The organism is Sphaerotilus natans (genome assembly GCF_900156335.1).
Taxonomy (GTDB): domain Bacteria; phylum Pseudomonadota; class Gammaproteobacteria; order Burkholderiales; family Burkholderiaceae_C; genus Sphaerotilus; species Sphaerotilus natans.
Genome location: NZ_FTMZ01000004.1, coordinates 223334 through 280087, shown reverse-complemented (window position 1 = coordinate 280087; position 56754 = coordinate 223334). Strand labels below are relative to the sequence as shown.

Annotated in this window: 52 protein-coding genes (2 of these 52 only partly in view); 29 read left to right on the top strand and 23 right to left on the bottom strand. The window is 69.8% G+C overall.

The window, feature by feature from the left end:
- From BW996_RS06005 to BW996_RS05990, 4 genes are all read left to right on the top strand, one after another.
- On the top strand, nt 1-2003 hold the 3' portion of the coding sequence (locus tag BW996_RS06005; RefSeq protein ID WP_037481671.1) for a C2 family cysteine protease. The gene continues 1552 nt to the left of window position 1, outside the view; the window shows 2003 of its 3555 coding nt (coding positions 1553-3555); its start codon lies off the left edge, out of view; the stop codon is at nt 2001-2003.
- Between the two features lie 145 nt (nt 2004-2148).
- Nucleotides 2149-4311 (top strand): type I secretion system permease/ATPase, encoded by a 2163-nt coding sequence (locus tag BW996_RS06000; protein ID WP_037481673.1) that lies wholly within the window; start codon nt 2149-2151, stop codon nt 4309-4311.
- Nucleotides 4308-5657: an HlyD family type I secretion periplasmic adaptor subunit gene (locus tag BW996_RS05995; protein ID WP_037481676.1), complete on the top strand. Its 1350-nt coding sequence runs from the start codon at nt 4308-4310 to the stop codon at nt 5655-5657. Before BW996_RS06000 ends, BW996_RS05995 begins: the two co-directional genes overlap by 4 nt.
- Nucleotides 5647-7131, top strand: coding sequence for a TolC family protein (locus BW996_RS05990; RefSeq protein WP_162177973.1), 1485 nt, complete (start codon nt 5647-5649; stop codon nt 7129-7131). The genes BW996_RS05995 and BW996_RS05990 overlap by 11 nt, the downstream gene beginning before the upstream one ends.
- 18 nt (nt 7132-7149) lie before the next feature.
- Here the strand turns inward: BW996_RS05990 and BW996_RS05985 are convergent, their stop codons facing one another.
- The 12 genes from BW996_RS05985 to BW996_RS05935 form a co-directional block, all read right to left on the bottom strand.
- Nucleotides 7150-7869, bottom strand: coding sequence for a YebC/PmpR family DNA-binding transcriptional regulator (locus tag BW996_RS05985; protein ID WP_076458740.1), 720 nt, complete (start codon nt 7867-7869; stop codon nt 7150-7152).
- 59 nt (nt 7870-7928) lie between these two features.
- Nucleotides 7929-8660, bottom strand: coding sequence for a class I SAM-dependent methyltransferase (locus BW996_RS05980; RefSeq protein WP_076458737.1), 732 nt, complete (start codon nt 8658-8660; stop codon nt 7929-7931).
- Nucleotides 8661-8714: 54 nt separating this feature from the next.
- Entirely contained in the window at nt 8715-10139 is a 1425-nt protein-coding gene (locus tag BW996_RS05975; RefSeq protein WP_139330763.1) for a flagellin family protein, read from the bottom strand.
- A 100-nt stretch (nt 10140-10239) separates the two neighbouring features.
- Complete coding sequence (locus BW996_RS05970; protein WP_037484819.1) at nt 10240-11487, bottom strand: glycosyltransferase family 4 protein; 1248 nt, start codon at nt 11485-11487, stop codon at nt 10240-10242.
- A gap of 19 nt (nt 11488-11506) precedes the next feature.
- Nucleotides 11507-12646 (bottom strand): glycosyltransferase, encoded by a 1140-nt coding sequence (locus BW996_RS05965; RefSeq protein WP_081838266.1) that lies wholly within the window; start codon nt 12644-12646, stop codon nt 11507-11509.
- Nucleotide 12647: 1 nt separating this feature from the next.
- Entirely contained in the window at nt 12648-13280 is a 633-nt protein-coding gene (locus BW996_RS05960; RefSeq protein ID WP_241462044.1) for an acyltransferase, read from the bottom strand.
- Nucleotides 13277-14533, bottom strand: a complete 1257-nt coding sequence (locus BW996_RS05955; RefSeq protein WP_051632213.1) for a lipopolysaccharide biosynthesis protein — start codon at nt 14531-14533, stop codon at nt 13277-13279. The genes BW996_RS05960 and BW996_RS05955 overlap by 4 nt, the downstream gene beginning before the upstream one ends.
- 10 nt (nt 14534-14543) lie before the next feature.
- Complete coding sequence (locus BW996_RS05950) at nt 14544-15668, bottom strand: DegT/DnrJ/EryC1/StrS family aminotransferase (RefSeq protein ID WP_037484821.1); 1125 nt, start codon at nt 15666-15668, stop codon at nt 14544-14546.
- 16 nt (nt 15669-15684) lie between these two features.
- On the bottom strand, nt 15685-16203 hold the full coding sequence (locus BW996_RS21235; RefSeq protein ID WP_139330762.1) for a hypothetical protein: 519 nt from the start codon (nt 16201-16203) through the stop codon (nt 15685-15687).
- Entirely contained in the window at nt 16203-17480 is a 1278-nt protein-coding gene (locus BW996_RS05945; RefSeq protein ID WP_081838267.1) for an AAA family ATPase, read from the bottom strand. Before BW996_RS05945 ends, BW996_RS21235 begins: the two co-directional genes overlap by 1 nt.
- A 3-nt stretch (nt 17481-17483) precedes the next feature.
- A complete protein-coding gene (locus BW996_RS05940) occupies nt 17484-18068 on the bottom strand; it encodes an acyltransferase (protein WP_037484823.1) in 585 nt (194 codons plus the stop codon).
- Between the two features lie 37 nt (nt 18069-18105).
- Nucleotides 18106-19164, bottom strand: a complete 1059-nt coding sequence (locus tag BW996_RS05935; protein ID WP_037484825.1) for a Gfo/Idh/MocA family protein — start codon at nt 19162-19164, stop codon at nt 18106-18108.
- Between the two features lie 146 nt (nt 19165-19310).
- Here BW996_RS05935 and lysS point away from each other — a divergent pair, with 146 nt between their 5' ends.
- Nucleotides 19311-20816 (top strand): lysine--tRNA ligase, encoded by a 1506-nt coding sequence (gene lysS / locus BW996_RS05930; RefSeq protein ID WP_037484827.1) that lies wholly within the window; start codon nt 19311-19313, stop codon nt 20814-20816.
- 5 nt (nt 20817-20821) lie between these two features.
- Nucleotides 20822-21703, top strand: coding sequence for an NAD(P)-dependent oxidoreductase (locus tag BW996_RS05925; protein WP_051632214.1), 882 nt, complete (start codon nt 20822-20824; stop codon nt 21701-21703).
- Between the two features lie 36 nt (nt 21704-21739).
- Here BW996_RS05925 and BW996_RS05920 read toward each other — a convergent pair whose 3' ends face one another.
- Nucleotides 21740-22120, bottom strand: coding sequence for a DUF4148 domain-containing protein (locus BW996_RS05920; protein WP_051632215.1), 381 nt, complete (start codon nt 22118-22120; stop codon nt 21740-21742).
- A 235-nt stretch (nt 22121-22355) separates the two neighbouring features.
- Between BW996_RS05920 and BW996_RS05915 the strand changes: the two genes are divergently transcribed.
- The 6 genes from BW996_RS05915 (at nt 22356) to BW996_RS05890 (ending at nt 28069) form a co-directional block, all read left to right on the top strand.
- Nucleotides 22356-22973: a pyridoxamine 5'-phosphate oxidase family protein gene (locus tag BW996_RS05915; RefSeq protein WP_037484832.1), complete on the top strand. Its 618-nt coding sequence runs from the start codon at nt 22356-22358 to the stop codon at nt 22971-22973.
- 89 nt (nt 22974-23062) lie between these two features.
- Complete coding sequence (locus tag BW996_RS05910; protein WP_241462045.1) at nt 23063-23545, top strand: DUF3429 domain-containing protein; 483 nt, start codon at nt 23063-23065, stop codon at nt 23543-23545.
- A 23-nt stretch (nt 23546-23568) separates the two neighbouring features.
- A complete protein-coding gene (locus BW996_RS05905) occupies nt 23569-25308 on the top strand; it encodes a M61 family metallopeptidase (RefSeq protein ID WP_037484833.1) in 1740 nt (579 codons plus the stop codon).
- Between the two features lie 16 nt (nt 25309-25324).
- Nucleotides 25325-26500 (top strand): DUF3108 domain-containing protein, encoded by a 1176-nt coding sequence (locus BW996_RS05900; protein WP_037484835.1) that lies wholly within the window; start codon nt 25325-25327, stop codon nt 26498-26500.
- A 90-nt stretch (nt 26501-26590) separates the two neighbouring features.
- Nucleotides 26591-27397 carry an enoyl-CoA hydratase gene (locus BW996_RS05895; protein ID WP_037484838.1) on the top strand — a complete coding sequence of 269 codons (807 nt, stop codon included), beginning with the start codon at nt 26591-26593 and terminating at the stop codon, nt 27395-27397.
- Between the two features lie 198 nt (nt 27398-27595).
- On the top strand, nt 27596-28069 hold the full coding sequence (locus tag BW996_RS05890) for a CAP domain-containing protein (protein ID WP_139330761.1): 474 nt from the start codon (nt 27596-27598) through the stop codon (nt 28067-28069).
- Between the two features lie 7 nt (nt 28070-28076).
- Here the strand turns inward: BW996_RS05890 and BW996_RS05885 are convergent, their stop codons facing one another.
- Together BW996_RS05885 and BW996_RS05880 are read right to left on the bottom strand one after the other, a co-directional pair.
- Nucleotides 28077-28826: a DsbC family protein gene (locus tag BW996_RS05885; RefSeq protein ID WP_081838268.1), complete on the bottom strand. Its 750-nt coding sequence runs from the start codon at nt 28824-28826 to the stop codon at nt 28077-28079.
- Between the two features lie 56 nt (nt 28827-28882).
- Nucleotides 28883-30049 (bottom strand): FAD-dependent monooxygenase, encoded by a 1167-nt coding sequence (locus BW996_RS05880; protein ID WP_051632217.1) that lies wholly within the window; start codon nt 30047-30049, stop codon nt 28883-28885.
- A 43-nt stretch (nt 30050-30092) separates the two neighbouring features.
- Here BW996_RS05880 and BW996_RS05875 point away from each other — a divergent pair, with 43 nt between their 5' ends.
- The 6 genes from BW996_RS05875 to BW996_RS05850 all read left to right on the top strand — a co-directional run bounded on the left by BW996_RS05875 (nt 30093) and on the right by BW996_RS05850 (nt 34168).
- Nucleotides 30093-31007 carry an MOSC domain-containing protein gene (locus BW996_RS05875; protein ID WP_081838269.1) on the top strand — a complete coding sequence of 305 codons (915 nt, stop codon included), beginning with the start codon at nt 30093-30095 and terminating at the stop codon, nt 31005-31007.
- Between the two features lie 71 nt (nt 31008-31078).
- Nucleotides 31079-32173 carry a redox-regulated ATPase YchF gene (ychF, locus tag BW996_RS05870; RefSeq protein WP_037484839.1) on the top strand — a complete coding sequence of 365 codons (1095 nt, stop codon included), beginning with the start codon at nt 31079-31081 and terminating at the stop codon, nt 32171-32173.
- 339 nt (nt 32174-32512) lie between these two features.
- A complete protein-coding gene (locus BW996_RS05865) occupies nt 32513-32719 on the top strand; it encodes a hypothetical protein (RefSeq protein WP_037484842.1) in 207 nt (68 codons plus the stop codon).
- A gap of 40 nt (nt 32720-32759) precedes the next feature.
- A complete protein-coding gene (infA, locus tag BW996_RS05860; protein ID WP_037484844.1) occupies nt 32760-33023 on the top strand; it encodes a translation initiation factor IF-1 in 264 nt (87 codons plus the stop codon).
- A 101-nt stretch (nt 33024-33124) separates the two neighbouring features.
- The gene (gene rbp, locus BW996_RS05855) at nt 33125-33439 is read left to right on the top strand and encodes an RNA-binding regulator (protein WP_037484846.1); all 315 of its coding nucleotides are present in this window, start codon (nt 33125-33127) and stop codon (nt 33437-33439) included.
- Nucleotides 33440-33463: 24 nt separating this feature from the next.
- Nucleotides 33464-34168 (top strand): class I SAM-dependent methyltransferase, encoded by a 705-nt coding sequence (locus BW996_RS05850; protein ID WP_037484848.1) that lies wholly within the window; start codon nt 33464-33466, stop codon nt 34166-34168.
- Nucleotides 34169-34184: 16 nt separating this feature from the next.
- Here BW996_RS05850 and BW996_RS05845 read toward each other — a convergent pair whose 3' ends face one another.
- Nucleotides 34185-34982, bottom strand: a complete 798-nt coding sequence (locus BW996_RS05845) for a DUF2189 domain-containing protein (protein ID WP_051632218.1) — start codon at nt 34980-34982, stop codon at nt 34185-34187.
- A gap of 263 nt (nt 34983-35245) precedes the next feature.
- Here BW996_RS05845 and BW996_RS05840 point away from each other — a divergent pair, with 263 nt between their 5' ends.
- The 10 genes from BW996_RS05840 (at nt 35246) to BW996_RS05795 (ending at nt 43269) form a co-directional block, all read left to right on the top strand.
- The gene (locus BW996_RS05840) at nt 35246-35848 is read left to right on the top strand and encodes a DUF3455 domain-containing protein (protein WP_051632219.1); all 603 of its coding nucleotides are present in this window, start codon (nt 35246-35248) and stop codon (nt 35846-35848) included.
- A 112-nt stretch (nt 35849-35960) separates the two neighbouring features.
- Entirely contained in the window at nt 35961-36539 is a 579-nt protein-coding gene (locus BW996_RS05835; protein ID WP_037484850.1) for a sigma-70 family RNA polymerase sigma factor, read from the top strand.
- Nucleotides 36533-37279: an anti-sigma factor gene (locus tag BW996_RS05830; protein ID WP_037484852.1), complete on the top strand. Its 747-nt coding sequence runs from the start codon at nt 36533-36535 to the stop codon at nt 37277-37279. Before BW996_RS05835 ends, BW996_RS05830 begins: the two co-directional genes overlap by 7 nt.
- Nucleotides 37280-37670: 391 nt before the next feature.
- The gene (locus BW996_RS05825) at nt 37671-38339 is read left to right on the top strand and encodes a CsgG/HfaB family protein (RefSeq protein ID WP_037484854.1); all 669 of its coding nucleotides are present in this window, start codon (nt 37671-37673) and stop codon (nt 38337-38339) included.
- On the top strand, nt 38327-38731 hold the full coding sequence (locus BW996_RS05820; protein ID WP_051632220.1) for a DUF4810 domain-containing protein: 405 nt from the start codon (nt 38327-38329) through the stop codon (nt 38729-38731). Before BW996_RS05825 ends, BW996_RS05820 begins: the two co-directional genes overlap by 13 nt.
- Nucleotides 38728-39396, top strand: a complete 669-nt coding sequence (locus tag BW996_RS05815; protein ID WP_037484856.1) for a DUF799 domain-containing protein — start codon at nt 38728-38730, stop codon at nt 39394-39396. The genes BW996_RS05820 and BW996_RS05815 overlap by 4 nt, the downstream gene beginning before the upstream one ends.
- Nucleotides 39397-39720: 324 nt before the next feature.
- Entirely contained in the window at nt 39721-40557 is an 837-nt protein-coding gene (locus BW996_RS05810; RefSeq protein WP_037480984.1) for a restriction endonuclease, read from the top strand.
- Between the two features lie 58 nt (nt 40558-40615).
- On the top strand, nt 40616-42367 hold the full coding sequence (locus BW996_RS20990) for a GmrSD restriction endonuclease domain-containing protein (protein WP_081838064.1): 1752 nt from the start codon (nt 40616-40618) through the stop codon (nt 42365-42367).
- A 144-nt stretch (nt 42368-42511) separates the two neighbouring features.
- The gene (locus BW996_RS05800) at nt 42512-42820 is read left to right on the top strand and encodes a hypothetical protein (protein ID WP_051631821.1); all 309 of its coding nucleotides are present in this window, start codon (nt 42512-42514) and stop codon (nt 42818-42820) included.
- Nucleotides 42817-43269, top strand: a complete 453-nt coding sequence (locus tag BW996_RS05795) for a DUF2442 domain-containing protein (RefSeq protein ID WP_037480866.1) — start codon at nt 42817-42819, stop codon at nt 43267-43269. Before BW996_RS05800 ends, BW996_RS05795 begins: the two co-directional genes overlap by 4 nt.
- A 69-nt stretch (nt 43270-43338) precedes the next feature.
- Here BW996_RS05795 and BW996_RS05790 read toward each other — a convergent pair whose 3' ends face one another.
- The 3 genes from BW996_RS05790 to uvrA form a co-directional block, all read right to left on the bottom strand.
- Complete coding sequence (locus tag BW996_RS05790; RefSeq protein ID WP_037480868.1) at nt 43339-43809, bottom strand: type II toxin-antitoxin system YhaV family toxin; 471 nt, start codon at nt 43807-43809, stop codon at nt 43339-43341.
- Nucleotides 43806-44135, bottom strand: a complete 330-nt coding sequence (locus BW996_RS05785; protein WP_037480870.1) for a type II toxin-antitoxin system PrlF family antitoxin — start codon at nt 44133-44135, stop codon at nt 43806-43808. The genes BW996_RS05790 and BW996_RS05785 overlap by 4 nt, the downstream gene beginning before the upstream one ends.
- A 68-nt stretch (nt 44136-44203) precedes the next feature.
- Complete coding sequence (uvrA, locus tag BW996_RS05780; protein ID WP_037480872.1) at nt 44204-49933, bottom strand: excinuclease ABC subunit UvrA; 5730 nt, start codon at nt 49931-49933, stop codon at nt 44204-44206.
- Between the two features lie 197 nt (nt 49934-50130).
- Here uvrA and BW996_RS05775 point away from each other — a divergent pair, with 197 nt between their 5' ends.
- Entirely contained in the window at nt 50131-52305 is a 2175-nt protein-coding gene (locus tag BW996_RS05775) for a glycoside hydrolase family 9 protein (RefSeq protein WP_051631822.1), read from the top strand.
- A 31-nt stretch (nt 52306-52336) separates the two neighbouring features.
- On the opposite strand, the gene BW996_RS05770 is transcribed toward BW996_RS05775, so the two are convergent.
- From BW996_RS05770 to BW996_RS05755, 4 genes are all read right to left on the bottom strand, one after another.
- Nucleotides 52337-52828: a SixA phosphatase family protein gene (locus BW996_RS05770; RefSeq protein WP_037480874.1), complete on the bottom strand. Its 492-nt coding sequence runs from the start codon at nt 52826-52828 to the stop codon at nt 52337-52339.
- Between the two features lie 261 nt (nt 52829-53089).
- Nucleotides 53090-53641, bottom strand: a complete 552-nt coding sequence (locus tag BW996_RS05765; protein WP_139330760.1) for a hypothetical protein — start codon at nt 53639-53641, stop codon at nt 53090-53092.
- Nucleotides 53642-53854: 213 nt separating this feature from the next.
- Complete coding sequence (locus tag BW996_RS05760; RefSeq protein ID WP_037480878.1) at nt 53855-55930, bottom strand: acetoacetate--CoA ligase; 2076 nt, start codon at nt 55928-55930, stop codon at nt 53855-53857.
- A gap of 94 nt (nt 55931-56024) precedes the next feature.
- Nucleotides 56025-56754, bottom strand: the 3' portion of a protein-coding gene (locus BW996_RS05755) for an ABC transporter substrate-binding protein (RefSeq protein ID WP_037480880.1). It continues 1088 nt past the right edge of the window; the window shows 730 of its 1818 coding nt (coding positions 1089-1818); the start codon falls outside the window, past its right edge; the stop codon is at nt 56025-56027.

Here is a 56754-nt window from a genome sequence, read left to right as displayed (position 1 = left end):
TCACGCAAAACTTCTACTGGCGCACGCCGGCGTGGCTGAACGCGCTGTCGGCCGCCGCCTTCGCCGCCATCCCGCCGGCCGGCATCATGCAGATGAAGAGCGCCACCATCGCCGCGCTCGACGCCACCCACGTCGGCGCGATGACCGGCGTCCAGGTCGCGGCCCTCGACTACTGGCAGCGCACCTCGTTGACGACGGCGCAGATGGGCTGGTTCTCGGCCAGCGCCATCGCCAGCTTCACCACCGCGCAGCTCGATGACCTGACCGCCGCCCAGCTCGCCGGCCTCACGGCCACGCAGGCCGCCGGCTTCACCGCCACCCAGCTCGCCAGCCTGACCCCGGCGCAGTTGGTCGGCCTGTCCGTGTCCGCCGTCTCGGGCTTCAACGCGGCCCAACTGGCCGTCCTGGGCACCAACCTCTGCGTCCTGTCGCCCGCCGCCATCGCCGCTCTGCCGGTCGGCACCTTCAGCCAACTGTCGCTGATGCAGTTGAGCAGCCTCCAGGGCGACCAGGTTGCGGCCCTCACGGCGCAGCAACTGGGTTCGCTCAGCGCCACCCAGGCCAACTACCTGACCCCCGGCCAGCTCGACGTGCTCGGCAGCCGTGTCCAGTTCCTGAGCCCGAGCGCCGTGGCCGGGCTCAGCAACGCCAACCTGCTGTACGTCCATTCGTCGCTGACCGCCCCCCAACTGGCGGCACTGACGCCGGCGCAGACCGCTGCGGTGCAGGCCGCCGGCTCGGCCGTGACAGCGCTGCTGGCCACGCTCACCGACGCGGGTGTGCGGGCGCAGGTCACCGCCGCCCTCGGCGCGGGCGAATCGCTCTTCAGCTACAACGGCCTTGTGCAGGTGCTCGGCGGCGTGGCCGCGTCGATCGGCGCGGGCGGCCTCACGGCGGCCCAGATGAACGACCTCAAGACGCTGGCTTCGGCGGTCAGCCAGACGCTCGGCGCCTCGTCCTACCTCGCCAAGATCACCGCCAACGTCGTCAACGGCGACCTGTCGAATTCGTGGTGGACTGGCGGGGCGGCCAGCCAGACCGCGCTCGGCAACCTGGCCGTGGGCAGCTCGGCCGACCAGATGGGCAAGCTCGTCGGCAAGTGGTTCCTCGGCACCGACCTGCCGACCTGGACCGGCTCGGCGACCTACACCACCTTAGACGCGCCGCTGTTCTCGGCCGCCGGCCCGCTTGCGTCGGAGATCAACCAGGGCAGCATCGGCGACTGCTACCTGATGGCGGCCATGATCGTGACGGCCGACGACTACGCGTCGATCCTGGAGACGATGTTCACCGACAACGGCAACGGCACCTGGGGCGTGCGCTTCTACGCCCCCAACGACGAGCCGATGTACGTGACGGTCAACAACGCCCTGCCGGCCTGGAGCACGGCCACCGCCGACTCCGGCTCGCTGTGGGTGTCGCTGCTCGAAAAAGCGTATGTCGAGTGGGAGGTCCACTACAAGGGCGAGCAGAACACCTATGACGGCATCAGCGGCGGCGACAGCCGTGGCTTCCAGGCCATCATGGGCCGTTCTTCGACCTACTACAACGTGACGAGCCACAGCGTCAGCGCCTGGACCACCAGCGTCAAGAACACCGTGGTCGCCGCGCTCGCCAGCGGGCAGGAGGTGATGTACGGCAGCAGTGTCAACACCACGGACGCCCTGACCGGCAAGACCGAGCTGGTGGGCAGCCACATGTTCGCCGTGCTCGGCTTCGATGCCGCGACCGACGAGTTCATCCTGCAGAACCCCTGGAGCAGCCAGGGCGGCTCGACTTGGATCGGCACCTTCGGCATGAGCGCCGCCGAGCTGTGGGTGGGTAGCAACAACTTCATCGTCACCCACGAGGCTGCTCCGATGGGCGCGCTGGACAGCAAGTACCAGTACAACGTCAGCCAGCTCGTGCAGGCGATGGCGGTGGGTGGCGGTCAGGCGGCTGCCCTCGCGCCGACCCGCTCCGACACGACCAGCTCGGTCACGCTGCTGGCGACGCCGGTGTGACGTGATCCGTGCGGCGGCCATCACGGGCCGCCGCGGCATGAAAGGCATCTGGCGCGCATCCGGGCCGGGTGCCTTTTCTCGTTTGGCATGATGCCGATGCCGATGCCGCTGAACGCCTTCAGCACTGGCCTGACCCCGCCACCCCATGAACTCCCCTTCCATTCCCGCCCCGGACTCCGGCCTGTGGGCGCTGCTGGCGATGGCGGCGCTGCACGGCATCGCCGCCGACGAGGCGCAGCTGCGTCACCAGCATGGCCGCGAGCCCTTCGACCTGCAGCGCCTGCTGCTGGCGGCGCAGCAGCTCGGGCTGAACGCGCGCTCGGTGCGTCAGGATCCGCGTCGGCTGGCGCGCGCGCCGCTGCCGGCGGTGGCGCGCGATGCGGCCGGGCGCTTCTTCGTCGTCGCGCGCATCGAGGGCGCGGCCGCGCTGCCGGCCGGCGCCGAGCTGCCGGGCAGCACCCGGGTGCTGATCCAGCGCGCGGGCGAGCCGCCGGCGGTCATCGCGCTCGAGGAGCTGCTGCGCCTCTGGACTGGCGAGCTGATCCTGTTCACCAGCAAGGCGAGCTTTTCCGGCGCGATGGCGAAGTTCGACTTCACCTGGTTCATTCCGGCGGTGGTCAAGTACCGCCGGCTGCTGGCGGAAATCCTGCTGATCTCGCTGGTGCTGCAGCTCATCGGCCTGGCCACGCCGCTGTTCTTCCAGGTGGTGATGGACAAGGTGCTGGTCAACCATGCGATGCAGACGCTCAACGTCATCGCCATCGGCCTGATCTGCGCGATGGTCTTCGAGGCGCTGCTGTCGGGCATCCGCACCTGGGTGTTCGCGCACACCAGCAGCAAGATCGACGTCGAGCTGGGCGCACGGCTGTTTCGCCATCTGCTGAACCTGCCGCTGGCGTATTTCCAGTCGCGCCGCGTCGGCGACTCGGTGGCGCGCATCCGCGAGCTCGAGAGCATCCGCAGCTTCCTGACCGGCAATGTCATGACGCTGGTGCTGGACCTGCTGTTCTCCTTCGTCTTCCTGGGCGTGATGCTCGGGTACAGCGTGACGCTGACGCTGGTGGTGCTGGCCTCGATCCCGGTCTACGTGCTGCTGTCGCTGGTGTTCACGCCGGTCATCCGCCGCCGCCTGGAGGACAAGTTCAACAAGGGCGCGGAAAACCAGTCCTTCCTGGTCGAGACGATCAGCGGCATCGACACCGTCAAGTCGATGGCGGTGGAGCCGCGCTGGATCCAGAAATGGGACCAGCAGCTCGCCGCCTATGTCTCGTCGGGTCTGGCGGTGACCAATGTGACCACGGTGGCCGGCGGCGGCGTCGCGCTGACCAGCAAGCTGGTGACCGCGGCGATCATGTGGATCGGCGCCACGCTGGTGATCGACAAGCAGCTCACGGTGGGCGAGCTGGTGGCCTTCAACATGCTCGCCGGCCAGGTGTCGAGCCCGATCCTGCGGCTGGCGCAGCTCTGGAACGACTTCCAGCAGGTCGGCATCTCGATGAGCCGGCTGGGCGACATCCTCAACACGCACCCCGAGGTCGCCGGCCAGAAGACCCGGCTGCCGCGGCTGCAGGGCGCGATCGAGTTCGACCAGGTCTCCTTCCGCTACCGCCCCGACGCCGCCGACGTGCTGCGCCAGGTGTCGCTGCGGGTGCGCCCGGGCGAGGTGATCGGCATCGTCGGGCGTTCCGGCTCGGGCAAGAGCACGCTGACCCGGCTGGTGCAGCGCCTCTATGTGCCCGACCGCGGCCGGGTGCTGGTCGACGGCCAGGACCTGGCCGTCATCGACACGCCCAGCCTGCGCCAGCAGATCGGCGTGGTGCTGCAGGAGAACACGCTGTTCAACCGCTCGGTGCGCGACAACATCGCCTTGAGCCACCCGGCCGCGCCGATCGAGCTGGTGATGCAGGCGGCGAAGCTGGCCGGCGCGCACGAGTTCATCTGCGAGCTGCCCGAGGGCTACGACACGGTCGTCGGCGAGCATGGCACCGGCCTGTCGGGCGGGCAGCGCCAGCGCATCGCCATCGCACGCGCGCTGATCACCAACCCGCGCATCCTGATCTTCGACGAGGCCACCAGCGCGCTCGACTACGAGAGCGAGAAGATCATTCACGACAACATGCGCCTGATCTGCCAGGGCCGCACCGTGCTGATCATCGCGCACCGGCTCTCGGCGGTGCGCGGCGCCCATCGCATCGTGGTGATGGAGCGCGGCCAGATCGCCGAGGTCGGCAGCCATGAGGAGCTGCTGCGCAATCCGCGCGGCATCTACACCCATCTGCACGGCTTGCAGCACGGAGGTGCGGCATGAGCCTGCGCCACCGTCTGCAGGCCTGGGGCGAGCTGCTCGGCCGCTACCGCCGCGCCTGGTCGCACGCCTGGTCTCACCGCCGCGAGCTCACGCCGCCGGCGCATACCGCCGAGGAGGCCGAATTCCTGCCCGCGGCGCTGTCGCTGCAGGCGCGGCCGGTCTCGCCCTCCGGGCGCTGGACCGCGCGGCTGCTGATGCTGCTGGTGCTGGCGCTGCTGGTCTGGTCGGTGATCGGGCGCATCGACATCGTCGTCAATGCCCAGGGCCGGATCGTGCCGCGTGGCCAGACCAAGACGCTGGCGGCGGTCGAGACCGCGCGCGTGCATGCGCTGCATGTCGAGGAGGGCCGGGTGGTGAAGGCCGGCGATCTGCTGGTCGAGCTCGACACCCGCCTGAGCGACAGCGAGGGCCGGCGCGCCGCGCAGGCGCTGGCCCAGGCGCTGCTGCAGGTCGAGCGGGCCGGCGCGCTGCTGGCGGCGCTCGACGGCCGGGGCGACGCGGCGCCTCGGCTGGCCGCGCTGCCGGATGTCGATGCCGTGCAGCACCGCCTGGCCGAGCAGCATCTGCAGGACCAGTGGCGCGAGTACCGCAGCCGGCTGGCGCGGCTCGAGGCCGATGCCGGCCGCCTGGCCCAGGCGCTGCCGCTGGCCGAGCAGCGTGCCCGCGACCATGCCGAGCTGCTGCACAGCGGCGATGTCTCGCGCCATGCCTGGATGGAGCGCGAGCAGGCCCGGGTGGAGATCGCCGGCCAGCTGGCGGTCATCCGCGCGCAGCAGCACGCGCTGACCGCCGAGATGCGCCGCGCCGCGCAGGACAGCCGGGTCGAGGGCCAGCGCCAGGTCGACGCCGCGCGCTCCGAGCTGGACCGGGCGCGCACCCAGGGCGAGCTGCTGCGCCTGGTGGCGCCGGTCGACGGCACGGTGCAGCAGCTGGCGGTGCACACCGTCGGCAGCGCGGTGCCGGCGGCGCAGCCGCTGATGCAGATCGTGCCGACCCAGGCCCAGGTCGAGATGGAGGTGCGCGTCGAGAACCGCGACATCGGCTTCGTGCGCGAGGGCCAGCCGGCGCAGGTCAAGATCGACGCCTTCCCGTACACCAAGTACGGCACCGTGCCGGCGGTGGTCGCGCAGGTCTCGCGCGATGCGGTGCAGGACGAGAAGCGCGGCCCGGTCTATGCGGTGCGCATCACGCTGGAGCAGCCGGTGCTGCAGGTCGACGGCCGGGCGGTACCGCTGACACCCGGCCTGAGCGGCAGCGCCGAGATCCGCACCGGCGACCGGCGCCTGATCGACTATGTGCTGTCGCCGCTGCTGCAGCACAGCCGGGAGAGCCTGCGTGAGCGCTGAGTCGACCTGGCGGGTTCCTGGGGCTGTGGCGCTGCGCCGGGTCGCGCTCATGCTCGCGATCACGGTGGCGCAAACGTCGGCGGCCACCGAGCCGCCGGATCTGCTGCGTCTGGCTCCTGGTCCATCGGTGCCCGATCTGCTGCACGATCCGTTGCAGGTGCCTCAGCTCGCCGGACCGCAGGCCGTGCCGCCGCCCGTCTGCGCCGATCCGCTCGAGGACGCCCCGCCGCTGTCGCTGGCCGAGGCGCTGGCGCTGGCGCTGTGCCGCCACCCCCAGCTGGCCCAGGCCCAGGCCGAGCTCGAGGCCCAGGCTGCGGCGCTCGGCGAAGCCCGCGCCGCCTTCTGGCCGCGGCTGCAGGCCAGCGTGTCGCGGCAGTCGACCACCACGCTTCACACCGGCAGCGGCCAGTCGGTCGATCAGGCCAGCACCGCCCGCAGCCTGGCGCTGAGCTGGCGGCTGTTCGACTTCGGCACCCGCGCCGGTGCCCGCGACGGGGCGCAGCGGCTGCTGGCCGCGGCCGCAGCAGCCCGCGATGCGCTGGTGCAGCGGCTGATGGCGTCCCTGGTCTCGGCCTATTTCGAGGCGATCACCGCGCAGGCGATGCTGACGATGCGCGAGCAGGCCCGCGCGCAGGCGCAGGACGCGCTCGACACCGCGCAGCGGCGCGAGCGCCACGGCCTGGTGGCCGGCAGCGACGTGCTGCAGGCGCGTGCGCAGCAGGCCCGCGCGCAGCTCGCGCTGGAGCGTGCGCGCGGCGAGGCGCAGCGCGCGCAGGTCACGCTCTCCGGTCTGATGGGCCTGGCCGACGGCACGCGGTTGCGCCTGCCCGCGCAGCTCGACCCGGCGCAGGACGAGGAGACCGAGGATCTGCCGCGCTGGCTCGACGAGGCGCGCGCGCGCCATCCGTCGATCCTGGCGGCGCAGGCGCGGCTGCAGGTGGCCCGGCTGAAGGTCGGCAGCGTGCGCGCGGAAGGGCTGCCGACGCTCGACGCCAGTGCCGCCCGCCATGTCGACGGCCAGCCCGACCAGGGGCTCTACGCCAGCGGCAGCCGCGTGACCACCTATGGCCTGCGGCTGACGCTGCCGCTGTTCGACGGCTTCGGCCACACCTACCGCATTCGCGGCGCGCAGGCGCAGCTCGCGCAGAGCGAGGCCCAGCTCGAGCAGGCGCGCCAGCAGGTCGCGCTCGAGGTGCTGCGCGCCCATGCCGACGCGCTCTCCGCCCGGCGCACCCTGCCGGCCGCTGCGGATCTGGCGCTGGCCGCCGAGGCCGCCAGCGCCAGCGCCACGCGCCGCTACGACAAGGGCGTGGCCGACATCTCCGAGCTGCTCTCCAGCCAGTCGCTGCTGGCCGAGGCCCGGCTCGAGCAGGTGCGCGCGCTGGCCGGCTGGCATGCGGCGCGGCTGCGGCTGCTGGCCGCGGCCGGGGTGATGCAGCAGGTGGACGGAGCGGGGGGCACGCGGGTGCGCTGAGACCTCCGTCGTGCGCGATCAGCCGCCCAGCCCCGCAAACACGTTCTGCACATCCTCGTTCGCATCCAGCGCCGCCAGGAAAGCCTCGACCTCTTCGAGCTGTTCCGCGCTCAGGCTGTCCGGCGCGACTGGGTTCTTCGGCTTGTAGCCGAGCTTGGTCGACAGCACGGTGAAGCCGTGGGCGGGCAGGGCGCGGCTGACCAGATCCAGCTCGGTGGGCGCCGTGTAGAACAGCGTCGTGCCGTCTTCTTCACCCGCTTCCAGGTCCTGCGCACCGGCTTCGATGGCGGCCATCTCGGGGTCGGTGCCGGCCTTGGCGTCGGTCGGTTCGGCTTCGATCATGCCGAGGTGGTCGAAGTCCCAGGCGACCGAGCCGGAGGTGCCGAGCTGGCCCTTGCGGAACAGCACGCGCATCTCGGAGGCCGCGCGGTTGACGTTGTCGGTCAGGCACTCGACCATCACCGGCACGCGGTGCGGCGCGAAGCCCTCGTACACGACGTGTTCGAAATGCACCGACTCGCCCGTCAGGCCCGCGCCCTTCTTGATCGCCCGGTCCAGCGTGTCCTTGGGCATCGAGACCTTGCGCGCCTGCTCGATCACCAGCCGCAGCCGGGCATTGGCCGCCGGGTCGGCGCCGTGGCGGGCGGCGATCATGATGTCCTTGGCGAGCTTGCCGAAGAGGCGGCCCTTGGCATTGGCGGCCAGGTCCTTGTGCTTTGCTTTCCACTGCGCGCCCACGGCGGCTCCTGTGTTCGAGGTCAGCCGGGCAGTCTAGCGCCAGCGCTGGCGCTGGCCGGTCAGCCGGCGTCCTTGGCGATCCACGCCAGCACATGCGTGCGCAGCAGCGGCAGCGTGTTGAGCATCGGGTACAGCCCCGGCCAGATCCGGCACGCCGGGCGCGCCAGTGGCGGTGCCAGCGTCACCCGCTGCGCCTCGATCCGGCCTTCGGGAAACAAGGCGCGCACCCGCTGCAGCGGCACGCCGCGCACATCCCGGTTGCGCGGGTTGTTCAGGGTGAAGTCGTACCAGAGCACCGCCCCGCCTGGCTTCACCCAGCGCCACATCGTCGCCGCCAGCCGCTGCTGGAAGGCGTCGTCCAGCAGCGAGGAAAAGACGGTCGACTGCAGCACCAGATCGGCGCCGGCCTCGGGCAGCGGCGCGGCGCAGGCGTCGCCCAAGTGCAGCGCCACGCTGGCGGGCAGCACCGCACGGGCCTCGGCATGACGCTCGGCCAGCAGCTCGAGGCCGCAGAGGTGCTCGGGGCGGAAGCCGGCGCGCAGCAGCTCCAGCAGATTGCCGCCGGCACCGCAGCCGACCTCGATCACCCGCCGCTGCGCCAGGTCATGCCAGCCGTGGCGCGCGAACAGGCCGAGCATCGCGCGCTGGCGTTCCTGCACCGTCTGCCAGACATCGGGCTGCAGCAGGCTGTAGCGATCGGCCAGGCCGGCGGCGGCGCGGCGGGCGTAGCGCTGTTCGATGCGGGCGGTCTCGCCATCGGCGCGAGCGTCGGGTAGAGGAGGGCTGGCCATGGCTGCGGATGCTGCCACGGCGGCGGCCGGCCGGCGAGGTCAGGATGTCCCGAATCACCCGCCCAGCAGCAGGCCGAGCACCTGCCGGGGCAGCGCGGCGGCCTGCCCCTGCAGCGCCTGAGCGGCCTGGGCCAGCACCTGCTGGCGGGTGAGCGTGCCCAGCTCGGTGGCCATGTCGGCATCGAGCAGACGCCCACGTGCCGCGCCGAGGTTCTCGAGGGTGCTGGCGCCCAGGTCCAGCGCACGCTCGAGCTGGCCGTGCAGGGCGCCGAAGCGGCCGCGGTACTGGCCGACCCGCCCGATCGCCCGATCGAACGCGGTCAGACTGGACTCGGCCGCCTCGCGGCTGGCGAGGCCGACGCCGGACAGCCCCAGCGAGCCGCTGTCGGCGGGCAGCACCTCCAGCGACATCTGCTGCACCGGCTGCCCCGCATCGGCCTGCAGCAGCACGCTCAGCCGCGAGCGGTCGATCGCACGGTCGACCGCCTGCGCATCCGACCAGCTGGCGCGGGCCTCGAAGCGGCCGGCGCCGGTCACCATCAGCAGCAGCGGCTGTGTCACCTCGCCGATCGTCAGCATCTCGTGGCGCCAGGGGCCGCTGACCTGGCCGTCGTCGGGCGTGCCGTCATGGTGGTCGCCGTCGCCGCTGTAGCCCAGGGTCATGCCGCCCAGGCTGGTGCTCATCAGGCTGACCGGTGCGCCGCCCGGCACGCCGGGGTCGACGAAGCCGCTTCGGCCATCGAGCAGCGCGCCGGCCTCGAGCCGTGCGCCGGCCTCGAAGCCCAGCGTGCGCAGCATCACCTGGCCCTCGAGCTGCTCGGCCGTGCCGATGCCGTTGCCGCGCCAGCCGATGTCGTGCAAGCCGGTGCCCAGCACATGACGGCCATCGGTCGTGAAGACCTGCAGGTCGTCGTCGGCGCCCAGTGCGTCGATCTCCACCTGCACATTGCGCATGCCGGCGGGCAGATAGGCCAGCGGCCGCAGGCCCGAGTTCAGCGACAGGGTGCGTCCGGTCTGGCCGAAGACCTCGTCCAGGGTCGGCGTGAGCCCCGAGGTCCGCGGCGCGCTCAGCAGGCTGTGGCCGAACAGCCGCGTGCCGGTGGCGATGGCGTCGATCTGGTCGATCAGCGCGCGCAGGCCCTGCTGCAGCCCGGCCCGGTCGCTGTCGTCGAGGTGGGCGCTGGCGGAGGCCAGTGCCAGCTCGCGCCCCTGCTGCAGCAGCTCGGCGATGCGCCCCAGGCCGTCGTCGGCTTGCTGGACCCGACCGATGGCTTCGTTCAGGCCTCGGCCGATCACGCCCTGTGCACGCAGCGTCGTGGTCAGCCGCTCGGCGATCGCCAGGCCCGCCGCATCGTCGCCTGCGCGCTGAATGCGCAGGCCTGTGGCCAGCCGCTCGAGCGGCCGCAGGCGCTCCTGCTCCGAAGGCAGGCGAATCAGGCCGGCCTGCGCGACCGACATCATCGCGGAGAGACGGGCCATCCGCACATGCTAGGCGCGGCCGGCCCCCGGCCAGCCGTGGATCAGCTCCCGAATCCGATCCTGAATTCGATCCCGAATCGGGGGCCGCCGCGCACCGGCTTCAGCGCACCGCGTCGATGAAACGCTGCGCCAGCACCGGGTAGGTGTGATGCGCCTGCACGAAGGCGCGGCCGCGCTCGCCCATCGCGCGGCGCTCGGCTGCTGGCAGCGCGGCGAGGCGGCGCAGGCCTTCGGCCACCGCGTCCGGGGCTTCCGGCGCCACCGTCAGGCCGCAGCCAGCCTCGGCGACCGGGTCGTTGCCGGCCTCGACCGAGTGCAGCACCGCGCAGCCGGCCATCATGTAGTCCATCAGCTTGTTCGGCGCGATGCCGAAGCGGTAGATGGGCACGCGCTGCCAGCCGATGTAGGCGATGTCGATGCCGGCCAGGAAGCTCGGGATCTGCCGCTTCGGGATCGGCGCGAGCATCGTCACGCTGGCCTCCAGGCCTTCGGTGCGCACCCGCTCGGCCAGGCGCGCGCGCTCGTGGCCGCCGCCGACCAGCACGAAGGCGATCGCCGCACCGGCGTCGCGCAGCCGCTTGGCCGCGTCGAGCAGCGTGTCGAGCGCGTTGGGCAGGCCCATCGAGCCGGCGTAGCCCACCACCGTGCGCCCCGCGGCCCGCGCCGCCGCGACCGCGCCGGCCACGTCCTCGCGCAGCGGCTCGGGCGTGCCTTCCCATTCGTCGAGCGTGATGCCGTTGGGCACGATGTGCAGCTTGCGCAGGTCCAGGCCGCGTCCGGCCATGTGCGCATGCACCTTGGGCAGCATCGACACGACCACGTCGGCGTCGCGGTAGGCATCGTCCTCGGCCTTCTGGCACAGCCGGATGAAGGGGTGGTGCGGCGACATGCCGCCCAGCTCGATCGGCGACAGCGGCCAGAGGTCGTGCACCTCGAAGACCAGCTTCGCGCCGGCCAGCCGCGCCAGGCGCCGCGCCACCCAGATGTCCATCGGGTAGGTGCTGGAGGCGATCACCACGTCGGGGCGGAAATGCCGGGCGATGCCCGGCGCGGCGCGCCAGACCTGGCTCAGGAAGGCCCAGATGTTCTTCACCCGGCCCAGGCCGTTGCCCTGGTAGGGCGGGCCGGGAAACCACAGATAGTCGATGCCGTCGATGTCCTGGTGCTCGGGCTGCTCGACCGGGCGGCCACGCGGCGTGGGCGCGGTGGCGCGCACATGCGAGGTCGCGCAGGCCACCATCTGCACCCGGTGGCCCAGGCGCACCCATTCGCGCGCGAGGTAGTAGGGACGGAATTCCATGCCGAGCGCAGGGGCGCCGGCATAGTGGTTCAGGTAGAGAAGATTCATCGGGCTCCGGGGCAGCGGCTCACATCAGCTCGGCCATGCGGTCGAGCAGGCCGACCACCGCCGGCGCGAACTGGCCGTGCAGCCGCACCCATTCATGGTTGTCTCGGCCGATCTCCAGCGCCTGCGGCAGCAGCGGTGCGAGCTGCATCGGCAGGTTCATCAGCTCGATGGGCGTGTCGGTCAGGATCAGGCCGTTGTGACCGGAGCGTACCAGCTCATGGTTGGCAGGCAGGTCCGACAGCACGGGAATGCAGCCGCTGGCCATCGCCTCCAGCACCGACACCGCCACCGAATCGCTCGAGGGCAGGCTGAGGTACCACTGCGCCTGCTCGTAGTGGCGCTGCTGCGTCGCCGCGTCGAGCCTGCCGACGAACTCGACATGGCGCGACAGCCCCAGCTCGGCCACGCGCGCCTCGAGCGCACCGCGCAGCGAGCCGTCGTTGGCCACCGTCAGCCGCGCCTCCGGGTAGGCGCTGGCGAGGCTCGCGAAGGCGGCGATCACCCGCTCGGGGCGGTAGATCGGCTCCAGGCCGCGGTTGGCGAAGAAGGTCCACGGCGCCTTGCGCACCGGCGCGGGCGGCATCCGCTCCAGCCCGAAGGGGAAGACCTGCACCTCGGCGGCGCCGAGCTGGCGCATCTGCGCGGCCATGTGCTCGGAGTCGCTGGTGGTCAGCGTGCTGGCGCGCAGCACCTGCGAGGTGATCCAGCGGTAGTGCGGCCCGCGCTGCGGCGTCACCAGGATGTCGCTGCCCCAGGCCGAGGCGCAGATGCGCCCGCGCAGCTTCCAGCCCTTCTTGGCCGCCACGGTCAGCGTGCCGTGCGAGGTCAGGTAGTGCGGATGCAGCCAGTCGGCGTCGACCTGCTGCAGCCAGCGGCCCAGCTCGGGCAGCCGGCGCAGCACGCCGACATTGCCGCCGCCGTGGCGGGTGTCCTCGCCGAGCGCGAAGCGGCAGCGCTCGGGCACCAGCGTGTCGAAGCCCGGCGCGAAGCCGCGGCTGGAGGCCACCCACAGGTCGACCTGCGGCGCCAGCGCGCGCGCCCATTTCAGCAGGTGCGGGCTCTCGGCGTCGCCGATCAGCACATGGCGCCAGCGGCCGTAGGCAGGCGGGTCGGTTTCTGGCAGGGCTTCGGGAAGGTCGCGGATCAGTCGTCGGGCCATGTCAGCGGCGGTGTGTGTCGTCGTCAGCCGATCCGGGCGCCGGTGCGGCGCTCCAGGCGGCGTGATGCTCCCTGCATTGCGGATGTCGTTGCAGCAGTGTCGCATCCCCGTCGCGGCTGTCGCCGACCACTTGCGCCGGGCTGCCCTCCAGGATCGCGAAATCCGGAAACGAACCCCTCACCCGGGTGCCGGCGCGGACCACGCTGCCGCGGCCGATGCGGCTGCCCGCCTCGATGACGCAGTGCGGCCCGATGTAGCTCCAGGCGCCGATCTCCACCGGCGCGGCGATCCAGCCCGGACGCTCGCCCGGTCCGGCCCAGGTCGCGAAGGCGGGCCCGAGCAGGCGCAGGCTGCGGTGCGAGCTGTGGGTGACGATGGCGCAGTGGCTGGTGATCTGCACGCCGTCGCCGATCGTCACGCCGGCGCTGGCCTCGATCAGGTTGAAGTGACCGATGAAGACATGGTCGCCCAGGCGCAGGCCGGCTTCGTGCTCGATGCAGGTCGACGGCGCGATGCGGGTGTGCGGCAGGTCGCGCCCCTGGGAGCGTTCGCCGAACAGCACACGAAACCGCAGCGGCCACAGCAGGCGGCGGCGCCAGCGGTTGAGGGCGGCGCGCAGCGCCAGGGTGTTCATCGCGGGGTCTCCTCGACCGGCCAGGTGGCCAGCCGCCAGAAGTAGAAGCCGAAGTACAGCAGCATCGCCAGCGACACCGCCAGGCCGGCGCCCTGCAGTCCACCCAGGTGCAGCCCGAGTGCCAGCGCGCCGACGAAGGCGAGCTGCCCGAGCAGCGCCAGGCGCAGCGCCCAGCCCTGCGCCTGCCAGGCCATGGTCACCACCGCCAGCGGCGCGGCGACGAAATGCACGCCGATGTAGGGCGCCAGCACCGCGGCCAGCTCGCCGGCCGGGCGCCATTCGTCGCCGAAGAACCAGGCGAACACGACCGGCGCCAGCAGATGCAGGCCCAGCGCCAGCGCGGCGCCACCGGCCAGCAGCACCGCCATCACCCGGCGCACCATCGCGCGCGCGGCCGGCGTGCTGCCGCCGGCGGCGACCAGCTTCGGATAGAGCGCCTGCGACACCGCGCCGCCCACCAGCGTGGCGGGCGCCTTCAGATAGCGCAGCGACAGCGCCCAGAAGCCGGCCGCCGCCGGCCCGAGCTGGGCGGCGATCAGCGCCACCGCCAGCGTGTCCTGCAGCGCGCCGGCGAAGGCATGCGGGGTGTTGAGCAGCGGGAACTCGCGGTGCCGGCGCGCCATCTCGCGCTCCAGGGCGCGCTCGGGCGCCGGGGTGTGGCGCAGCCCGCCCAGAGGCAGGCGCAGCAGCGCGATCGCGCCGGCCACCGCGGCGATGCTGCCGGTGATCAGCCCGCCCACGCCCCAGTGCAGCCAGCCCAGCAGCAGCTGCACCAGCGTCGTGCCGGTGTGCTGGCTGAAGCGCGCCGCGGCCATGTCGGCGAAGCGCTGCTCGCGCGTGGCCCAGAGCGTGGCCAGCGAGGCCAGGCTGGCGCTGGCCACCGCTGCCGGCAGCGCCAGCCATCCGGGCTCGTGCCGATGCCAGGCGACCAGCGCGCCGGCGGGCACGCACAGCAGCGTCAGCGCCAGCAGCAGGCGCAGCGACAGCCGCCGCAGCGCCTGGGCCTCGGCCTCGTCGCGGGCCAGCGGCAGCGCGAACTCGTAGCGGCCGCAGCCGATCACCGCCAGATTGACCGCCACCGAGGCAAAGAGCTGGAAGCGGCCGAACTCGTCCGGGCTGTAGAGCCGCGTCAGCAGCGGGCCCAGCAGCAGCGGGATGGCCTGCGCCGCCGCGCTGCCCAGCAGCAGCATCAGGCTGGCGCGCAGCAGCCCGGCCGGCGCCCGACCGGCCGGCGGCGCGGGGGAATCGCTCATCGGATGGCGATCAGGCGCTGGCGGCCAGTCCGGCCAGCGCCTGGGCCAGCGCCGCGACGACGCGGTCCTGATCGGCCTCCGTCAGATCCGGGCTCATCGGCAGGCTCATCACGCGAGCGGCTGCCGCGATGCTGTTCGGGCAGCAGTCGGGGCAGCAGCCCGCGGCGTAGGCGGCCTGGTGATGCAGCGGCTTGGGGTAATGCACGGCGGTCGGGATGCCGGCGGCCTGCAGCGCCGCCTGCACCTTGGCGCGCTCCGGCACGAACACGGTGTACTGGCCCCAGACGCAGTCGCGGTCCGGCCGCACCGTCAGCAGGCCGAAGCCGGGGTGCCGCGCCGCCAGCGGCGTCAGCAGCGCGCGGTAGCGCGCGCCCAGCTCGCGCCGGCGCGCCAGCTCCCACTCGAAGCGCGGCAGCTTGGCCAGCACGACCGCGCACTGGATCGTGTCCATGCGCCCGCCCACGCCGACGCGGGTGTGCGTGTAGCGCGCGCTCTGGCCGTGCACGCGGATCTCACGCGCGGCCTGCGCCAGCGTGTCGTCGTCAGTGAAGAGCGCGCCGCCATCGCCATAGCAGCCCAGCGGCTTGCTCGGGAAGAAGCTGGTGCAGCCGATGGTGCTGGTCGCGCCGCTGCGCCGGCCCTGGTAGGTGGCGCCGAAGCTCTGCGCCGCATCCTCCACCACCGGCAGGCCGTGGCGCGCGGCGATGGCGTTGATCTCGGCCATGTCGGCGACCTGGCCGTAGAGGCTCACCGGCATGATGGCGCGCGTCTTCGGCGTGATCGCCGCCTCGACGAGGCGCGGATCGATGTTGCAGGTGTCGGGCTCGATGTCGACGAAGACCGGCCGCGCGCCCAGCAGCGCGATCACCTCGGCCGTGGCGGCGAAGGTGAAGGGCGTGGTGATGACCTCGTCGCCCGCCTTCACGCCCAGCGCCATCAGCGCGATCAGCAGCGCCTCGGTGCCGCTGGCCACCGTCACGCAGTGCTTCGTGCCTGCGAAGGCCGCCAGCGCGGTCTCGAGCGCCTTCACCTCCGGCCCCATGATGTACTGGCCGTGATCGAGCACGCGATGGATCGCCGCGTCGATGTCGGTCTTCAGGGCGGCGTACGGGGTCTTGAGGTCGATGAATTGCATGAGGATTGCGACTGAATCAGGGCAGCCGAACGAATCGTTGGGGGTGAGACAGTCCAGCCAGAGCCAGCTTGTGGGCTTCTTTGCTGTTATGCGGAATGCGGTTATCTCCCGTGGCTGCCAGCCACCGGTAGATGACGCTCGTGTGCGGTCTGGCAGATTGCTCCAGCGCCAGAAGTTCTGCAAAAGGGGCGGTCTTCAACTTGCACTTCAGCCAGTTGAGTTTGTCTAGCATTTTCTGAACTTCGCCAGTACTGGATGCCGGGTGGGGTTCGACCCAAAGAAAGAACTCCTCACCCGCCGTCGTTGAAAGACCCAAGCCGTAGTCCCAGCGTGGTTCGTTCGGCTCTTCTTTGCAGAAATGTGCATCGGTATCGATGCTCGCGGTGTGTTTGTGCCCGCTCGTCAAGGCTACTGCCTCTCGGTATTTGGACTCGACCGCAGATTTGCCAGATTGCGGTTCCAGTCCTGCTGCGCGGGCGGCCTGTGCGAATGCCGATTCAGGGGCCGGTCGGCTGGTGCGATTCTTTCCCGCCATTAGCGTACCCTCCCTGCTCGTGCGTCAGCTCTGTTCACTGCTGATGCGATCGCATCGTTGACCCTCGAAGAGAACCCGGTGATGCCTCCCCATTCGGATTCGGCTATCGCCTCGGCGCCAGGGCTGAGGTTCGAAATGTCGCGCACAGTGTGCTGCCGATCGAAGTAATAAACCCGGTAGTTCTTCTCGAGCGCTGTTCTGCCCAGTTCCTTGGACGGGGCTGTGGCCTTCAGGTCGAACAGTCTGCGGACATCCGATTCGTCCGCGCCAAGTTTCTTGAACTCTTGCAAGGCCCAGACCATCTCCAGCACCACAGGCGAATGCGTTGAGATGACAACCCGGTAGCCGCGCCGCAGTAACTCAAGTACCATCAGCAGCACAGCGGCGATGCCTTGGGGGTGCAGGCCCATCTCGGGCTCTTCGATTACCACCCATTCGATCGCTTCGTCTTTACTTTGGCCGGACATGCGCCGGGGCTGGCGGACTTGACATAGCCAGTACACGCCCATCAGCAAGGGCGTGAATTCCCTCTGTCCAGCCGACCAAGACAAGAACCCCAGGGAGTTGGGCTGCCCTTCTAGCTTCAGTGCCAGTCGCTTGGTGAAGTTGGACTCGTCTATCAGCAGCTTGCTGTCACCAAAAAGGTGTTGGTTGATCGGTTCGCGCAGACTTTCATTGAGCTTGCGTGGTGCAGGGAACAGTTCGCCTTTTGCACCGAATTCGTTCTGAATCAGATCATGTACTGAGTCGCTGAATGCGCGCAGCGTGTACGGGTCGCCGTAATTGAATTGACCGAAATTCTGAGACACGCCGCCCGGCAGGCTCATGACGCGCTGCGCAGGAATGTAGAAAAGCCGCTCGTGCTTGATGCGGCCTTTGGGCGATTTCCCGGGCGAACAATAGTCCGGCAGACTGATCTTCCTGCCGTTCCAGGTCAGCGCCGAGGTGTCCTTGTTCCAGGCCCCGGCCATCCCGCCACCAAAATAGCCTTCCAGAAAGGCTTCGGCCCGTCCGGCGACATTGACGTTGTGGTGGCGGAAGGTGTCGTGGATGTGATCGCGGTCGATCAGCAGCTTGAGCGTCTGCAGGAAGATGCTCTTGCCGGTGGCCTGTGGACCCACGATCACGGTCAGGTCGCCGAAGGTCACGTCGGCCGACAGGATGGGCCCCAGATGTTCGACCTGCAGGCGCGGAGGGGCCGCTGGTTTGGTGGTGCGGTGACGTTGGCTCGTGAGCGAGGGCTCAGTCGTGGCCTGTGGGCTGCTGTTGTCGGCCATGTGTCACTCCACCCTGGTCACGACCTCGCCCCGCAGCCGATACCGCTCCCCCGTCGCCGGGCACGTCGCCTCGCCCTCGCCGCGCACCGGCAGGCCCAGGCGCTCGCCGTGGCGGCTCATCCAGCCGATGCGCCGGGCCGGCACGCCCACCATCAGCGCGTGGGCCGGCACGTCGCGGTTGACCACGCTGCCGGCGCCGATGAAGGCGTGTTCGCCCACCGTGGTGCCGCAGACCAGGGTGCAGTTCGCGCCCAGCGTGGCGCCGCGCTTCACGACGGTGCGCAGGTACTCGTGCTTGCGCGACACCGCCGCGCGCGGGTTGTAGACGTTGGTGAAGACGACGCTGGGGCCGCAGAACACGTCGTCCTCGAGCGTGACCGCGTCGTAGACCGAGACGTTGTTCTGGATCTTCACGCCCGCGCCGATCTCGACGTCGTTGCCGACGAAGACGTTCTGGCCGAGCGAGCAGCCCGCGCCGATGCGCGCGCCCGCGCAGACATGGCTGAAATGCCAGACCTTGGTGCCGGGCCCGAGCTGCGCGCCCTCGTCGATGATCGCGGTGTCGTGGTGCCAGGCGGGTGCGTCCATGTCGGTTCTCCGGGTTGAAGGGGCGGTCGGGCGGGGCTCAGAACACCAGCGGCAGACCCACGCGCACGCCGTCGCGCGCCGAGCGGTAGCCGGCGATCAGCACCTCCAGCGAGCGCAGCCCGCTGTAGCCATCGACCTCCGCGTGCGCTTCGCCGCGCAGCGTGTCGATGACGTTGGCGTAATAGAGCGGGTGGCCGAAGCCGTAGACCGAGGTGGTGGCATAGCTGGCCGCCTTGATCTGCTCGTCCTCGGGGCTGGGCGCGTCGAATTCCCAGTGCTGGATGTCGTTGACCGCCACGCCGCCGATGCGCACCGTGCCGCGCTCGCCGAGCACGGTGATCGAGCCTTCGAGGTTCTTCGGGTACGTCAGCATCGTCACGTTGATGCTCGCCAGGCCGCCGGCGCGCAGGCGCAGGCTCATCACGCCGGAGTCCTCGGCCTCGATGTCGCGGCCCTGCGTGGCGGTGTAGGCGTGCACGTTGTCGACCGGGCCGACCAGCCAGTCGACCATGTCCACGTAATGGCTGGCCTGGTTCATGAAGGCGCCGCCGTCCATGTCCCAGCGGCCGCGCCACGGCGCCTCGTCGTAGTAGCTCTGCGGCCGGGTCCAGAAGACGTTGACCGTCACCATGTGGATGCGGCCGAAGCGCTTGTCGTCGATGGCCTTCTTGAGCAGCTGCATCGTCGCGTTCAGGCGGTTCTGCTTGACGACGAAGAGCTTGACGCCGGCGTCGCGGCACTCGCGCACCATCGCCATGCCCTCGTCCCACTTGGTGGCCATCGGCTTCTCGGACAGCACATGGCGGCCGGCGCGCGCGGCGCGGATCGCCTGCTGCGGGTGCAGGCCGCTGGGCGTGGTCAGCACGACGATGTCGGCGTCGGCGTCCGTCAGCATCGTTTCCAGCGAGGTGAAGGCGCGCGCGCCGGTCTGCGCGGCGGCGGCCTGGGCGCGCTCGGGCAGCTTGTCGCACACGGCCACCAGCTCGGCGCGGTCGGCGTGCTGCGCCAGCGCGCCGAAATGGTTCTTCGCGATGCGGCCGCAGCCCACCAGGGCGAAGCGGATCTTGCGGTCGGTGATGGGGAAGGCGACGGTCATGGTGGAAAAGAGGCTGTGCAGGCGCGCGAGGCGGTCGATCGATTTTAGGCGGCGGCCCGGGCGGGCCTAGAATCGCCGCGAAATCCTTCCCTCCACACGACACCCGCCTGCCGCGCCCGCCGCGGCCGGGCCGAGCCGAGCCGACGATGAGCCACGCCGCCCCCACCCCCGTTCCCGCCGACGACAACCAGCTGATCGCCGAACGCCGCGAGAAACTCAGCCAGATCCGCGCCCAGGGCGTCGCCTTCCCGAACGACTTCAAGCCGCGTGACCACGCCGCCGACCTGCACGCCGCCGCCGAGGGCAAGGACAACGAGGCGCTGGACGCCGCGCCGGTCAGCGCCTGCATCGGTGGCCGCATGATGCTCAAGCGCGTCATGGGCAAGGCCTGCTTCGCCACGCTGCAGGACGGCAGTGGCCGCATCCAGCTCTACATCACCCAGGACAATGTCGGCGCCGAGAAGCTGGCCGACTTCAAGCGCTGGGACCTGGGCGACATCCTCGGCGCCGAGGGCACGCTGTTCCGCACCAAGACCGGCGAGCTGTCGATCAAGGTCAGCTCGATCCGCCTGCTGACCAAGGCGCTGCGCCCGCTGCCCGACAAGTTCCACGGCATGACCGACCAGGAACAGAAGTACCGCCAGCGCTACGTCGACCTGATCACCGACGACGCCGCGCGCGCGCGCTTCCGCGCCCGCTCCAAGGCGGTCTCCAGCATCCGCGAGTTCATGATCGACAACGGCTTCCTCGAGGTCGAGACGCCGATGCTGCATCCGATCCCGGGCGGCGCCAACGCCAAGCCCTTCATCACGCACCACAACGCGCTCGACCAGGAGATGTTCCTGCGCATCGCGCCGGAGCTGTATCTGAAGCGCCTGCTGGTCGGCGGCTTCGAGCGCGTGTTCGAGATCAACCGCAATTTCCGCAACGAAGGCATCTCGGTCCGGCACAACCCGGAATTCACGATGATGGAGTTCTATGCGGCGTACTGGAACCATCACGACCTGATGGACTTCACCGAGAACCTGCTGCGCCAGGCGGCGATCGCCGCCACCGGCGCGGCCCGCGTGACCTACGCCGGCAAGGAAGTCCATCTGGACGAGCCCTTCGCCCGCCTGTCGGTGCGCGACTCGCTGGTGAAGCACGCCGGCCTGACCGAGGCTGAGGCCGACGACGCCGACGCGATCCACGCCAAGCTGAAGTCGCTCGGCGAGGAGCCGCCGAAGCACTGGGGCCTGTCGCAGCTGCAGTTCGGCCTGTTCGAGGCGGCGGTCGAGGAGAAGCTCTGGCAGCCGACCTTCATCATCGACTATCCGGTGGAAGTCTCGCCGCTGGCCCGCGCGTCGGACACCAACCCGGCGATCACCGAGCGCTTCGAGCTCTTCATCACCGGCCGCGAGTACGGCAACGGCTTCTCCGAGCTGAACGACGCCGAGGACCAGGCCGCGCGCTTCCAGTCGCAGGTCGCCAACAAGGAGGCCGGCGACGACGAGGCGATGTTCTTCGATGCCGACTTCATCCGCGCGCTGGAATACGGCATGCCGCCGGCCGGCGGCTGCGGCATCGGCATCGACCGCCTGATCATGCTGCTGACCGACTCGCCCAGCATCCGCGACGTCATCCTCTTCCCGGCGCTGCGCCGCGAGGGCTGAGGCACGTGGACATCGGCGTCATCGGCATCGGCAACATCGGTCTGGGGCTGGCGCAGCGCCTGATCGACCGCGGCCACGGCGTCAACGTGCGCGACCTGCGCAAGGTGCCCGAGCGCATCGCCGCGAAGTCGGGCGCGCGGGTGCTGCCGACGCCGGCAGCGGTGGCCGAGGCCTGCGAGCTGCTGATCATCGCGGTGGTCGACGCGGCGCAGGTCGACGAGGTGCTGTGCGGCCCGGGCGGCGTGCTGTCGGCGCCGCCGGTCGACGTGATGATCTGCAGCACGCTCGCGCCGGCCGAGGTCGAGCGCTTCGCGCGGCTGGTGCGCGCGCGCGGCGCCGAGCTGCTGGACGCGCCGGTCTCCGGCGGGCCGCTCAAGGCGCGCAACGGCACGCTCAGCCTGATGCTGGCCTGTGCCGAGGCGGCGCGGCTGCGGCACGCCGCGGTGCTGGCCGATCTGGCCGGCTGCACCTTCCTGGTCAGCGACAAGCCGGGCGACGCGGCCCGGGTCAAGCTGATCAACAACCTGCTGGCCGGCGTGCATCTGGTGGCAGGCGCCGCGGCGCTGGCCACCGGCGAGCGCCTGGGGCTGGACCCGCGCCTGCTGCAGCAGGTGATCTCGGCCAGCTCGGGGCAATCCTGGATCACCGATGACCGGATGCCCCGTGCGCTCGACGGCGACCATGCGCCGCGTGCGCACATGCAGATCCTGACGAAGGATCTGACGCTGGCGCTGCAGATGCTGCAGGCCGCCGGCGAGCGCTCGCCCTTTGGCGAGGCGGCGCTGGCGGCCTTTCGCACCGCCTGCTCGACCGGTCTGGCCGAGCATGACGACGGTGCGGTGCTGGAGCTGTTCCGGCGGCGGCAGCTGGCCGCGCCGGGCGGCTGAGCGACGACGCGGTCGCCCAGCTCGGCCTGGCCGGACTCAGCGCAGCGTCGGCGTGCTGCCGGCGGTGCTGCGCGCCTTGGCGGCCGGGCGAACCCGCACCGCGGCGGGCTCGTCGGCATGCAGGCGCTCGAACTCTCCGCTGGCCTGGGCCTCGCGCAGCTCGGCGATCACCTCGGCGCGGGTGCGCGGGGTGGCGGCCACCGTCAGCACCGGTGCGTGGTTGTCGTCCCAGATGAAGTTCAGGCCAGCCTGCTGCGCCTGCTGCAGCTCGGCGATCACTTCGGCGCGGGTCTTCGGCGTTCCGACACCTTCATGCCCGAAACTGCGCGGGCTCTCGTCGGCCCACGCGGCACCCGACAGCGTCGCGGCGGCCAGCAGGGCGATCAGGGCGGGGAGGGTCTTCTTGGTGGGGGTCATGGTGGGGCTTCCTTCGTGAGTGCTGTCCATGTCCGTGACTGTATTGAGATGAAATGAGTTTATAAATCGCTAAAGATTCAATGAAACATTCCTGATAAATAAACAATAGAGCCGGGAATTTCTGGAATTCCTTGAGCCGTGCGTCCGGTACTTGCCGGACACTGTTCATTGCTGTCAGCAGCGCCGGGGGGCCGTGGATGCTGTATCCCGCGGCGGCGCTGCCTGGAGTCGATCGATGAATGCCACATCCCTGTCCGGACCGACGCTGGAGGCGCTGGGCGCCACGCTATGGCGCGAGCTGGCCGGCGCCGCTCAGGACCGTGCCCATGAATGGCGCCAGCCGGTGCTGGCCACCGTTTGTCCGGAGTTCGGGCCGCAGGCGCGCACCGTGGTGCTGCGCGAGGTCGATGTCGCCTCGCGCACGCTGCTGCTCTACACCGACGCACGTTCGCCCAAGGTGGCCCAGCTGCAGGCCGATCCGCGTGCGCAGCTGCTGTGCTGGTCGCGGGCGCTGGGCTGGCAGCTGCGGCTGGGCGGGCGCATCCTGGTCAGCACCGAAGGGCTGGACGTGACCTCGCGCTGGGCGCTGCTGCGCCATACCCGCGCCGCGCAGGACTATCTGTCGCCGCAGCGTCCCGGGCAGCCCATCGCGGTCACCGAGGTCGATGCCCCGGCCGAAGGCCTGGCCGAGACCGAGCGCGCGGACAGCTCGCGAGCCGAGCGTGCTCACTTCGCGGTGCTGCGCCTGCGGGTCGAGCGCATGGACTGGTTGTCCCTGGATCCGCAGGGCCATCGCCGCGCGGTGTTCGATGCGCGCGACGCCGGACTGTCCGGACGCTGGTGCGTGCCCTGAGGATCCGCCTGGCGGCGTGCGCGCCCGCGCCGCTGCGGTGACAATCCGGCATCGCGCCCTGCGGCGCCCTTGCCTTGCCGAGATCCACCGTGTCCGCCTCGCCCCTGCTGCCTGTCGATCCCCCGCCGTCGCTGCCCGCGCGGCTGCCTGCCGCGCCTGACGAGCTGGCGCTGCGCCTGGGCTATGCCGGGCTGCTGCCCTTCGGTCTCGGGGCGCTGCTGTCGATGGTGGTGCGCGCCGACGTGCAGCCCTATGTGCTGCTGTCGCTGGCGGTCTATGCCGGCCTCATCGTGTCCTTCCTGGGCGGCATTCACTGGGCGCTGGCGATGCTGGTGCTGGCGGTGCCGCATCGCCGGCTGTGGACCGGCGTCACGCTGTCGCTCTTGGCCTGGGTGTCGGTGGTGATGCCGCCGGCCTCCGGGCTGGTGATCCAGGCGGTGCTGCTGATCGCCTGCTATCTGATCGACCGGCGGGTCTATCCCGCCGCCGGCCTGTCGAAATGGCTGACGCTGCGGTTCCGGCTCACCGCGGTGGCGGCGCTGAGCTGCTTCCTGGCTGCGGCCCAGGCCTGATCTCCGAACCGACCGCGCCCCGCATGATCCGACTTCATCTGGAGATCGACGATCTCCGCAGCCACCATTACCGCGTCACGATGACGCTGCCGCATCCGGCCCCGCGCCAGCGCCTGTCGCTGCCGGCGTGGATTCCGGGCAGCTACCTGGTGCGCGAGTTCGCCCGCCACCTGAGCGATCTGAAGGCCAGCCAGGGCCGCCGCGCGGTGACGCTGACGCAGCTCGACAAGCACAGCTGGGAGGCCGACTGCAGCGGACGCGGCGCGCTGACGCTGAGCTGGCGGGTCTATGCCTTCGACAACTCGGTGCGCTGCGCCTGGCTGGACGCGCAGCGCGGCTTCTTCAACGGCACCGGCGTCTTCCTGCGCGCCGAGGGCCGCGAGGCCGACGAGCACCGCGTCACGCTGGGCGCCTTGCCCGAGGGCTGGCAGGTGGCCACCGGCCTGCCCGAGGTGGCGCCGGGCGAGTGGTCGGCGCCGGACTATGACGCGCTGATCGACCATCCCTTCGAGCTGGGCACCTTCTGGCGCGGCCGCTTCACCGCCTGCGGCGCGGAGCACGAGTTCGTCGTCGCCGGTGCCCTGCCGGGCTTCGACGGCGAGCGCCTGCTGGCCGACACGAAGAAGATCTGCGAGGCGCAGATCCGCTTCTGGCATGGCCGCGACGACGGCTGCGACCCGCCGCCCTTCGAGCGCTATGTCTTCATGCTCAACGCCACCGACGACGGCTACGGTGGCCTGGAGCACCGCAACAGCACCGCGCTGATCTGCACCCGCCGCGATCTGCCGCGCCGGGGCGACGCCAGCAGCGCCGACGGCTACGTCACGCTGCTGGGCCTGATCAGCCACGAGTATTTCCACACCTGGAACGTCAAGCGCCTGAAGCCGCGCGAGTTCGCCGCCTACGCGCTGCAGCAGGAGAACTACACGCGGCTGCTGTGGTTCTTCGAGGGCTTCACCAGCTACTACGACGACCTGTTCCTGGTGCGCACCGGCCTGATCGACGAGGCGCGCTACCTGCGTCTGGTCGCGCGCACCGCCAACCAGGTGCTGGGCACGCCGGGCCGGCGGGTGCAGAGCGCCGCGGCCGCCAGCTTCGACGCCTGGGTCAAGTACTACCGCCCGGACGAGAACAGCGCCAACGCTACCGTCAGCTACTACACCAAGGGCGCGCAGATCGCGCTGTGCCTGGACCTGACGCTGCGCGCGGCCGGGCGTGGCTCGCTCGACGAGGTGATGCGCGAGCTCTGGCGCGCCAGCGGCGGCGGCCCCATCGGCGAGGACGACATCCTGGCCGCGCTGCGCCGCGTGGGCCGGCGCGACTTCGCCCCCGAGATCGCCGCCTGGGTGCACGGCACCGAGGACCTGCCGCTGGCCGAGCTGCTGCCCGCGCTGGGCGTCGACCTGCGCCGCGAGCGCCCGCTGCTGCAGCAGCGCCTGGGCGCGCGCCTGAACGAGGCGGCCGCCGGTCTGAAGGTGCAGGCGGTGCTCTCGGGCGGGCTGGCCGAGGCCGCCGGCCTGTCGGCGGGCGACGAGATCCTGGCGCTGGGCGACTGGCGCGTCGTCAAGCCGGAAGACCTCACGCTCTACGGCGCCTTCGAACAGGCGCTGCCGCTGCTGGTGGCGCGTGACCGTCGGCTGCTGCGCCTGACGCTGCCGGCCGGGCGCGAGGTCGAGGGCGCGGTGGCGCTGTCGCTGCAGGGCAAGCCGGCGGCGGCGGTGCGTCGCCGCCGCGAGGCGTGGCTGACGCGCGCCGGCGCCTGAGCTGCGCGATGTCCCGATGCGCAGGCTGAGTCGGCTGGCGGCGCTGGGCGCGGCGGTCCTGGGCCTGCATGCGCTGCTGCTGGCCTGGTTCGGTGAGCGGCTGCAGATGTCCGCACCGAGCGAGCCGGCGATCGAGCGCCTGTCGGCGGTCTACACCCGCGAGATCGTCCAGAGCCAGCCGCCGCTGGCTGCCGCCGCTGCGCCCCGGCCGGCGGCCCGCCCGCAGGCCGCACCGGCTGCACCCGCACAGCTGCCGGATCGGCCCGAAGCACCGGCTTCCGCGCCGCTGCTGGCCGATGCCGCCGAGATCAGCGTGTCCGCCGAGCCCCCGCCGGCTTCGGCCGGCCCGCAGCCGCCGGACTTCGATCCGCAGGCCGCGCCGGGCAGCGTCGCGGCGGCGCCACCGGAGATCGCGGTCGCGGCGAGCGCTCCGGCGGTTGCTCCAGCGGCGGCGGCGTCCGGCCCAGCCTTCGAGTGGCCGGTCTCGACCCGGCTGCGCTACACGCTCACCGGCTGGTACCAGGGCGAGGTGCACGGCGAGGCTCAGGTCGAGTGGCTGCGATCGGGCGAGCGCTACCAGGTCCATCTCGAGGTCTCGGTCGGGCCGAGCCTGGCGCCGCTGATGTCGCGGCGCATGAGCAGCGAGGGCCGCATCACGCCCGAGGGACTGCGCCCGCAGCGCTACGAGCAGGAGACGCGCCAGATCGTCGGCCGCGACCGCCGGGTGCTGATGAGCCTGGACGGCGAGGGCGTGCAGCTGGCCGACGGCCGGCGCATGCCGGCACGCGCCGATGTGCAGGACAGCGCCAGCCAGTTCATCCAGATGGTCTGGCTGTTCTCGACCCGACCCGAACTGCGCCAGCCTGGCGAGCGCGTCGAGTTCGACCTGGCGCTGCCGCACCGGGTGCGGCGCTGGGTCTACGAGGTCGGCGCCCGCGAGCCGGTGAACACGCCGCTGGGCCCGCTCGAGACGCTGCATGTGCGGCCGGTGCCGATCACCACCGCACTGCCCGAGGCGGCGGCCGAGGCGGTGCGCCGCGGCGGCAGCATCCTGAGCGCGCAGATCTGGTATGCGCCGACGCTGCAGATGCTGCCGGTGCGCATCCGCATCGAGCAGGACGCCAGCACCTGGCTCGACCTGCGGCTGTCGGAGGTGCCGCAGCAGGCGGGTTCGCCCGCAGCGACAAAATAGCACGGTCGTTCTATAGTCCCGGCTGCTGCGGTGCAGCATGGTGCTGTGCCGTTCCCCGTCTCCCGTCCACTTCGCTCAGGATCTCCCGCGATGACCGAACGCACCTACGAGAACATCCTTGTCGAGACCCGCCCGGGCAGCGGCGCCAACGCGCTGTCCTATGGCTGGATCACGCTGAACCGGCCCAAGGCGCTCAACGCGCTCAACGACGGCCTGATGGACGAGCTGGGCGAGGCGCTGCTGGCCTTCGATGCCGACGACACGGTGGCCTGCATCGTCGTGACCGGCAGCGAGAAGGCCTTTGCCGCCGGCGCCGACATCTTGGTCATGCATCCGTTCGACTTCCCGAACGCCTTCCGCAAGGGCCTGATCTCGCGCAACTGGGACACCATCCGCCAGGTGCGCAAGCCGATCATCGCGGCGGTCTCGGGCTTTGCGCTGGGCGGGGGCTGCGAGGTGGCGATGGCCTGCGACTTCATCATCGCGGCCGACAACGCCCGCTTCGGCCAGCCCGAGATCAAGCTGGGCATCATTCCCGGCGCCGGTGGCACGCAGCGCCTGCCGCGCGCGGTGGGCAAGAGCAAGGCGATGGACCTGGCGCTGACCGGCCGCATGATGGACGCGACCGAGGCCGAGCGTGCCGGCCTGGTCTCGCGGGTCGTGCCGCTGGCCGAGCTGCATGCCGAGGCCACCAAGGCCGCCGAGGCGATGTGCGGCTACTCGCTGCTGGCGCTGATGGCGACCAAGGAAAGCGTCGACCGCGCCTTCGAGTCGCCGCTGTCGGAAGGGCTGCTGTTCGAGCGCCGGCTGTTCCACGCGCTGTTCTCCAGCGCCGACCAGAAGGAGGGCATGGGCGCCTTCCTCGAGAAGCGCGCACCGGGCTTCACCCACCGCTGAACGGGCGGTTCGACGCGGCTCGCCGCGGTACGGTGCGGTGCTGCGTTTTTTCGGCGATTGAAATGATAAATCCGTCACTATAGTGGCGGCTTTTGTCCTGCCGATCCGCCGGAGGTGCGATCGGCCTCGCCGAGGTCTGCCGTGCTGCCGCGCTTTCTTCCTGCCCTGGTCCTGCTGTCCGCTCTGTGCTCGCCGGTCATGGCGGCGCCTTCTGCCGGCGAACGCGCCGTGCTGCCGTCCGAGGCGCGCCAGGCGATGCTGCAGCGCCACAACGAGTGGCGCCTGCATGCCGGGGTGCGGCCGCTGACCTGGTCGGACGAGATGGCGCGTGCGGCCGGGCAGTGGGCGCTGCAGCTCGAGCGCGGTCGCGGCCAGCCCTGCGAGGCCCAGCCCAGCCCGGACCTGCACATCGGCGAGAACATGTACTGGTCCAGCGCCTACCGCTGGAAGGACGGCCGCACCGCGCTGCAGCCGCTGGATCCGGTCTATGTCGTCGACCAGTGGGCGCAGCAGGGCGCCGATCTGGATCCCGAGACGCGCCAGTGCCGGCCGGGCCGGGTCTGCAGCCACTACCAGCAGCTGGTCGCGCCGGCCGCGCGCGAGGTCGGCTGCGCGCGGCTGGTCTGCCCGGCGCTCGATCAGGTCTGGATCTGCCAGTACCGGCTCGGCTGAGCCGGCTTCAGGACTTGGCCAGCGCGGCCAGCCGGCGCTCGATCTCGGCGGCGGGAATCGCGCCGGGCGCGCGGGTGCCGTCCTCGAAGACGATCGCCGGCGTGCCGTTGACCTTGTGCTTGCGCGCCAGCGCCGCGTTGCGCTCGATGGCCGAGGCGTCGCACTGGCCCATCGTGCGCGGCGGGGCGACGCCGTCGACCATCCAGCCGCGCCAGGCGGCGGTGCTGTCCTTGGCGCACCAGATCGAGCGGGCCTTCTCGGCCGAGTCGCCGCCCAGGATCGGGATGACGAAGTTGTAGACCGTCACGTCCTTCACGTTGATCAGGTCCTTCTCCAGCCGCTTGCAGTAGCCGCAGTTCGGATCGCCGAAGACGGCGATGCGGCGCTTGCCGGTGCCGTTCTTCCAGACGATGGCGTCCTTCAGCGGCAGCGAGGCGAAGTCGATCGCGGTCAGCTTGTCGATGCGCTCCTGCGTCAGGTCCTTGCGGGTGGCGGTGTCGATGATCGAGCCCTGGATCAGGTAGGCGCCCTTGGCGTCGGTGTACATCACCTCGGTGCCGATGCGCAGCTCCCACAGGCCGGCCACCGGCGCCGGGCGCACCTCGTCGATCTTCGGCAGGTTCTGGAAGCGCTCGGCCAGGGTCTTGCGGATGACGTTCTCGTCGGCCCGCGCGGCCGGCGCGGCCGCGAGCAGGGCCAGCGCCAGGGCGCCGAGGCCGGTGGCGAAGGCGGGGAAAGCAGGGCGCGGCAGCTTCATGGATTGTCCTTGGTGGGATCGGTGCGGGAGAGGCCAGAGGGCGGAGGGCCGGGAGGTCAGGCGTCGAGCGCCCGGGCGGTCAGCCAGCGCTTGAGCGGGCCGAGCTGCTGGACCAGAGTCATTCCGTGGTTGCGCAGTTCCCTCAGCGGCGGCGCGGGCTGCGCGAACAGGTGCAGCAGGCCGTCGGTCAGCCGGCTCATCGCCAGCGTCGGCACGCTGCGCTCGCGGGCGTAGCGGCGCAGCACGCGCTCGTCGCCGAGCGGGCGCCACGGCGCGCTGCGCCGCGCCTCGACCAGCACCTGTGCCAGCACCCGCACATCGGCCAGCCCCAGGTTCAGGCCCTGACCGGCCAGCGGATGCACCGCATGCGCCGCATCGCCCAGCAGCACCCAGCCGGGGCCGCACCAGCGCGCGGCCTGCCCGACCCGCAGCGGCCAGGCTGCGCGCGGCGAGGCCACCGTCAGCGTGCCGGCCGCGCCGCCGGTGGCGTCCTGCAGCCGCGCGGCGAAGTCCTCGTCGGACAGCGCCATCACCTGCTCGGCCTCGTCCTGCGGCAGCGACCAGACCAGGCCGTAGCCGTGGCCGGCCTGCGGCCGGTCGAAGGGCAGCAGCGCCAGGATGTCGGGGTGGCGGAACCACTGCCGTGCCACGCCGTGGTGGGGCTGGTCGCTGACCAGCCGCGCCGCCACGCCGAGGTGGCCGTAGGCAAAGGCCTCGAAGCCGGCGCCCAGCGCCTCGCGGGTGGCCGAGTCGCGGCCCTCGCAGATGGCGGTCAGCGCGGCCGGCGCGGGCTGCGTCAGGCGTTGAACATGGGGGGCGAAGCGCAGCGCCTCGCCGAGCACCTGCTCCAGCGCCGCGGCGTCGACGATCCAGGCCAGCTCGGCCACGCCCTGCTGCCAAGCGCTGAATTCCAGCGCGCCGCCGTCGTCGCCGCGGATCTGCATGTCGCTCACCGCGGTGCGGGCGTCCTCGGGCAGCGCATCCCAGACCCGCAGCTCGCGCAGCAGCGCCACCGCGCCGGCATTGAGCGCATAGGTGCGCACGTCGGGCGGGGCGTCGCGCCGGGGCGGCGCGGCCAGCAGGCCGACCTTCAGGCCCTCGCGCGACAGCGCCAGCGCCAGGCTGGTGCCGACCGGGCCGCCACCGCGGATCAGCACATCGAGCGTCGAGGCGGAGGAATGTCCGGAGCCGGTCGGACTGGAGGCGAAGGGGGGCACGAGCATGATGGGGCAAGATTGTAGGAACAGCCCGACCGAGATCCCGACAATGCCTTTCCCCGACACCTCCGCCCCCTTCGATGCCGACGGCGCTGACGATGGCGCTGATGACGGCAGCAGCGCCTTCACCGTGGCCGCGCTGCACCTGCATCCGGTCAAGTCCTGCGCAGGCCTGAGCGTGCCCGAGGCTCGGCTGGCCGCCACCGGTCTGGCCGGCGACCGCGAGTGGATGCTGGTCGACGCGGACGGCGAGTTCGTCTCGCAGCGCGAACACCCGCGCATGGCGCTGATCCGCCCGGTGGTCGCGGCCGACGGCAGCCTGCAGGTGCAGGCGCCGGGCCTCGCGCCACTGACGCTGCCGGCCGAGCCGCTGGGCGAGCGGCTGCGGGTGCGGGTCTGGGATGACGAGGTCGCGGCGCGCTCGGCCGGTCCGGGCGCGGCGCGCTGGTTCAGCCAATGCCTGGGCGAGCCGGTGCGGGCGGTGCGCTTCGAGGCCGGCCAGCGCCGGCTCTCCAGCCGCAAGTGGACCGGCGAGATCGAAGCCGAGAATGCCTTCTCCGACGGCTATCCCGTCCTGGTGGTGTCGCAGGCGGCGCTCGACGAGCTCAACCGCCGCCTGGCCGCACGCGGGCAGCCGGCGGTGACGATGCAGCGCTTCCGCCCCAATCTGGTGCTGTCCGGCCTGGACGCGCATGCCGAGGACCACCTCGACGCGCTGCACATCGCCACGCCCGACGGCCCGGTGGTGCTGCGCCTGGTCAAGCCCTGCCCGCGCTGCCCGATCCCGAACATCGACCCCGACACCGCCGTGCCCGGCCAGGAGCCCGGCGACACGCTGGCGGGCTACCGGGCCGATCCGCGCGTCGGCGGCGCGATCAGCTTCGGCATGAACGCGGTCATCGTCGAGGGCGTCGGGCGGCGGCTGGCGGTGGGGCAGGGCGGGCGCGGCACGGTGCGTTTCTGAGCGGACCGCGCCTCTACAATCGCGCATCCTTTTGCGCGGCCCGGCCGTGCCCCCTTCAAGAGATTTCCACCATGAGCCTCAAGTGCGGCATCGTCGGTCTGCCCAACGTCGGCAAGTCCACCCTCTTCAACGCCCTGACCAAGGCCGGCATCGCCGCCGAGAACTATCCGTTCTGCACCATCGAGCCCAATGTCGGCGTGGTCGAGGTGCCTGATCCGCGCCTGAACGGCCTGGCCGCGATCGTCAAGCCCGAGCGCATCCTGCCGGCCATCGTCGAGTTCGTCGACATCGCCGGTCTGGTGGCGGGCGCGTCCAAGGGCGAGGGCCTGGGCAACCAGTTCCTGAGCCACATCCGCGAGACCGACGCGATCGTGAACGTGGTGCGCTGCTTCGAGGACGACAACGTCATCCACGTTGCCGGCCGCGTCGACCCGATCGCCGACATCGAGGTCATCCAGACCGAGCTGTGCCTGGCCGACCTGGGCACGGTCGAGAAGACGCTGCAGCGCTCGCTCAAGGCCGCGCGCTCGGGCAACGACAAGGAAGCCGCCGCGCTGGTGAAGGTGCTCGAGAAGTGCCAGGCCGCGCTGGACCAGGCGCAGCCGGTGCGCTCGATCGACTTCAGCAAGGAAGAGCGCCTCATCCTCAAGCCGCTGTGCCTGATCACCGCCAAGCCGGCGATGTTCGTCGGCAACGTGTCGGAAGACGGCTTCGAGAACAATCCGCTGCTCGACCGCCTGAAGGCCTACGCCGAGGCCCAGAAGGCGCCGGTGGTGGCGATCTGCGCCAAGACCGAGGCCGATCTGTCGGAAATGGACGACGAGGACCGCGCGATGTTCCTGGCCGAGATGGGTCAGGACGAGCCGGGCCTGAATCGCCTGATCCGCGCCGGCTTCCGCCTGCTGGGCCTGCAGACCTACTTCACCGCGGGCGTGAAGGAAGTGCGCGCCTGGACCATCCGCGTCGGCGACACCGCGCCGCAGGCCGCCGGCGTCATTCACGGCGACTTCGAGCGCGGCTTCATCCGCGCCCAGACCATCGCCTACGAGGATTTCATCCAGTTCGGCGGCGAGCAGGGCGCCAAGGATGCCGGCAAGATGCGCGCCGAAGGCAAGGAGTACGTCGTCAAGGACGGCGACGTGATGAACTTCCTGTTCAACGTCTGATCGTCGGCCGATCTGCCAGGGCGGCACGAGTCGTGCTATAGTGCGGCGGAATTGCTGCCGTTTCGCTTACCTCAGCAGCATTTCGTCGCACTCCATGCCCCTCGGGGCATCGCGTCCTCGGCAAGGTCGGTCCGGTTCGTGACTGGCCCGCCATTCCAGGCAAGCTCCGTCTGGTACATCGATCCCGACTCCTGTGGCTGTTGCGGCAGGGGTGGCGTGACTCGGGACATTGATCTGCCCTCGTCGGGCAGTCCTGCCGACCGTTCCAGGCAGTCTCGCGCTGGCAGCCCTTGCTGCGGCGCCGGTTCCTTGATTCCTTCTTCTCCTGACATTCGCACCGTGGGCAGGTTCATCCTGTCCTCCACCACCCGACGTACCGACTGCGGTCGGTATGCCGCGTCGCTCTCCATTCGCAGCGGCCGTGGCGAGGGGACCCATGATCGGGTCTACCGCTTCATCCCGCTGTTCCCTTCATCCGAGGCCGCCGCGCAGTACGCGCTGGATCAGGGCCTGGGGTACCTCCACCAACCCGCGCTGCCGGCCTGAACGATTCAGGACGGGGCGCCACTGCACAGGAATTCTGCTCATGGCCAAGGAAGAACTCATCGAAATGCGCGGCGAGGTCGAGGAAGTGCTGCCCGACTCGCGTTTCCGCGTGAAGCTCGAGAACGGGCACAGCCTCATCGCCTACACCGGCGGCAAGATGCGCAAGCACCACATCCGCATCCTGGCGGGTGACAAGGTCTCGCTCGAGCTGTCGCCCTACGACCTGAACAAGGGTCGCATCACCTTCCGTCACCTCGAGCCCCGCTCGGGTGGCGCGCCGTCCGCTCCGCGTCGGCGCTTCTGATTCACGGGGCTGACCGCCGGCTGGCGCCGGTGGCGGGCCCGGATCGCCTGGCACCTGCGGCAGGCACGTCACATTCCGCGGCATTTCTGGAAAGGTCCATCATGGACAACAAGCTCTACGTCGGCAATCTGCCCTACACGATGCGCGACGAAGATCTGCGCGAGCATTTCGCCCGCTTCGGCGAAGTCGCCTCCGCCAAGGTCATGACCGACCGCGAAACCGGTCGGTCCAAGGGCTTCGCCTTTGTCGAGATGGCTTCCGGTGAAGATGCGCGCAGCGCCATCTCCGGCATGCACGGCCAGTCTTTCGGCGGCCGCGCCCTGGTGGTCAATGCCGCCCGTCCCCGTGAAGACCGCCCGGCTGGCGGCGGCTACGGTGGTGGCGGCTTCGGCGGCGGCAACCGTCGCAGCTACTGATCCGGCGGCGCGAAAGCGCTCCGGATGCCCGGCTACCAGACCCGGCAGCAGCAGGTCGCCATCCGTGGCGCCGACAGCCTGCTGATCCGGTCGCTGCTGGATCGCCAGCAGTACGCCGATCCCGACGGCCGGGCCGAGGCCGCGGGGTTCTCCTCGGCCACCTGGCCGCTGTTCGGCATGCTCTGGCCTTCGGGCCTGCAGCTGGCGGCCCACATGGCGACCCGGCCGCTCAAGGCGGGTGAGCGCATTCTCGAGGTCGGCTGCGGGCTGGCGCTGGCCAGCCTGGTCTGCCACCGGCGTGGCATCGACGTGACCGCCTCCGATGCCCATCCGCTGGCCCCGGATTTCCTGCACGACAACCTGAACCTGAACGCACTCGCCCCGCTGGTCTATCGGCGTGGCGACTGGGCAGGGCAGGCGGGCGTGCCGGCCGTGGCCCATCCGGCCGACGCCGCACCGGTGCAGGGCCGCTTCGACGTCATCATGGGCAGCGACGTGCTGTATGAGCGCGACGAGCAGGGCCATCTGGCCCGCTTCGTCGAGCGCCATGCGGAGCCGGATGCCGAGGTGCTGATCGTCGATCCCGACCGGGGCAACCGGCCGGCCTTCACCCGCCGGATGAGCGGCCTGGGCTTCGTGCTGCACGAGACCGCGCTGCGCACGCCCGAGGCCGACGGCCTGCCCTACCGCGGGCGCCTGCTGCGCTACTCGCGCACCGCACTGACCTGAGGCCGACGCGGCCCGCCTACTCGACCATGTCGCGGTAGGCGTGCCAGCTCGCGTGGCCGAGCAGCGGGAAGATCACGATCAGCCCGAGCAGCGCGGTCGCATAGCCGACCGCCATCAGCGTGACGATCAACGCTGCCCACAGCAGCATCGCTGCCGGGCTGGCGCGACAGGCACGCACGCTGGTGGCGATCGCGCTGATCAGGTCGCCGTCCTCGCGGTCGAGCAGCATCGGCACCGAGACCACCCCGACCACAAAGACCGCCGCCGCGAACAGCGCGCCGATGCCGACGAAGGCCACGGCCAGCGCGGTGTAGCGGCCCGACAGCAGCACGTCGACCAGCAGGTTCGACAGGTCCGGCACCAGGCCGCCGTACAGCAGCGCGAAGCTCACCGCCCCGACCCGCTCCCACAGCAGGAAGGCGATCGCCAGCACCAGCCCGAACAGTCCGAGCGAGCCGGCGTTGCGCCAGCCATCGGCCAGCGCCTCGCCCAGATCGGGCCGCGCCCCGGCCAGCCGCTGGCGCGACAGCGCATGAAAGGGCAGGGCCACCAGCGGCGCCAGCAGCAGGAAGCCGCCGACCAGCGTCGGCGCCAGGTGCGGCAGATGCCGGCCGGCGACGATCAGCGCCGCGCCCATCGCGGCGACCGCCAGGCCGCCGCCCAGGCTGGCGGCCGGGTGATGCGCCAGATCTTCCCAGCCTCGTTTCAGCCATCGCAGCGGCTGGGTGACCGTGACCCGGCGGACCTCGGGCGCGTCGGCCGCCTGACGGGCGCGGCGCGGAAGGTGACCGGTGACATGTGCGACATGATCCATGGTGCAGACCTCCTTCGGACGACAGACCGACCGGCCGCCCCGTGCGAGCCGGCGGTGCGTGCGTCGATGCTAGGACGATGCGCGGCCGGGCACCATCGGGTTCCCCTGAGGTGGATCGCGGAATTCGATACATGTTGTTGCATCTGCATCGCCTCCGGCTGCATCCGTCCGGTGTCGGCCTGGCTAGTGGAAGAAGAGACGATCGTCGCCAGCCTGGCGCCGACGGCTCTCCGATCCATCCACTCAGCTCCGGGAGCCCTGCCATGAACACCCACCGTCACCCTGCCGATGCCCGCCGCCTCGCCTTTGCCGCCGCTGTGCTGCTGAGCGCCGGCCTGGCCGCCTGCTCGTCGACCTCCATGCCGATGGGCGCCAGCACGACCTCCGCGATGACTGCCACCTCGCAGGCTGCGCTGCCGACGCCGGTGCAGGTGCCCGCCGGCCACCGCGTCGCCTGGGAAACCGTCGGCGTCGGCCAGATCACCTATGAATGCCGGGCCAAGGCCGGCACGCCGGGCGCGTTCGAGTGGGTCTTCGTCGGGCCGGACGCCGAGCTGCGCAGCCGCAGCGGCATGAAGCTGGGCCGCTACTTCGGCCCGCCGGCCACCTGGGCCTCGGACGATGGCTCGGCGCTGACCGGCACGCAGGTCGGGCTGGTGCCCGCCGCGGCCGGCAACATCCCGCTGCAGCTCGTCAAGGCCAATCCGGCCACCGGTCGCGGCGTGCTGGAGGGCGTGAGCTACATCCAGCGTCTTGCCACCCGTGGCGGCGTGGCGCCGGCGCTGGCCTGCGGCGAAGGCCAGACCGGCCAGCGCCAGGTGGTGCAGTACCAGGCCGACTACATCTTCTGGAAGCCGGGCGCCTGAGCCGGGCGAATGCCCCCTGGCGGCTGACGGCTGGCTGCCGTGGCCCGGTGTCCTGGGTCGTCCCCTCTCGCAGAATGGTCCGACGCCGCTGCCGAGATCGAAAGGACTGCCCTTGCCCCCTGCCTCCGCCGCCGCCCTGACCCTCGACCATGACGCCGCGCTGCAGGCCTGCGCCCGCGGCGAGCGCTTCGCGCTGCGCATGCTCTACGAGCACGAGGGCCGCTGGCTGCTCGGCGTGGTGCGGCGCATCGTGCGCGACGACGCGCTGGCCGAGGACGTGCTGCAGGACGCCTTCCTGCAGGTCTGGCAGCGCGCCGCCACCTTCGATGCGGCGCTGGGCTCCGGCCGGGGCTGGATCTACACCGTGGTGCGCCACCAGGCGCTGCGCGCGGTGCGCGGCGGCCGGGGCGTCGAGACGGTCGCGGTCGATCCGGAGGATCTGGCCGGCCTGTCGGACCGCCTGCAGTCCGCCACCGCGCCCGACGGCGACGACCGCGGCCTAGACACCGCCGGCCTCGAGCGCTGTCTCGACCGGCTGGAAGAGCGCCCGCGCGCCTGCGTCGTGCACGCCTATGTCGATGGCTACACCCACGAGCAGATCGCCACCCGGCTGGGTTCGCCGATCGGGTCGGTCAAGTCGTGGATCCGCCGCAGCCTGCTGGCGCTGAGGGAGTGCCTGTCCCCATGCTGAACCTTCAGACCCCCGAGGATCGCAGCGCCGCCGCCGGCGAATACGTGCTGGGCACGCTGGCGCCGGACGAGCGCGAGGCCTTCGAGCGCGCGCTCGGCGGGGACGCCGCGCTGCGCGCCGAGGTCGCGCACTGGCAGGACCGCTTCCTGGCGCTGAGCGCCCGGGTGGCGCCGGCCGAGCCCTCGGCCGGGCTGTGGCGGCGCATCGAGGCGCGGCTGTCGCCGGCCGCGGCCGTCCGTGCCCCGGCCGCGACGCCGCCCTGGTGGCCGCGCCTGGGCCTGTGGCAGTCGCTCAGCGGGCTGGCGCTGGCCGGCTGCGTGCTGCTGGGCTCAGGCCTGGTGCCGCAGCTGATGGCGCCGCCGGCTGCGCAGCAGCAACAGTTCGTCGCGGTGCTGCAGGCGCCGCAGGGTGGCGGCAATGGCTGGGTGGTCGAGGTGCGGGTCGACGCGGCGGGGCAGGGCCGGCTGCGGCTGCGCCCGGTCGCGCCGCCCCAGGCGCCGCCGCCGGGCCGCACGCTGCAGTTCTGGACCAAGGCCCCCGGCGCCGCCGGCCCCAGCTCCCTGGGCCTGGTGCGCACCACGGATGCCGGCGGCGTCATCGAGCTGCCGCTCGAACGCCTGCCCGACCTGCGCGCCGAGCAGCTCTTCGAGATCACCCTCGAGCCCGAGGGCGGCTCGCCGATCGACCGCCCGACCGGGCCGATCCTGTACATCGGGCGGGCGGTGCAGCTTGAGGGGTGAGGCCGCATCTCCCGATCTGATGAAAGTGAAGCATTCGTGCATTGTTGCCCTGCATTTGCGGGGCGGATTCTTCAAGAATGTTTACGTTCGGCTATCGCGTGAATAAGCTCGATCGCTGATTCCAGAAAAAACGAGTTCATCAGGGAGGACATGCCGGCACCCCGTCGGCATGGGCATGCGTGTGGCCGGTCTGTTCATCACGACCCGGTGCACCCGTTCGTCCGTTCGCGCACGTCTGCGTCTGCGTGTACCCGATCCTGGCGAGCTTGCGATGCCTGCGGCCCTGCTCCGCGGCGGCGGGTGTCGTGCGCTGTGAATCGATCGCGGAGAGCTGCGTGTGCCCGTCTTCCGGACGTACGGGACGCTTGAATCAATTTCTGGAGTTTTTCTCATGATCAATCGACGATCTGCTTCGCTGGGTGTGCTGTCCGTGGTTCTGCTTGCAGGGTGTGCTGCAACCGAGAGCTCGAAATCCCTGAAGATCGAGAAGGTCGATGGATCTGCCGGTGTCTTCTCGGGCGAGCGGACCTCGCTGGTCGTCGGCAAGTTCGACAACAAGTCGAGCTACATGCGCGGCGTGTTCTCGGATGGGGTCGATCGCCTGGGCGGACAGGCCAAGACGACGCTCATTTCCCATCTCCAGCAATCGCAGCGGTTTTCCGTGATGGATCGGGACAGCCTGGCGGAGGCGGCGCAGGAGGTCAAGTTCCAGGGCGGTGGACAGAATATCAAGGGCGCGAGCTTCCTTGTGGTCGGTGACATTTCCGAGTTCGGGCGCAAGGAAGTTGGCGACCATCAGCTGTTTGGCGTTCTGGGGCGCGGCAAGAAGCAGATCGCGTATGCCAAGATCACCTTGAATGTCATCCGTGCGGCGACCTCCGAGGTGGTGTATTCCGCTCAGGGCGCAGGAGAGTACGAGCTGTCTAACCGCGAAGTGCTCGGTTTTGGGGGCACGGCCGGCTATGACTCGACCCTGAATGGCAAGGTTCTGGATCTCGCCATGCGCGAGGCTGTGAACAATCTGGTGGCCGGCAAGGATGCTGGCCGGTGGGGTCGCTGATGCGCAGGATTCCAGCGGTCGTGACGGGCGTCTTGGCCGCCCTCATTCTGTCAGGCTGTGCACAGCAGAATCCTCCGTTGTACATGTGGGAAAAGTTTCCCCGTCAGCAGTACGATTTTCTGCTCGGCGACGGTGCGGATCTGGGCAAGCAGATCGACACCCTGGAGGGGCATTCCCGCAAGGCGCGGGAAAAAGGTGCAGCTTTGCCCCCGGGTTTTCGCGCGCATCTGGGCATGCTTTATCTGAATTCTGGCAGTCCGGATCGTGCCAAGGCGCTCTGGGAGGAGGAGATGGCCGTGTTTCCTGAATCATCGGCATTCATGAAGAGGCTGCTGCGGCGCCTGGACGGGCCTGAGGCGGGCCAGACGGTGCTGTCCGGAGGTGTGCGATGATGTCTCGTGGACTGCGAATCCTGTCGCTGGTTTCCTTGGTGGCCCTGAGCACTGGCTGTGCCACCAAGGCACCGCCCTACGATTATTCGGGCTTCATGAAGGCGAAGCCGACATCGCTGCTGGTGCTGCCGCCCATCAATGAATCTCCCGAAGTGAAGGGGTCTTCTTCGGTCTGGGCCCAGACCACGAAGCCGTTGTCCGAGGCGGGATATTACGTTCTGCCGGCGGCACTCGTGAACGAGACCTTCCGACAGAATGGTGTGGGTTCTCCTGCGGAGGCTCACAATATTCCGGCGGAGAAGCTGCGGGAGTTCTTCGGTGCGGATGCTGCCGTGCTGATCAAGATCCCGAAATACGGGACCAGCTATTACCTGATCACCAGCGAGACTCGCGTCGAGATCGAGGCCAAGATCGTCGATCTGCGCAGCGGGGCGCTGCTGTGGGAAGGCAAGGCACAGGCCACGTCTGCCGAGAACAATCAGCAGAGTCAGGGGGGCCTGGCGGGGCTGCTGATTGCTGCGGTTGTCCAGCAGGTGGTGGGTACGGCTGCCGATGTCGCCTTTGACTATTCGGGCATCGCGACCGACCGTGCCTTGGGCGCTCCCCGCTACAACGGCATCCTGCCCGGTCCGCGCTCGCCCAAGGCGTGGCAAGTCCAGCCTTGACCCTCATTGGCTGAGAGGGGCGCGCGCGGATGATGCCCGTTCGCGCCCTCTTGTGCTGCTCTGCCAGCGCCTCGTGCCCCGTCATGCCCGCGCAGGCGGGCACCCACCCCCGCCGCCACCCTCTCCGGGAAAACAACCCCGGAAATCCCCGCTTATTTCTCACTTCAGGCCGTGACACACGCTCCCGCGCGCCTTCCCGCTGCCTAGACTGGATCCTTCACCGGGATCGAAGAATCCCGCAGCCCGCGCCCTGGATGCGCTGCGGCTGACGCACAAAGACGCCGTGGGAATGGACACGACTGCACCAGCAGGGAGAGATGCGGCTTGACGACGACAACACCGGCCACGCTGCCGACCTACGACCGCTTCATCGAGCCGCTGCTGCGCTTTCTCGCCAGCCGGCCCGAGGGCGCACCCGCCCGCGAGGCGCACGAGGCCGCGGCCGATGCGCTCGAGCTGGACGCCGCAGCGCGCCAGCAGCTGCTGTCGAGCGGCGCGCAGCTCATCTACAAGAACCGCGCCGGCTGGGCGCATGACCGGCTCAAGCGCGCCGGGCTGTCGGACAGCCCGCGGCGCGGCTGGTGGCAACTGACCGAGGCCGGCCGGCGTTTCGTGGCCGAGCACCCGGCGCCGCTGACGCCCGAGCAGCTCGGCACGCTGGCGATGGTGCATCTCGACGTGCAGCGCCTGCGACCCGTGGCGCCCGATGCCGGCCCGGAGGAGGCGGCCGGCGTGCCGCCGCAGCCGATCGCCAGCCCGGAAGAGCGGCTCGGCCTGGCGCTGGAGGAAATCCGCCGCGCGGTCGTGGCCGAACTGCTCGACACGCTGGCCACCGTGACGCCGGCCTTCTTCGAAACCCTGGTGCTCGACCTGCTGCACCGCATGGGCTACGGCGCCAACCGCTCCGACCTGCAGCGCGTGGGCGGCTCGGGCGACGCGGGCATCGACGGGATCATTTCGCTGGACTGGCTCGGTCTGGAAAAGGTCTACGTGCAGGCCAAGCGCTGGCAAGGCACGGTCGGGCGGCCCGAGATCCAGGCGTTCTACGGCGCCCTGGCGGGGCAGCGGGCCAAGAAAGGCGTCTTCATCACCACGTCGGGCTACACCGCGCAGGCGCTGCAGTTTGCGCAATCGGCGGGGCAGATTGCTCTGCCCGGTTGATGGATACACAGTCATTTGCCGCCGTGTAATTTGCTATTAATTTATTGAAAAACCTCCAATGCGTACTGTTACATATAGCCTGCTGCAGTTCTTAGTTGAGGCTCGACGCGGTTCTTTTGTTGTTCCCCGGTTTCAGCGACCATTTGTTTGGAATCATGCGCAAGTAAAATTGCTTGTTGATTCCATATCAAGAAACTATCCAATCGGATCATTGTTGCTTTTGCGGGAAACTGATCCTAAGGATCCATTTTTGTCTGCGCGACCAATTGAGGCAATTATTGGGAATTCGGAGAATTCGGAGAATAGTGTTTCTGATGATTCTATTGAAGCGACGTTTTTGCCTGCTTTTTACTATGTGCTGGATGGTCAACAGAGGTTGACATCGCTGGTTCGAGTTTTTTTGCAGGCCGCTAGAGATAGCGTCTACTATTTTGATCTAGATAAAATGCTTGAAATGGAGTCGGGTGATAAAAATGCATCTGCTTGGGTTGTGCGTCGTGATGTAGGTAAAAGACTTTCTTCTCGCTACATAAGAAGCGATGCCATTGAAGATGATGAAAGGTGCATGGTTCTCGTGCAAGAATATTTTGAATCTCACTATGATCCTTTGAAAGGGGATAGGTCTGCCCAGAGAAAAGCGGTTGCAAAAGTCAACCGTGTTTTTGAGACTATGAGAAATTATCAATTGCCTCTTGTTGTTGTTGATCGCCGTGACTCAACAGAGGCCATATGTAGAATTTTTGAAACTATTAATTCTACTGGAACACGTCTTACTACATTTGATCTTGCGGTCGCCCGATTTTTCCCCAAGCCAGATCTTCATGATCTTTGGCAGCAAAGTAAGCAAAAATATGATATTTTGGAAAGATTTGGAGCCGAGGGGGAGCGTGTTCTGCAAATTGTTGCCATTGTTTCTGGTTATGAAGGAAAGTCATATGTTGAGCCTACCCGTAGTACGCTGCTAAATCTCACCAAGCAAGAAATATCTGATAAATGGGATGAGTGTGCCGATGCTCTGGCTAAGGCATTGAGATGGGTTGAAAATCTGGGTGCTGTGCCTGGTATTTTATCTAATGATGCCCTATTGGTGCCGCTTGCTTATTTTCTGCATAATATTTCTGATTCATGGAGGACGCAAAATCCAGGGTATGGTGTAATACTTCAAAGATGGTATTATGCTAACTCTCTTCAAAAAGGTGCTAGGCAAGCCTCAAATTATAAAATAGGGCAGGCGGTGGCTGCTTTGCATAAATGGTTGATGGAGGGTGTTGTTCCTGAAATACCAAAGATCATGATTTCTGAAGCTGAGTTACTGCGGCTTGGTAAAACTGATGCCAGATATCAGGCAATATTATCCATCATTCGGTGGAAAGGAGGTAATGATCTATGGACAGAAGAGGCGCTTGATCCAGACGATGTAGAGGATCATCACATATTTCCGGCGGCAATGGCAAAGCGAGATGGTATTCCGCGTAAGTTGCTGGATTCTGTTTCTAATAGAATGCTAGTTTCTCGCGTCACAAATCGAAATTTGAGTGATAGGCCTCCTGTTGATTATCTGAAGAAGCTGATCAAAGAGGCTGAAAAGAATGGCATGCTTGCAGCAAAAATTGATATTATGCGAAATGCGTGCATCCCTGTTGATGATGATTTAGAGGGGTTTTATTCGCTGCTGGAGCCTGTGCGTGTAGGTGTTTTTCTTGAGAGGCGTGCAAAGCTGATGATAGAAAGGCTTGGATTGGTTTTGGGGGACTCTCTGGATAAATCAAATGCTTCAGCGCAATCTGATTTTGATGAAGAGGATGATTGACAAATAATTATCTGAATTGGCAGCGCTTCGGGACGAACTTGAGCCACTACCCGACGATTACCGACGCGCATAAGGTCCAGCTGATCACCGTGGCCGCGATGCCGAACGAGTAACTCGACTACACCGAGGTCCCGCAACTGCCCGATGCAGTCTGTCTGGGCCAAGGATGTCACGCCGGCCGAGAATGAGCCGAACGTGTCAGTGCTGGAGGACTTGCGGCAGGTGATTCGGCAGCCGGCGCATCTGCGGCGAGCCAGGGAACTCTGGTGGATCAGTCGCCAGACCCTTTGCCTGGAAAACCAGTGCTGGGATCCGAACACGCAGACGGTGGTGAGTCCCAGGGAGCGGCGGCTTGGTGCGCTCGCAATCCAGTCGAGCCATTTTGATGCGCAGGCGTACAAGACCGTGTTGCAACTGGCCGGTGCTTCCGGCCCGGTGGAGATCGAGCTATGACGACGGTGATCAAGGCCCAGGACCGATTCGACGAACCCGTGACCGCTTCGGTGCTGGCGAAGGCGACCGCCCGAGGGCGCCAGCGGCGCCATCCGGGCTTGCACGCGCTGTCGGTGGCGTACCTGCCGGCGTACCAGTCCCTGCTGATCGGCTTTGCGGACCAGAGCGCGGTGCTGCTGCCGGCGAAGAACTACCCCGAGCTGTCGGCGCTGGGCGTTGCCGACCTGGAGGGGCTGGCGATCGGCTATGGCGGCACGGCGCTGTGCCTGGAGGCGCGGGATCTGCACGTCTCCATCGCGGGGCTGGTGTCGGCCAGCCAGCCGCTGATGGACCTGGCGGCGACGGTGATCGCCGTGCGCAACGGCAGCCGGCGCACCGAGGCCAAGGCGCAGGCGTCGCGGGAGAACGGGCGCAAGGGCGGACGGCCGCGCAAGGCCGAGGCGATCTGATGCGCTGACCGCGGCTGAGGCCGTCCCCCGCCCGCTCCAGCCCTGAAAACAGTGCTGTAGACGGTAGATCTACCCCGCCTGTGCCTGCGCCAGCAACGTCTCCCAGTCATCCGGCGGATGCCCGCTGTCCAGCATCTTGCGGAACACCCGGTAGGCGTCGTCGCTGCTCTCGTAGGCGCGCTTGGTGTCCTCGTCGTTGACCCACGCGAGCACGATCACCTTGGCGGTCGCGTGGTAGCGGAAGAACAGCCGGTACTGCTGGAAGAACTTGGCCCGGAACCAGTGCCGGTGCTGGTCGCCCAAGGTGTTGCCCTGGCGGTACTCCGGCCGTGTCGGGTCTTGCGGGATGACCTCGAAGGCCAGTTGCCGGATCGCCGCCAGTCGCTTGGTGGCGTTCTTCTTCAGGTAACCGGTGGGATCTTTCTGCCGCAGAGCTTCCACCTGCGCGGTCAGCATGTCCAGCTGGGCCAGAAACAGTGGGTGGGCGAACACCGCCCAACCATGGATCTGCAAGGGTGGGGAAGTCCGGTGACCGCTCATTCATCGTCCGCCGACAGCGGGGCATCCAGATCGACCTCGACGCCCTCGGTCAGCGACTGGATGCGCGCCACCAGATCGGCGTCGATGCCTTGCAGGCGCTCCGGGTGGCGGCTGATGTCGGCAGCCAGGAAACCCAGGAAGGCGCCCAGCGCCGGGTCATCACCCTCTGCGCCGGTCGCGCGCGTCAGCACGACTTCGCCATTGGCGCGGATCGTGTAATGGAGCTTGTCGCGCTTGCCCAGCTTGAGGGTGCGGCGCACGCTTTCCGGCACGGTGGTCTGGTAGCGGTCGGTGAGGGTGGATTCGGCTTCGAGCGTGATGGGCATCGCGGACTCCAGTCAGGCTTGGGGTATTCCGCATGGTAATGCAATTGCATTGTCTGCTCAATGAGAACTCACCGCCTCAGCACCGCCTTCAACGCCACCCCCGTGTGGCTCCGGCTCTTCACCACCGCCTCCGGCGTGCCGGCCACCACCACCCGCCCGCCGCCTGAGCCGCCGTCCGGCCCCAGGTCGATGATCCAGTCGGCCTCGGCGATGACGTCGAGGTCGTGCTCGATGACGACGACGCTGTGGCCGGCGTCCACCAGGCGGTGCAGCACGCGGATGAGCTTCTCCACGTCGGCCATGTGCAGGCCGACCGTCGGCTCGTCGAGCACGTAGAGCGTGTGCGGCGCCTTCTGGCCGCGGCGGGTGACGTCGTCGCGGACCTTGCTCAGCTCGGTGACGAGCTTGATGCGCTGCGCCTCGCCGCCGGAGAGCGTCGGGCTGGGCTGGCCCAGCGTCAGGTAGCCCAGGCCGACGTCCTGCAGCAGCCTGAGCGGGTGCGCGATGCTCGGCATCGAGGCGAAGAACTCCACCGCCTCGTCCACCTCCATCTGCAGCACGTCGCCGATGCTCTTGCCGCGCCAGGTGACGGCCAGCGTCTCGGGGTTGAAGCGCGCGCCGAAGCACTGGTCGCACGGCACCTTCACGTCGGGCAGGAAGGCCATCTCGATGGTGCGTAGCCCCTGGCCCTCGCAGGCCGGGCAGCGGCCGTCGCCGGTGTTGAAGCTGAAGCGCCCGGCGGCGTAGCCGCGCGCCTTGGCCTCCAGCGTCTCGGCAAACAGCTTGCGGATGGTGTCCCAGAAGCCGATGTAGGTCGCCGGGCACGAGCGCGGCGTCTTGCCGATCGGCGTCTGATCGACCTCGAGCACGCGGTCGACGTTGCTCCAGCCCTCCAGCCCGACGCAGCCGACCCAGGCCGGGCGCTCGCCGGCCTTCTTTCCGGCCGCCTTGTGCGTCACGACGGCCTGCACGTTGCGCAGCAGCACGTCGCGCGCCAGCGTCGACTTGCCCGAGCCCGACACGCCCGTCACCGCCACCAGCCGCGCCAGCGGCACCTCCACGTCCACGCCCTGCAGGTTGTGCAGCGTCGCGCCGCGCAGCGAGAGCGCCGGCGTCTCGGCGTCGACCGGCCGGCGCGGGCGGGTCGGGTGCTTCAGCGGCGCGTTCAGGAAGCGGCCGGTCAGCGAGTCGGCGTTGGCCTTGAGCTCGTCGGCCGTGCCCTGGGCGATCACGCGGCCGCCGCGCTTGCCGGCGCCGGGGCCGATGTCGATGATGTGGTCGGCGCGGCGGATGGTGTCCTCGTCATGCTCGACCACCACCAGCGTGTTGCCGCTGCGCCCGAGCTGGTGCAGCGCGTCGAGCAGGATGCGGTTGTCGCGCGGGTGCAGGCCGATGGTCGGCTCGTCGAGCACGTAGCACACGCCCTGCAGGTTGCTGCCGAGCTGCGCGGCCAGCCGGATGCGCTGCGCCTCGCCGCCGGAGAGCGTGGGCGCAGCCCGGTCCAGCGTCAGATAGCCCAGCCCGACCTGGCCGAGAAAGGCCAGCCGGCTGCGGATCTCCACCGCCACGTCGCGCGCGATCGCGGCCTCGCGGCCGTCGAGCTTGTGGCTGTCGAGCCAGCGCCGGGCGTCATCGACCGACCGGGCCGCCACCTCGGCGATCGAGGCCTCGCGGAAGCGCACCGCGCGCGACACCGGATTGAGCCGCGCGCCGCCGCAGGTGCCGCAGGGCCGGTCCTCCAGGCCCTCGACCTCGGGCTCGGCAAAGGTCTTCTCGCGGCCCTTGTCGTCGTCCTGCGCGCTGTCGTCGAGCGCCTGGCGCTGCTCGCGGGTGAGCGCCAGGCCGGTGCCGACGCAGTCCGGGCACCAGCCGTGCTTGCTGTTGTAGCTGAACATGCGCGGGTCCAGCTCGGGGTAGCTGGTGGCGCATTGCGGGCAGGCGCGCTTGGTCGAGAAGACCTTGGCCTTGCTGCGGAAGGCGCTCGACAGGAAGCCCGCCTCCAGCGATGCCGCCAGCGCCTTGGCGCTGGTGCCGGCGGACTTCAGCGGCGTCATCAGGTGCAGCACGCCCTTGCCGTGCTCCAGCGCCTCGGCCAGCGCGCGGCGCAGCTCGGCCTCGTTGTCCACATCGACCCGCAGGCTGGCCACCGGCAGCTCCAGCGTGTGCTCCTTGTAGCGGTCGAGCTTGGGCCACTTGTCGGTCGGCAGGAACTCGCCGTCGACGCGCAGCTGCGTGTAGCCCTTGCCCTTGGCCCATTTCGCCAGGTCGGTGTAGAGGCCCTTGCGGCCGATGACCAGCGGCGCCAGCAGCCCGATGTGCTGGCCGCGGTGCTCCTTCAGCAGCTGCGAGGCGATGGATTCCGGCGTCTGCGGCCGCACCGCCACCCAGGTGTCGGGCGGCGCGTGGAAGTCGCTGCAGGCCGGGCAGTACTGCACCCCGAGCTTGACGTAGAGCAGGCGCAGGAAATGCCAGACCTCGGTGGTGGTGGCCACCGTGCTCTTCCTGCCGCCGCGCGACAGGCGCTGCTCGATGGCGACGGTGGGCGGAATGCCCCACACCGCATCCACCTCCGGGCGGCCGGCGGGCTGCACGATCGAGCGCGCGTAGGCGTTCAGGCTTTCCAGATAGCGGCGCTGGCCCTCGTTGAACAGGATGTCGAAGGCCAGCGTCGACTTGCCCGATCCCGACACGCCGGTGATGACGCTGAACTTGCCGCGCGGGATGTCGACCGACAGGCCCTTGAGGTTGTGCTCGCGCGCGTTGACGATCTGGATGGCGTTGCTCGGCGCGGCCTGGGCGCGCGCGCGGTCGCGGCGTGCCTTGGCCAGCGTCTGCAGCGGCGTGCCTTCCTCGGCCACCAGCGCGGTGGGCTGGCCGAGCTGGCCTTCGTACTCGCGCAGCGCCCGGCCGGTGTGGCTGCTGGCGTGCGCGCGCAGGTCGGCCGGCGTGCCCTCGGCCACCAGCTCGCCGCCGGCGTCGCCGCCGTCCGGGCCCAGGTCGACGATCCAGTCGCTGGCGCGCACGACATCCAGGTTGTGCTCGATCACCAGCAGGCTGTGGCCGGCCTCGAGCAGCTTGCGGAAGGCCCGCATCAGCTTGGCGATGTCGTCGAAGTGCAGGCCGGTGGTCGGCTCGTCGAACAGGAAGAGCGTGCCCTTGCGCGCGACCTTCTGCTTGCTGGCGGTGGCGTTCTTGGCCGCCTCGGCCAGGAAGCCGGCCAGCTTCAGGCGCTGCGCCTCGCCGCCGGAGAGCGTGGGCACCGGCTGGCCGAGCTTGACGTAGTCCAGCCCGACATCGGCCAGTGGCTGTAGCGCGCGCACCACCTCGCGGTCGTCGGCGAACAGCCGCACCGCGTCGGCCACCGTCAGCTCCAGCACGTCGGCGATCGACATCGCCTTGCCCAGCCGGGTGATCTGCACCTCGCGGATCTCGGCGCGGTAGCGCGTGCCGTCGCAGTCCGGGCAGCGCAGGTAGACGTCCGACAGGAACTGCATCTCGACGTGCTCGAAGCCCGAGCCACCGCAGGTCGGGCAGCGGCCGTCGCCGGCGTTGAAGCTGAACATGCCGGCGCCGTAGCCGCGCTGCTGCGCCTCGGGCAGCGCGGCGAACAGCTCGCGCACCGCGTCGAAGGCGCCGACGTAGCTGGCCGGGTTGGAGCGCGCGGTCTTGCCGATCGGGCTCTGGTCGACGAAGACCGCGTCGCTCAGCGCGTCGGCGCCGAGCAGGCGGTCGTGCGCGCCGGGCGATTCGGTCGCCTGGCCGAAGTGGCGCGCCAGCGCCGGCGCCAGCACGTCCTGGATCAGCGTCGACTTGCCCGAGCCGCTCACGCCGGTCACGCAGACCAGGCGCTGCAGCGGGAACTCGACCGTGAGGTTCTTCAGGTTGTGCTGGCGCACGCCCTCCAGGACGAGGCGCGGCGTGCTGTCGAGCACCGGCCGCGTCAGGCCCAGGCCGATGGTGCGCCGTGCGCCGAGGTAGGCGCCGGTCAGCGTCTCGGCGCCCTTGAGCTCGTCGGGCGTGCCGTCGAAGACGATGCGCCCGCCCTGGGTGCCGGGGCCGGGGCCGAGGTCGATGATGCGGTCGGCCGCCAGCATCACCGCCGGGTCGTGCTCGACCACGACCAGCGTGTTGCCGGCGTCGCGCAGCCGCGCCATCGCCTGGTTGATGCGGTCCATGTCGCGCGGGTGCAGGCCGATGGAGGGCTCGTCCAGCACGAACAGCGTGTTGACCAGGCTGGTGCCCAGCGCGGTGGTCAGGTTGATGCGCTGCACCTCGCCGCCGGAGAGCGTGCGGCTCTGCCGGTCCAGCGTGAGGTAGCCCAGGCCGACGTCGCAGAGGTACTTCAGCCGGGTGCGGATCTCGTCCAGCAGCAGCTCGAGCGCCTCGTCGAGCAGCTGCGAGGGCAGGGCGAGCGTGTCGAAGAACTGCCGCAGGCGCGCGATCGGCATCAGCATCAGGTCGTGCAGGCTCAGGCCGGGCAGGCTTTCCAGCTGCTCGCGCGTCCAGGCCGCGCCGACGGGCAGGAAGCGCTTCGCGGGCGCCAGCACCGCGTCGGCCTCGGCCTGCTCGCCCAGGCGCCACAGCAGCGATTCCAGCTTCAGCCGCGCGCCGCCGCAGGCGCCGCAGGGCGTGTAGCTGCGGTACTTCGACAAGAGCACGCGGATGTGCATCTTGTAGGTCTTGCTCTCCAGGTACTCGAAGAAGCGGCGCAGGCCGTACCAGTGCGTCTTCCAGTCGCCGTTCCAGTCCGGCGCGCCGTCGATGACCCAGGCCTGCTGCGCCGGGCTCATCTGGTTCCAGGCGGTGTCGCGCGGGATGCCGGCGTCGCCGGCGCAGCGCATCAGGTCGTTCTGGCACTCGGCCCAGGCCGGCGTCTGCAGCGGCTTGACCGCGCCGCCGCGCAGCGTCTTGCGCCCGTCCGGGATCACCAGGCCGAAGTCCACGCCGATCACCCGGCCGAAGCCGCGGCAGCTCTCGCAGGCGCCATAGGCCGAGTTGAACGAGAACATCGCCGGCTGCGGGTGGCCGTAGCGGCGGTCGGACTCGGGGCAGTGCAGGCCCTGGCTGTAGCGCCAGATCTGCTGCGCCTCGTCCGCGCCGGCGTAGACATTGCAGCGGCCGCTGCCGCGCTTGAGCGCCGCCTCCAGCGCCTCGATGACGCGGCCTTTCTCGGTGGTCGAGAAGCGGAAGCGGTCGGCCACCACGTCGAGCACCTTGCGCGGCCCGGTCGGCGTGGCGACCTCGCGCTCGGCCTGCACGCGCGTGTAGCCGCTGGCCGCCAGCCACTGCGCGATCTCCTCGGGCGTGACCGAGCCGGGCAGCTCGACGGGGAAGGTGACGACCAGGCGCGGACCGCCTGCGGCCTCGCTGCGCGCCTTCAGGTCGGCCCAGATGCTCTGCGGGTCGTCCTCGCGCACCGGGCGGGCGCTGTCCTGGTCGAACAGGCGCGCGGCGCGGGCGAACAGCAGCTTCAGGTGGTCGTTGATCTCCGTCATCGTGCCGACCGTGGAGCGGCTGGTGCGCACCGGGTTGGTCTGGTCGATGGCGATGGCCGGCGGCACGCCTTCGACCGCGTCCACCGCCGGGCGGTCCATGCGGTCGAGGAACTGGCGCGCGTAGGCGCTGAAGGTCTCGACGTAGCGGCGCTGGCCCTCGGCGTAGAGCGTGTCGAAGACCAGCGAGGACTTGCCCGAGCCGCTCGGGCCGGTCACCACCGTCAGCTCACCCGTGCGGATGTCGAGGTCGAGGTTCTTCAGGTTGTGCTGGCGCGCACCACGGATACGGATCAGGCCGGACATCGCGGGAGGTCTCTCTGACGGGCGAAACGGGACATTCTAGGGACGCCCCGTACCGCAGGGCGGGGCCGGGTCTCTGCGCGTCGGCGCCGTACCCCCGGGTTGATGGTGATCATCCTCAAGTGAAAAAAACGCAATCCGCTGCACAATGCCGCCCGGCTGCCGTGAACAGGTGCGCGGGCCATCTTCGGGGGAATCTCATGAACACCATGTTCCTGCGGCTGCGCGCAGGCGTCGGCCTGTCGTTGCTGCTGGGCGCCGGTGCGGCGCTGGCCGTGCCTTCGGCCACCGTGCCGTGGCTCAAGGTCGACCAGTTCGGCTATCTGCCGGCGATGCAGAAGGTGGCGGTCGTCGTCGACCCGCAGGCCGGCTTCAATGCCGCCGAGGCCTTCGCGCCCGGCATCGGCAGCGGCCAGTACCAGATCCGCCGCTGGGCCGACGATGTCGTCGTGCACACCGGCACGCTGCAGCCCTGGAAGAGCGGCGCCACGCACGCGCAGTCCGGCGATCGCGGCTGGCACTACGACTTCTCGGCGCTGACCACCGCCGGCGCCTACTATGTCTGGGACAGCGCGCGCCAGGTCGGCTCGGGCCGCTTCGAGATCGGCAGTGCGGTCTACGCGCCGGTGCTGCGCCAGGCGGTGCGCATGTTCTATCACCAGCGCCTGAACCACGCGAAGGTCGCGCCCTACGTGGACGCCCGCTGGTCGGACGCCGCCGCCTACGAGCGCCCGGGCCAGGACCGCTCGGCCACCAGCCGCTGGGCCAAGGGCAGCGCGGCGACCGCGCGCGATCTCTCTGGCGGCTGGATGGACGCCGGCGACACCAACAAGTACGTGACCTTCGCGCAGTCGGCGGTGCTGCAGCTGCTCGACGCCTACCGCATGAGCCCGGCGGTGTTCCGCGACGACTTCGGCATCCCGGAGTCCGGCAACGGCCTGCCTGACCTGCTCGACGAGCTGAAGTGGGAGCTCGACTTCCTGCGCCGCATGCAGGACGCCAGCGGCACGCACGGCCTGTTCCTGAAGGTCGGCGTCGACAACTACACCGACATCTCGCCGCCGAGCGCCGATGCGCGCCCGCGCTACTACCTGCCCGAATGCACCTCGGCAACGCTGGCCGGCGCGGCGATGTTCGGTGCGGCCCATGTCGTCTACCGTGGCTTTGCGTCGCAGGCGGCGGGCGCGGCCGACCTGCTGGCCCGCGCCGAGGCCGCCTGGGCCCGCGCGAAGGTCACCACGAACGGCTTCACCGTCTTCCAGACCGCCTGCGACGACGGCGACATCAAGGCCGGCGACGCCGATGTCGACGCGCAGGGCCAGCTCGAGTCCTCGGTGCTGGCGGCCATCGCGCTGCACGAGGCCACCGGCAAGGCCGAGTACCGTCTCCATGTCGAGGCGAACTACGCCCGGGTGCGGCCCTACAGCCTCTGGTGGTGGGGTCCGTACTGGGCGCCGATGCAGGTCGCGCTGCTGCGCCACGCCGGCCAGCCGGGCGTGTCGGCCAGCGTCGCCTCCAATCTGCGCAGCCAGAAGTCCTGGCAGAACGGCGTCATCTCGCTGACCGACTTCAACGGCGGCGCCAACGGCACCGATCTCTACCGCGCCCATCTGGCCGACGCCGAGTTCAACTGGGGTCACAACATGACCCGCTCGAATGCCGGCCTGATCAACCTCGACTTCGAGGCTTTCGGCATCAACACCGCCAGCGCCGCGCTCTACCGCCGCATCGCCGAGCAGCATCTGCACTGGCTGCACGGCGCCAATCCGCTCGGGCTGGTGATGCTGTCGAACATGGCCTCGGCGGGCGCCGAATCCTCGCTCAGCGAGATCTATCACACCTGGTTTGCGCACGGCACCGTCTGGGACAGCACCAAGACCTCGGCGCGCGGCCCGGCGCCGGGCTATCTGGCCGGCGGCCCGAACACCACCTACACCGGCAGCGTCGCCGGCCTGGCCAGCCAGCCGCCGCAGAAGGCCTACAAGGACTGGAACACCGGCTGGCCGGAAAATTCCTGGGAAGTCACCGAGCCGGCGATCTATTACCAGGCCGCCTATGTGCAGCTGCTGGCACGGCTGATGGGCACCGCCGACACCCAGGCGCCCACCGCGCCGGCCAAGCTGACGGCCAGCGCCATCACTCGCAACAGCATGACCTTGAGCTGGAGCGCCGGCCGGGACAATGTCGGCGTGGTCGGCCACGACCTCTACAGCGGCTCGACGCTGCTGGGCGGCGGGCTGCCCGGCACCTCGCGCCAGCTCACCGGCCTGAGCTGCAACACCAGCTACACGCTGACGCTGCGCGCGCGCGACCTGGCCGGCCAGGTCTCGGCCGCCAGCCCGGCGCTGACGGTAAAGACGGCGGCCTGCTCCTGAGGCGGGTCCCGAGCTCAGCCCATCAGCCCGCTCAGCCCATCAGCGCACACGGAATCGACCACAGCAGCCGCCCCGGCGCGCTGCTGGTCGGCTCCAGCTCCAGGCAGGTGAGCGAGGCTTTCTTGATGCGCACGATCGGCTGCTCGCTGCCCAGCAGCCGGCTGATCAGCAGCGACAGGTCCGGCTCATGGCCGACCAGCCACAGCGGGCCGTCGGTGGTGGCGAGCTGGTCGCGCAGGCCGGCCAGCGCCTGCACGGTGGGCGTGTCGATCTTCAGCCAGTCGACCACCTGCGGGCGCGGGCAGTCGGGCAGCTCGTCGCAGAACTGCACCGCGGTCTCCAGCGCGCGCACCAGCGGACTGCACAGCAGCCGCGCCGGCAGCAGCGTCTGGCGCTGGCAGAAGCGCGCCACCGCGCGGGTCTGGCGGTGGCCCTTGTCGATGAGCGCACGGTCGGCATCGACGGGGGCCAGCAGCCGGTCTTCGGCAGTGGCGTGGCGAAGGAAGAAGATCTGCTGGATCACGGGGCCGGTCCGAAAACGACAAGGGACCGCAGAGTATGCGGTCCCGGGGTGATGTCGGCGTGACAGCGGGATGACACGCAGGCCGGCAATGACGAGGAGGCTGTTGGAATCCGTCTCCGGATCCGGATCGACCGGGGGTCCGATTCTGGCGCTCTCTGCACCTCGGCCCCATGGCGAAGGAATCTCGACAGATTCCAACAGCGCCATCCCCGGTGCGACCTGCCCGCCGGGGGCAGGCCGCACGGGTTCCTTATCGGCGTCTCAGAGCTGCAACTGCAGCATGACGCTCACCTGTGCACGGTTCTGGCCGGGCGCGGTGCCCACCTCGACCTGCAGCTGGGTCTGGTTCGAGACCTGCCAGTTCAGGCCGGCACCGGCGCCGACCTGCAGCGCACGGCCCGGCTCGTCGCGGCGGGTCTTCATTTCGGTTTCGATGCGACCGTAGGCGCGGGTGCGCGCGGTGATCGGCAATTCGGCGATGGTGCTGCCGCGCAGCCGCGCCGGCGTGCGGCCCGAGGCCGCCTGCGGCGCGCCGAAGCTGGCGATCTGGCCGTTCCAGCCGCTGCGCGGCTGCACCGGCTCGGTGTAGCGGACCCGCACCTGGCGGCCCAGCCGGGTCTCGCCGGTGACGCCGCTGCTGCCCTGGGCGTTTGCGCCCTTGGGCTGGGCCAGCGTCTCGCCGCTCAGCAGCGAGCCGCCCATCAGCATCAGCATCGTGGCCACCGAGCCCGGCCGGCGGCGCACCAGACGCACCGCGCGGCGCATGCGGCTGGCGGTGCGGTGCAGGACATGACGGGGGCTACGGCTGGGCATGGCCGTGATTGGCGCATGGGCCGTCCGCGCGGGCGTAACCAGATCTGGAAATGATCGGTTTTGCCAGACCCGGTCATTCCGGCGCTTTTTCACCCTCTTTCGGATGAAAGCGTGACATATGCCCAGGCACATGCCCCTTTGCACCGCGATTTCGTGGGCGCGGCGATTGTTTCATTTGCTGGCTGTTTCGATGCGCCTGGTAACGGGATTGCCTCAGATGGATACAGGATCGGCCACGAGCGACTGCGCCGCCAGGCCCTCGAGCCATTCGACGATGCCCTGCGGCTCGACCGCATCGCGGTTCATCACCGCCGCGGCCGGCTCGCCCTGCAGCATGCGGCGCACCGGCAGCTCCATCTTCTTGCCGGAGAGGGTGCGCGGCACCGCCGGCGCGGCCAGGATGCGGTCGGGCAGATGGTGCGGCGAGACCTGGGCGGCGATCTGCGCGCGGATGCGCTCTTTCAGCGGCTCGTCGAGCATCACGCCGGGCATCGGCACCACCAGCAGCACGATCTCGCCGTCGGGGTCGCCCTCGCGGTGCAGGTCGACGACCAGGCTGTCGGCCACGCCGGGCAGGGCCTCGACCACCCGGTAGATCTCGGTGCTGCCCAGGCGCACGCCGCGGCGGTTCAGCGTCGCGTCGCTGCGGCCGAGAATGACCGCGCCGGTGCGGCCCTCCTGCGGATGCGGCACCAGCCGGATCCAGTCGCCGTGGCGCCAGACTGCGCCGATGCCGTCACGGCCGGGATAGGTGCTGAAGTAGCTCTCGATCAGCCGGCGGTCGCCCTCGTCCTTCCAGAAGTAGAGCGGCATCGAGGGCATCGGCCGGGTGCAGACCAGCTCGCCGACCTCGCCGATCAGGCTGTCGCCGCGGCCGTCCTCGCGCGGCGGCCCCCAGGCCTCGACCGCGGCGCCCAGGCAGCGGCACTGGATCTCGCCGGGCGGGTTGTCCAGCGTCGGCAGGCCGGCGACGAAGGCGCCGGCGAAGTCGGTGCCGCCGGCGATCGAGCTGACCCAGATCGGCCGGCCGTCGACCGCCGGCAGCTGCTGCTGCAGCCAGGCATGGACCTCGGCCGGCAGCGGCGAGCCGGTCGAGCCGACCGCGCGCAGCGCCGACAGGTCGGCCACCCGGGCCGGCTCCAGGCCGGAGCGCGACATCGCGGTCAGCACCGAGGCGCCGGCGCCGAAGTGGGTCACGCCGGTCTCGGCGGCAAAGCGCCACGGCAGGCTCCAGTCGGGCGCGTCGCTGCGGCCGGCCGGGTGGCCGTCATGCAGCGCGATGGTGGTGCCGCCCAGCAGCGCGCCGACCTGCAGGTTCCACATCACCCAGCCGCTGGAGGTGGTCCAGTGGAAGACATCGCCGGTGTCGACGCTGGCCCCGAGGTTGTTGTGCAGCACGTTGAGCTTGAGGTGCTCGAGCATCACGCCGCCGTGGCCGTGCACGATGGGCTTGGGCAGGCCGCTGGTGCCGCTCGAGTAGACGATCCACAGCGGATGGTCGAAGGGCAGCCACTCCGGCTCGAAGTTCCACGGGTTGCCGGCCAGCAGCGGGCGCAGGTCCCAGGCGCGCCGGCCGGGGGCGGCGAACTCGTCGGGCTCGGCGTCGCGGTCCAGGCAGGGCCACAGGATCATGTGCTCGATCGAGGGCAGGCCGTCCAGCAGCATGTGCAGCAGCGGGCGGCGGTCATGGTCGCGCCCGCCCCAGGTGCTGCCGTCGCAGCCGATCAGCACCTTGGGCTCGATCTGGCGGAAGCGGTCGAGCACCGCACCGACACCCATGTCGGGCGAGCAGATCGACCAGATCGCGCCGAGGCTGGCGCAGGCCAGGAAGGCCACCACCGTCTGCGGCGTGCTGGGCAGGTAGGCGGCGACGCGGTCATTGCGCCCGACGCCCATGCCGCGCAGCGCCACCGCCAGCGAGGCCACCTCGCGGCGCAGCTCCGGCCAGCTCACCCGCAGCGTGCGCCCGGCCGCCTGCAGCATCTCGTTGCGGAACAGGATGGCGGGCAGGTCGGCGCCGTGCGCCTCGTCGGCATGGCGGAAGACCTGGCGCGCGTAGTTGACCTGCGTGCCCGGAAACCAGACCGCGCCCGGCACCCGGCCATCGGCCAGCGCCACCACCGGCGCGACCGGCGACTCGATGTCGAACCAGTCCCACAGCGCGCCCCAGAAACCTTCCGGGTCATTGACCGACCATTGCCAGAGATCGTCGTAATCGTCGAAATGTCGTCGTCGCTCCAGCGCCAGCCAGTGGAGAAACGCGGTGATCCGGGCCTCGGGAAGCGCCATGGTCGGGTCCTGTCCTGATGTGGGTTGAATTTGCCAACTTTTTATCAGAAACGCCTGGAACGACCCGGTTTTGCGCTGCGGTGTCGGCGGGCTGTCAGGCGTCGATGTCCACCGTGCTCCACCAGTTCAGCCAGAAAGGCGGACGCCGGTAGCCGATGACCTGGCGGTGCATCAGGTCGGTGACCATGCGGTGAACGTGGTAGCGGTAGGGCGCGTAGGCCAGCATCAGCCGGTTGGCCTCGCGGAAGGCCTCGAGCCGCTCGGGGCCGTCGGGCAGCGCGGTCAGGCGGTCGTAGGCCCGGTCGAAGGCGGGCAGCACGAAGCGGGCGAGATTGCCCTTGCCCACGGACGGGCTGTAGCCGCGCTCGAGCGCGCCCTGGCCGTCGGGCGAGCCCGCCGACGAGCCCACCCGCCACATCATGAACTTGCCCGAGCGGGTGGACTTGAGGTTCTCGCTCCACTGGCCGACCTTCAGCTCGACCCGCAGGCCCAGCGCGTCCATGTTCTTCTTGTAGATCTCGTCGAGCTGGCGGCTGGTCTGGTCGGACTGCGACAGCATCACCAGCGTGAGCTTCGAGCCGTCGGGGCGCTCGCGCCAGCCGTCGCCGTCGCGGTCGCGCCAGCCCCAGGTGTCGAGCAGCGCGCGCGCGCGTGCCGGCTCGAAGCGGCCCTGCTCGGTGCGCAGCAGCGGGTCGAAGCCGTAGGTGCCCGGCGTGATGCCGGCCTGGGCAGCAATGGCCTCGCCGCGCCGGCCCAGGCGGATCTCGCGCGGAATGTCCAGCCCGAGGCAGATCGCGCGGCGCAGCGCCACCTGCTCCGGCGCC

Bases quoted from the DNA above. Each gene is read 5' to 3' on its own strand.
- lysS (WP_037484827.1), top strand. From the start codon at position 19,311: ATGAGCCACGCCGCCCCCACCCCCGTTCCCGCCGACGACAACCAGCTG.
- BW996_RS06000 (WP_037481673.1), top strand. From the start codon at position 2,149: ATGAACTCCCCTTCCATTCCCGCCCCGGACTCCGGCCTGTGGGCGCTG.
- BW996_RS05840 (WP_051632219.1), top strand. From the start codon at position 35,246: ATGAACACCCACCGTCACCCTGCCGATGCCCGCCGCCTCGCCTTTGCC.
- infA (WP_037484844.1), top strand. From the start codon at position 32,760: ATGGCCAAGGAAGAACTCATCGAAATGCGCGGCGAGGTCGAGGAAGTG.
- BW996_RS05955 (WP_051632213.1), bottom strand. From the start codon at position 14,533: ATGAGCGATTCCCCCGCGCCGCCGGCCGGTCGGGCGCCGGCCGGGCTG.
- BW996_RS05935 (WP_037484825.1), bottom strand. From the start codon at position 19,164: ATGACCGTCGCCTTCCCCATCACCGACCGCAAGATCCGCTTCGCCCTG.
- BW996_RS05845 (WP_051632218.1), bottom strand. From the start codon at position 34,982: ATGGATCATGTCGCACATGTCACCGGTCACCTTCCGCGCCGCGCCCGT.
- BW996_RS05885 (WP_081838268.1), bottom strand. From the start codon at position 28,826: ATGAAGCTGCCGCGCCCTGCTTTCCCCGCCTTCGCCACCGGCCTCGGC.
- BW996_RS05980 (WP_076458737.1), bottom strand. From the start codon at position 8,660: ATGGCCAGCCCTCCTCTACCCGACGCTCGCGCCGATGGCGAGACCGCC.
- BW996_RS05880 (WP_051632217.1), bottom strand. From the start codon at position 30,049: ATGCTCGTGCCCCCCTTCGCCTCCAGTCCGACCGGCTCCGGACATTCC.
- BW996_RS05850 (WP_037484848.1), top strand. From the start codon at position 33,464: ATGCCCGGCTACCAGACCCGGCAGCAGCAGGTCGCCATCCGTGGCGCC.
- BW996_RS05830 (WP_037484852.1), top strand. From the start codon at position 36,533: ATGCTGAACCTTCAGACCCCCGAGGATCGCAGCGCCGCCGCCGGCGAA.
- ychF (WP_037484839.1), top strand. From the start codon at position 31,079: ATGAGCCTCAAGTGCGGCATCGTCGGTCTGCCCAACGTCGGCAAGTCC.
- BW996_RS05950 (WP_037484821.1), bottom strand. From the start codon at position 15,668: ATGCAATTCATCGACCTCAAGACCCCGTACGCCGCCCTGAAGACCGAC.
- BW996_RS05960 (WP_241462044.1), bottom strand. From the start codon at position 13,280: ATGAACACCCTGGCGCTGCGCGCCGCCCTCAACCGCTGGCGCCGCCGC.
- BW996_RS05940 (WP_037484823.1), bottom strand. From the start codon at position 18,068: ATGGACGCACCCGCCTGGCACCACGACACCGCGATCATCGACGAGGGC.
- BW996_RS05995 (WP_037481676.1), top strand. From the start codon at position 4,308: ATGAGCCTGCGCCACCGTCTGCAGGCCTGGGGCGAGCTGCTCGGCCGC.
- BW996_RS05765 (WP_139330760.1), bottom strand. From the start codon at position 53,641: ATGCCCAGCCGTAGCCCCCGTCATGTCCTGCACCGCACCGCCAGCCGC.
- BW996_RS05970 (WP_037484819.1), bottom strand. From the start codon at position 11,487: ATGAATCTTCTCTACCTGAACCACTATGCCGGCGCCCCTGCGCTCGGC.
- BW996_RS05795 (WP_037480866.1), top strand. From the start codon at position 42,817: ATGACGACGGTGATCAAGGCCCAGGACCGATTCGACGAACCCGTGACC.
- BW996_RS20990 (WP_081838064.1), top strand. From the start codon at position 40,616: ATGCGTACTGTTACATATAGCCTGCTGCAGTTCTTAGTTGAGGCTCGA.
- BW996_RS05975 (WP_139330763.1), bottom strand. From the start codon at position 10,139: ATGGCCCGTCTCTCCGCGATGATGTCGGTCGCGCAGGCCGGCCTGATT.
- BW996_RS05945 (WP_081838267.1), bottom strand. From the start codon at position 17,480: ATGGCCGACAACAGCAGCCCACAGGCCACGACTGAGCCCTCGCTCACG.
- BW996_RS05760 (WP_037480878.1), bottom strand. From the start codon at position 55,930: ATGGCGCTTCCCGAGGCCCGGATCACCGCGTTTCTCCACTGGCTGGCG.
- BW996_RS05920 (WP_051632215.1), bottom strand. From the start codon at position 22,120: ATGACCCCCACCAAGAAGACCCTCCCCGCCCTGATCGCCCTGCTGGCC.
- BW996_RS05775 (WP_051631822.1), top strand. From the start codon at position 50,131: ATGAACACCATGTTCCTGCGGCTGCGCGCAGGCGTCGGCCTGTCGTTG.
- BW996_RS05900 (WP_037484835.1), top strand. From the start codon at position 25,325: ATGCGCAGGCTGAGTCGGCTGGCGGCGCTGGGCGCGGCGGTCCTGGGC.
- BW996_RS05915 (WP_037484832.1), top strand. From the start codon at position 22,356: ATGAATGCCACATCCCTGTCCGGACCGACGCTGGAGGCGCTGGGCGCC.
- rbp (WP_037484846.1), top strand. From the start codon at position 33,125: ATGGACAACAAGCTCTACGTCGGCAATCTGCCCTACACGATGCGCGAC.
- BW996_RS05800 (WP_051631821.1), top strand. From the start codon at position 42,512: ATGCAGTCTGTCTGGGCCAAGGATGTCACGCCGGCCGAGAATGAGCCG.
- BW996_RS05965 (WP_081838266.1), bottom strand. From the start codon at position 12,646: ATGGCCCGACGACTGATCCGCGACCTTCCCGAAGCCCTGCCAGAAACC.
- BW996_RS05890 (WP_139330761.1), top strand. From the start codon at position 27,596: ATGGCGGCGCCTTCTGCCGGCGAACGCGCCGTGCTGCCGTCCGAGGCG.
- BW996_RS05815 (WP_037484856.1), top strand. From the start codon at position 38,728: ATGATGTCTCGTGGACTGCGAATCCTGTCGCTGGTTTCCTTGGTGGCC.
- BW996_RS05905 (WP_037484833.1), top strand. From the start codon at position 23,569: ATGATCCGACTTCATCTGGAGATCGACGATCTCCGCAGCCACCATTAC.
- BW996_RS05790 (WP_037480868.1), bottom strand. From the start codon at position 43,809: ATGAGCGGTCACCGGACTTCCCCACCCTTGCAGATCCATGGTTGGGCG.
- BW996_RS05895 (WP_037484838.1), top strand. From the start codon at position 26,591: ATGACCGAACGCACCTACGAGAACATCCTTGTCGAGACCCGCCCGGGC.
- BW996_RS05785 (WP_037480870.1), bottom strand. From the start codon at position 44,135: ATGCCCATCACGCTCGAAGCCGAATCCACCCTCACCGACCGCTACCAG.
- BW996_RS05825 (WP_037484854.1), top strand. From the start codon at position 37,671: ATGATCAATCGACGATCTGCTTCGCTGGGTGTGCTGTCCGTGGTTCTG.
- BW996_RS21235 (WP_139330762.1), bottom strand. From the start codon at position 16,203: ATGGCGGGAAAGAATCGCACCAGCCGACCGGCCCCTGAATCGGCATTC.
- uvrA (WP_037480872.1), bottom strand. From the start codon at position 49,933: ATGTCCGGCCTGATCCGTATCCGTGGTGCGCGCCAGCACAACCTGAAG.
- BW996_RS05875 (WP_081838269.1), top strand. From the start codon at position 30,093: ATGCCTTTCCCCGACACCTCCGCCCCCTTCGATGCCGACGGCGCTGAC.